This is a genomic window from Klebsiella sp. BIGb0132 (assembly GCF_024810075.1).
GTDB lineage: Bacteria > Pseudomonadota > Gammaproteobacteria > Enterobacterales > Enterobacteriaceae > Klebsiella > Klebsiella terrigena.
Genome location: NZ_JANUDW010000011.1, coordinates 1 through 57,671, shown reverse-complemented (window position 1 = coordinate 57,671; position 57,671 = coordinate 1). Strand labels below are relative to the sequence as shown.

Here is a 57,671-nt window from a genome sequence, read left to right as displayed (position 1 = left end):
GGAACCGGCACCACACAATCGGCGCGCGTGACGTAACCCCGCGCCACCGCCTCAAGGCAGCGCGACTGCAGCGCAAAGCCGAGATCCATCGATTCGATTGAGTTGCCGAGCGGGCGCGGGCCGGCCAGGTTCAGCATATGCCCGTCGGTGAGAATGCGGATCCGCCGACCGTTCGCCAGGGTATAGCAGGTTATTCCCTCGGCGAAACGCACGATATCGCGAATGTCGCCGTGGGCGGCAATATCCGCCACGTCAATTTCGGTCGGGAAATGGCCGGCGTTGGCGAGGGTCACGTTATCTTTTAACAGCGCCAGATCTTCAGAGCCAAGAACGCGCCCGCCGCCGGTTACGGTGATAATGACGTCGGCGCTGCGGATCGCCGTCTCCCGGTCCGGGGTATCAAAACCGTCCAGATGCGCGCGCAGGCGCTTGAGCGGTTCGTTATCCACCACGCTGACTTTGGCGTTCGCATTGCGGAAGTTATACGCCACCCCCATGCCGCAGGCGCCGTAGCCGAAAACGGTCGCCCGCTGGCCGTTGGTTATCCGGTTCGTCACCCGCATGTATGACTCCAGCACGCTCTGGCCGACCGCGTGCTCGTTTTCGGCAAACTGTTTAATCGGGCTGTCGTTGATAACGAGGATCGGGCGGTTCAGCTCGGCTCGCCTCAGCGCCAGGCGCATCCGCCCGGAGGTGGTTTCCTCGGTGCCGCCCAGCAGGGAATCATAGGGTTGCTCAAGGAACAGCTCGAACAGATCTCCGCCGTTATCCAGCAGCATATCCGGCTTCGCCGCCAGCACCTGCTGCAGGAATTGACGATGACGCCCGGGATCCTGGGTGGCTTCACCGATCACCCGAATCCCCTTCTCACTCAGCCACGCCAGCGTGTCCGGCTGGGTTGAGTTGAGGTTGCCGGTGGCGACGATATCGGCCCCGCCGTCGCGCAGCGTCATTAACAGCGCCACGGTTTTAGGCTCGAGGTGAATAGCGGTCCCAATGGTCAGCCCGGCAAATGGCCGGGTTTCGCGGAACTCACCGGCAATCTCCCGCAGTAAACGACAGTTCTCTTGTACCCACTCAATACGACCAGGCATAGCGTTTTGCTCCTGAAGTTAATCTCGAACGTTGTCACACCGATCGGCGTCTGCTGGCGCCGGCGATCGACATCATACGTATGACTTCATAGTCAATGAGTGACGGCGATCCCATATTAAGTAATACGTATGACCTGGAGGAGGATTCCCCGGGGGGCGGTTTACAGCCCGTCCTTGTCTAACCCGGCAACGACAGGCATCATAGGCGGCGTAAAAAAGGAGACGACATGGCTGACAGTGGAAAAACGCGTCCGGATCCCCGGTCCGGCGAACGAGAAGGCGCGGTGACCAGTACGATGGTGGCGCGGGCCGCTAACGTCTCCCAGTCCACCGTGTCGCTGGTGCTCTCGGGAAAATCCGCCGGCCGCGTCTCCGCCGCCACCCGGACCCTGGTCGAAGAGACCGCGCGGCAGCTGGGCTATCGGCCCAACGTTTCCGCCCAGACGCTGCGCACGGGGATCGTCAAAACCCTCGCCTTCGCGGTTCCCGACCTGCAGCAGCCCTTTTTTGGTCAGGTGCTCTATGCCGCAGAGCTTTTCGCCTGTCGCCACGGCTACAATATTATCCTGATCGACACCCTCGCCGACGCGGACTGGGCCGGGCGCCTGTTGCAGATGTTCAACAGCCACACCATCGCCGGCTGTATCGTCTACGCCAGCGACAAAGAGACCGAGCGGCGCCTGGCGCCGATGCAGAATAACGTTGTCTATATTGAAGCCGATGACGAGGCGCTAAGCGGTATCGATCTTAATACCGTTGGGGTGATGAAGGCCGTGGCCGAACACCTGGCCGCCCTCGGGCACCAGCGTATCGGCTACCTTGCCGCCCGCTACCCGCGAGCGCTGTTCCAGCGTCGCTTTGACAGCTTTGTCCAGCAGCTGGCGCTTGTCGGCATCGCCTTTGCGCCGCAGCGTCGCCAGTTTTCCAGATTCGGCGTTGAGGAGGCCACGGCCTGCGCCCTGCAGCTGCTGGAGAATGATGTTACCGCCGTGGTCTGCGATGACGATCTGCTCGCCGGGGCGCTGTACCGCGCGGCCCGAAAAATGGGCAAATCGATCCCCGGCGATCTCTCCGTTATCGGCTTTAACGATGTGGAGATTGCCCGCCTGCTAAGCCCGGAACTCACCACCATCGCCATTCCCGCAGAAGAGATTGGTCAGCGCTCGGTTGAGCTGCTGCTCGCCCAGCTCGGCCCGTCGCACGTCCGGGCGAAGCCGGCGATCCTCGATCTGCACCTGCGGCTTCGCGGCTCAACCGGGCCGGCGGCGAAGTAGCGCCCTGCCGGAATAGCGACTAAAAATCACCGCTATTCGCATCGCCGGCTGCCGCCGGTTGTGCGGCATCGTTGCGCGCATCCCGACGATAGTGGCCGGGAGCCACGGCCATCACCCGCTTAAAGGCGCTGCTGAACGCGCTTTCGGAAGCGTACCCGACCCTTGCGGCCACCTCGGCGATCGCCGCCCCCGCCAGCAGCTCGCGCCGCGCCAGGTACATGCGCCACTGGGTTAAATAGGCCAGCGGCGGGATCCCCATTCTTTCGCGAAACCGCACCGCCAGCGAGGTTCTCGACATCCCGGCGCTTTTGGCCAGCGTTTGCAGGGTCCAGCCGCGGGCGGGTTCGCCGTGAATGCAGCTGAGCACCATGGAGAGCCGCGGATCGGCAAAGCCCTGCAGCCACCCCTTATCGTCAGCCACCGTGGCGCCGATGCTCGCTTTCGCCGGCCTGACCGTGGATGGTAAAACGATCCCTCCTTTCACCCTTCACGCCTCCTGAGGAGCGGCGATCCTGGTGCGGCACGCGCGGCTCCTCGCCGCGCGGACGGAGAGGCTAATCCAGGTCACGGTGGCATTGATGGATAATGTCGGTCAGCGCGCTTTTGACCTGCGGGTCTCTTTTATCGTAGAAGAAATTGACCAGCGTCTGTTTGCCCGATTTTCCCATGTCGATATTCGCCACCGCATCGTGGTCTCGCAGAAGGTTGTATCTTTTATCACCGTTGGGCAGCGGATCGTCCTGCTCAAGATAAAACTGATGGCGGAGTGACTGATACTGCAGACATCCCTGGGTGCGGTCTACGCTGGCGGAGAAATATTCCTCTTTCAGTTCGGTATTTTTGACCTTATCGATAAAGCCTGAACATCCTGACAGCATGGCCATAACGGCGGCCAGATAAATGATTTTAAACATCAGCTTTCTCTGCGGGTTAAAAAGGGGAAGGCGACGCTATTGTCCGCGACTCCCCCTCAACCAGCCATCAACAATAACCGCTAAGGCTCTGTGGAGAAAAACGGGTTACGCGCCGCCGCGCAGCATGGTGCAGAAGGCGCAGTGGCAGCCGGGAACCGGCGTCGCACTGCAGGTGCCTAAGGTGGAAGTCTGGAAGCCGGCGTCGTTGTGGCTATAAAAATTGCTGACGATGTTATCTTCCGATTTTCTCAGCTCGGCGGCGCTCACCTCCGCAGAAGCCACGCTTTTAGCCTGGAAGGCCCAGGCCGTCGGGGAACTCACGGCAACGGTTAAAAGTACTATGCGATAAATTTTCATCTTAGAAACGCGTCCCGGCCCAGTTATTGATGAGAAAACCCTACCACAGCGCCCGTTCGGCGCCAGCGCTATCTTGCACAATAAATACATTGTTACAATATAACATCCACCTTTACGCTGGTCGCAGGCTATCCAGGACCGGGCGCTTTGTTTATATTGCGGATGTTATCATATAACACCATCGGTTCTTCGTCTCAGCGGTGACTTCAGCAGATCGTTTGCCCGGGTTGCGTCGGGCAGGGACGGATCAACTGGAGAGTCTATGGCGCAGCCCCCTCTACCCGAGAGTAGCCCTCGGGCCGCTTCGCGAAGCCGGCGTTTGCTCATCGCGCAGGCCATTCTGTACGCCCTTCTCGCCATCGCTGGCGCGATTTATCTGTTCCTGGCGCTGTTTTCCGTCACCGGGTTCTGGCTTCCCGTCACGCGCCTGATGCTCGCCGCGGTGCTGGTCGCGCTGGCGTTTGTCGAAAACGCGCTGCGCTGCGAAGGCGGCGGGAGGCAGGCCCCACCGTCCGCCGGGAGCCCGGAGGAGGAGCCGACGCTTCTGCGCCGGCTGCTGCCGGAAAACGCGCAGGCCTGGCTTCGCCATTTTCATCAGCATCTGGCCACCACCCTGATCGCCGCTGCGCTCGCCAGCGCCTTTGCCATCGCCAATATCGCGGACGCCCGGCCCGTTGAGCTGGCCGACGCCCCGCGGCCGATCGCCGTCGGCTTCTTTATTCTGCTCTGCTTTACGCTGCTGCTGCTCGAACGCATGCTCAGCTTCCGCCCCCTTCGCGGCTGGCCTCATCGGCAGCAGCACGTGGGGCTTGCCCGCCTGATGCTCAGCCTCTTTCTGCTGCTCACCCTCTCCCTGCTGGCGGCGATGGCGTTCCCCGCCCCCGCCCCCGCGCTGTGGGGCATTAAGCTGGCGAGCCTGACGATCCTGCTGGTGGCGCTGGAGTATGCGCTGCGCGCCCTGGCCGCGCTGGCCTCTCCCCCTGCGCCGGACTCCGCTCCCCGCTTTCTGACCCGCAGCCTGCTGGCCGCACAGTATCAGTGGCCGCCGCGGCCGCTGCTGCACGCTCTGGACTCATTTCAGCAGCGCTTTGGCGTCGATCTGCGTCAGATCCACGCCTTTCGTCTGATGGGTCGCCGGCTTGTACCGGTGACCCTGGGCATCGCGGCGCTGGGCTGGCTGTTCAGCGGGCTAACGGAGGTGGGGCTACATCAGCGCGGGATATACGAGCGTTTTGGCCGGCCGATCGCCGTACTGGCACCCGGCCTGCACGCCGGACTGCCGTGGCCTTTTGGCCGGGTGGTCGCCGTTGAGAACGGCGCGGTGCATGAACTCCAGCTCAGCGATATCACCGAGGCAGCGCAGCCGGATCGCCAGCCCGATGACGCCGCAGAAGGCCCGGCTCCGCAGAGCAGTTGGCGGCTGTGGGATAGCAGCCACGCCACGGACCAGTCCCAGGTCATCGCCAGCGCCGCCATGGACCAGCAGAACTTCCAGATCGTGAATATGGATATCCGCGTGATCTGGCGCATTGGCCTTAGCGATCGCGATGCGCTCAACAGCCAGTACCAGACCGAAGACCTGGCGGGGATGATTCGCAGCCTCGCCCGACAGATTCTGGTGACCCAGTTTGCCAGCAAGCAGCTCGATGGACTGCTTGACGAGCAGCGGGCGACGCTGGCCAGCGAGCTCAGCCGGCAAATCCAGCAGCGTCTTACCGCCCTGCATACCGGCGTGGAGCTGCTGTTCACCCGCATTGAGGCCATCCATCCTCCCGCCGGGGCGGCCAACGCCTACCACGGAGTGCAGGCCGCGCAGATCGCGGCAAACGCGCTAATTGCCCGCGAACAGGGCTATGCGGAGAAGGTCAGCCGCGAGGCGCAGCGTAATGCCCTGAGCGGCCTGAATAACGCCGAGGCCTCCGCCGCCGAAAACCTGTCGCAGGCCCGGGCCGCCGCGGTGACCTTCACCGCGGAACGGCAGGCGTGGCAGCAGGCCGGCGAGGCGTTTATTACCGAGAGACGCTATCACATACTGAGCCAGGCGCTGGCCCATACCCCGCTGCTGATCCTTGATAGCCATCTCCAGGGAAGCAGCGAGCCGGTGCTCGATCTCCGTCAGTATCCCGCTTTATCCGACAGTACCGCCCCACAGAAGGCCAGCACACCATGAAGATCCGCGCGATAGCCGCCACCCACGTCCCCCCAAACGCCGTTAAGCGGCAGATCGCTCCACCCGCCCCGCAGCACCGCAGGCGCGGTATTCGCCTCGCCGTGGCGGCATTTTTGGTCACACTGGCGGTACTAACCGCCTGCCTGCTGGAGGTCCACGCCGGAAGCGCCACCGTGGTGACCCGCTTTGGCGATCCGGTACGCGTCCTGCTCGCGCCCGGTCTGGCGTGGCGGCTGCCGGCGCCTTTTGAAACGCCGCTCGACGTCGATCTGCGCATTCGCTCCACCTCCAGCGGCCTGCAGGACGTGGGCACCCGCGACGGCCTGCGGGTGCTGGTGCAGGCCTGGGTTATCTGGAAGGTCAAACCCGATAACGATAACGTGCTGCGCTTTATCCGCGCCGTGCAGAACCAGCCGGATGAGGCCGCCCGCCAAATCCGCACCTTTGTCGGCTCCGCGCTGGAGACCACCGCCAGCAGCTACGCGCTGTCGGACATCGTTAACGTCGATGCTAAAAAGGTCAAAATAGCCCAGCTGGAGAGCCAGCTGCAGTCGCAGCTGCAGGCCCAGCTGCTGAAAAGCTACGGCATTGAGCTGATCCAGACCGGGATCGAGCGTCTGACCCTGCCGGCCGTCACGCTGAACGCCACGGTGGACCGCATGCGCGCCGAGCGCGAAACCATCGCCACCGAACGCACCGCCGAAGGCAAACGTCAGGCGGCGGAAATCCACTCCCGGGCGGATCGCGATGCGCGCATTCTGCAGGCCGACGCCGCGGTGAAAGCGGCGGCCATCAGCGCCGACGCCCAGCGCGACGCGGCCAGCATCTACGGCAAGGCGCGGGCCAGCGACCCGCAGCTGTACGACCTGCTGCGTTCGCTGGATACGCTGAGCACGATTGTTAACGCCAGCACCCGCCTGGTGCTGCGCACCGACGCGGAACCGTTCCGCACCCTGGTGCAGGGCCCCACGCCGTTGACCGGGACGCCGCAGCCATGACCTCAGCATCGCCGGGCTCAACGCCCTGGGGACAGTCGTACCGCATCGCCTTCTTTACGCTGTACGGCGCGGCGATCCTTGCCGCCGGCGCGTGGCTGTTCTCCTGTATCCATCCGGTGGCCCCCGACAGCCGGGCGGTGGTCTTTCAGTTTGGCAGGCCGATCCGCGTGGCGAACGCGGGGCTGCTGTTTGCCTGGCCGCATCCCGTCAACAGCATTGAGCTGGTGCCGGCCGCCGAACGCATTCTCGAACGAGACGTGGCGGTGCTGCGCCGCGACCAGCAGTTGGAGCAGATCAACAACTGGGAGCGCGACGGCGATGCCGGCGCCGGTGCAGGCTATCTGTTAACCGGCGACGAAGGCGTGGTGCAGCTGGACGTCCGCGTATTTTGGCGGGTCAGCGACCCTGTCCGCTTCGCGCTCCAACGGGCGCATATCGCGCCGCTGATCGATCGCCTGACCGAACGCGCCGCCGCGGTCGTCTGCATGGAGCGCGGCCTGGACGCGATTCTGGTTGCCAGACCGGAGAGCCAGCAGAACGACCGTCACTCGGCGGAGGAGCGCATCCGTCTGCGCAGCGACTTCAGGCATAACATGGCGCAAAGCCTGGCGCAGATGGCCGCCGGCGGCAACGATCCGGGCATCGTCATTGAGCGCGTCGATATCGTTTCATCCCTGCCGGCTAACGCGGTGGCGGCCTTCAACGCCGTGCTGACCGCCAGCCAGCAGGCCGATAAAGAGATAGCCAGCGCGCGAACCGCAGCCACGCTGCTGAGCCAGCAGGCGCAGCAGCAGGCGGATCGCACCATCCAGCAGGCAGAAGCCGGCCGCCAGGAGACCCTGGCGAAGGCCAGCGTTGATACCCGAACCATCCTGCAGCTGGCGCAAACCCGGCGCGACGGCAGCGATGGCGGACTGCTGCTGCGCCTGTGGCGCGATGCGGTCAGCCGCATTCTGTCGCAGGCCGGACAGGTTATTACCGTCGCCCCCGGAGACGACAGCCGCCTGATCCTCCAGGGCCTTCCCCCCCAGCCGGCCACCCCGCCGGCCAGCGAGAAATCACCATGAGCCAGTCGTGCAGCCACGGACATATTCACTTCAGCAATCATCTCCAGACCCCGGCGGAGCAGCGGCGGATGGCGCGTCGGCTGACGCTGGCGATGATAACCATCGGGCTGCTGTTGCTCAGCCTGCTCTGGCGCGCCGTGGCGCCGGATCAGCCGGCGATCGGCGATATTCTGGCCGGCGTTGCCTGGCTGCTGGTTGCCGTGCCGGTATTTCGCGCCGGCTGGCACAGCCTGCTGCATCCGGATCTCCACGGGGTGACCGACCTGCTGATCGTGCTGGCGATGCTGGGGGCGTGGGCGCTGGGCGATCTGATGACCGCCGCGCTGCTGCCGGTGATCATGATTTTCGGCCATATTCTGGAAGAGCGCAGCGTCATGGGAACCCGCCAGGCCATCGCCGGGCTGAGCAAGCTGGCGCACAGCCGGGCGCGACGCCTGCGCCAGGACGGATCGCTGGAAAATATCGGCAGCCAGCAGCTGCGCCCCGGCGACGTGGTTGAGGTTCGCCCTGGCGATCAAATTCCCGCCGATGGGCAGATCCTCTCCGGTAATGCCAGCCTCGACGTGGCGTCCATTACCGGTGAATCGGTCCCGGCGGAGGTCGGCCCCGGAATGTCGGTCTTCGGCGGAACGCTGAATCTCAACGGCCTGCTGCGCGTCGAGATTACCCATACGGGCGAGCACTCTACCCTCGGGAAAGTGCTGGCGCTGATGCAGGACGCCGAGCAGGCAAAACCGCCCATCACCCGAATGCTGGAACGCTACGCCGGACACTATCTGATCCTCGTGCTGCTGATCGCCGCGACGACCTGGTTTTTGACCTACGACAGCCAGGCGATGCTGGCGGTGCTGGTCGCGGCCTGCCCCTGCGCCCTGGTGCTCTCCGCCCCGGCCACCTCGATGGCGGGGATCGCGGTGGCTGCCCGGCACGGCATCCTGATCCGCAACGCGGCCTTTCTTGAGGAGCTGGCGGACGTTGATGCGGTCATTATTGATAAAACCGGCACCCTGACCCAGGGGCGGCTGCGGCTGGTTGACGTTATCCCGACAACCGCGCGTCCGCGCGAATCTCTGCTGCGGCTGGCCTCGGCGCTGGGCGCGGCGAGTAATCATCCGGTGAGCCGGGCGATGGTTGGCGCCCTTCCTGCAGATGATGAAGAGATGACGCTGCGCGACGTGGAGGAGATTCAGGGGCTGGGCGTCGTCGCCACCACCGCTGCCGGCCGGGCTTTGCTGGGGCGAAAAGAGCTCTTTGACCGCTATCGGATCGCGGTCGCCCCGCTCCCCGACCACGACGGCCCGACGGTCGGTCTCGCGGAAGGCGGCGTTTTTCTCGGCTGGCTGCTGCTCGACGATACCATCCGCCCCGAGGCGCCGGAGGCCATCGGAATGCTGCAAAACCTCGGCATCGGCCGCTTCCTGCTGCTGACCGGCGATCGCCTGGCCGTCGCGCAGCGCGTGGCGCAGCGGACCGGCATCGACGAGCTGGCGGCCGAAGTGCTGCCGGCCGAAAAGCTGCAGCAGGTGCAGCGGGCCGTCAGTGAAGGATGGCGCCCGATGGTGGTTGGCGACGGGATCAACGATGCGCTGGCGCTCAAGGCCGGTGCCGTCGGTATTGCGATGGGCAGCAACGGCGCCGATATCGCGCTGGCCTCCGCCGACGTGGTGCTGACCGGCGGCGACTTACGCCGTCTGCCGCTGGCGGTAAGGCTCAGCCGCCGGTGCCGCGCCACCCTGCGGGTCAACGTCTTTATCGGCCTTGGCTGGACGATTTTAATCGTAATTGCCGCGGCGATGGGGCTGCTCGGCGCGGCGGGCGCCCTGGTGGCGGCGATACTGCACAACCTCAGCACTCTGCTGGTGCTGCTGAATACCGGAAGGCTGCTGCAGTTCGACGACCGGCGCGGGAAGGATAAGCGCGCGGGTCGCGAACCGCGAGGGTAAAAACAGTCACCCCGCCGTCCGGACCGTTTGAGACCGGACGCGGGCAGGCGGGAAATCCCGCACGAAGGGCAATTTCCCTCGTGAATCGACAGCGCTGCAAACGACAAAAAGCCTGCTTAGTTTCCTAAGCAGGCTTCTTAAATTTGGCTCCTCTGACTGGACTCGAACCAGTGACATACGGATTAACAGTCCGCCGTTCTACCGACTGAACTACAGAGGAATCGTGTGAACGGGGCGAATATTAACGGCGACGCCCGGCCTTGTCAAAGGCTGTTTCGCACATTTCAAACCGTTTGCCGATTTATTCTCCACTTTGGGCGAAATTTGTCGTTTCGCCCAGAAAATGGTTAAGTTTCGCGCACCTGGCTTTTGCTTCGCGGATATTTCCACAGCCAGCGCCCGCTGACCATCCGGCAGTAGAACAGCGCGCCGCGTACCGCCCAGTCAAGCACCATCCCCAGCCAGACGCCAATCACGCCCATACCGAGTACGATGCCCAGCGTATAGCCCGCCACGACGCGGCAGCCCCACATCCCCAGCATCGACACCCACATGGTGTAGCGTACGTCGCGAGCGCCTTTAAACGCGCACGGCAGGGTCCAGGACATCGCCCAAATCGGCATAAAGAAGGCGTTCAGCCACAGCAGCTCTTTAACCACCACTTTGACGTCCTCTTCGCTGGTATAGAACGAGGCGATCAGGTTAGCAAACGGCGCGGTTCCCCACGCAATGACCGTCAGGATGATGGTCGATAGCCAGAAGACGTGCCACGCCTGGCGCTCCGCCTGCCCAATCTGGCCTTTTCCCAGTCGGGTGCCGGTAATGATGGTCGACGCGGAGCCCAGCGCGTTTCCCGGCAGGTTAATCAGCGCGGCGAAGGAGAAAGCGATAAAGTTGCCGGCAATGACGTTGGTGCCCATGCCGGCGACGAACATCTGCGTCAACAGCTTGCCGCCGTTGAACAGCACCGATTCGATACTCGCCGGGATGCCAATGCCCATCACTTCCCAGATAATGGCAAAGTTAAGCGGTTTGAAATAGCTCTTCAGCGAGATGCGCAGCGCCGGGTTAAAGCCGACGGCTAGTACCCACACGATCGCCACTGCTCCGATGTAACGCGCGATGGTCAGCCCCAAACCTGCGCCGACAAAGCCGAGTCCTGGCCACGAAAAAATGCCGTAAATCAGGATGCTGCTGATAATAATGTTGATGATGTTCATTCCGCCGTTAATCAATAGCGGAATTTTGGTATTGCCTGCCCCGCGCAGCGCGCCGCTGCCGATCAGCGCAATCGCCGCCGCCGGGTAGCTCAGCACCGTCAGCTCCAGATAGATTAAGGCCATATCCTTAACCTGGGGCGAGGCGTCGCCGGCGACAATATTAATAATCTCTTTGCCAAAGGCGTGTATCACCACCGCCAGCAGAATGGAGAACAGCGTCATAATTGCCAGCGACTGCCGCGCCGCCGCGCGCGCGCGTCGCGGATCGCGCTTGCCGAGGCTAAAGGCAACCACCACCGTCGTACCGAGATCGATGGCGGCAAAAAACGACATGATCACCATATTAAAGCTGTCGGCCAGGCCCACCCCGGCCATCGCCTCTTTACCCAACCAGCTCACCAGGAACGTACTGACTACGCCCATCAGCAAAACGCAGCTATTTTCCAGCAAGATGGGGACCGCCAGCGGGCTGATTTCACGCCAGTAAAGTACGCGATAACTCTTACGTTTTTTGAACCAGGTTGTTCGTTCTACGACCCTGCGTGCTGCGGATGTGACGTTCAAGGGAGACCTTAGTGAGAAAAGTTGAAACTACATTTCAAATGATGATAGAGAAATGCTAATCCTGCAAAGCATTTTTCCTTCTAAATTGTCGGTAATTACAACAAATTGTTGATAGAAGCGGCGGTTGGTCGACAGGGGCAGAATAGATGTTTGACAAAAATTTTTTCGCCGCTAAGATACGACCCCACACGATTCCTCTGTAGTTCAGTCGGTAGAACGGCGGACTGTTAATCCGTATGTCACTGGTTCGAGTCCAGTCAGAGGAGCCATATTAAAGAAGCCCGCTTAAGGAAACTTAAGCGGGCTTCTTGCTTTTGTCGAGTTCGCCGAGCGGGTAAGAATGGTACGTTCGCCGAACGCCGCGCCCTCTCCCACCAGCGTCTCGTCAATGCGCCCCTGCCAACCTGTGTTTGTGATTGTTGCGCTTCACCGTCGGTTAGGTTTTTTGTGGTTCATGAAGCCTTCAGGAAATACCTCAGCATCATGCTCACCTAAGCAAAAAATAAGAGGCTTATCAGACACAACCTAGCCCCCTGCAGCTATATTTGCTGTAAATAAATGCATGTCTTTAAAAACAGTATTGACACTACTTTCAAAATGGGTAAATTAGGAATCAACAGCGGTGAAGTGGTAGTTCGCTGTTATAAGTTGAAAGTGTTAGTAAGGTAACAAAAGTAATTTGCGATAAAGGCCACGTATTTTGTTGTATGGGATTACGGATGCTAAGAAGCGTTTTTTTACATCGGTAATGTTTTAAGGCCACGTAGTTAAGGTAGTTAATCGCAAATCTGGGGAAGTAGCGCGACGATGTAAGGCTATGTTTTTAAAGTTATTGCTTGCGATTGAGTTGGGTACGTTAGTTAAGTTAAGAGATCGCAATGGAAGTCAAGCCACGCATCAAAGAGTATATGTCGCGAGGGGATGTACTTGTTTAAAGTGCCATTTTTGAAGGTAATGAAAATGGTGGGGTAAAGTAACGAGAAAATAGAGGGAGGTTTAGTTAGTACCAGCACCCAATATTATCTGTGATAAACGTGTACATTTAAAGCAGTATCATAAGTAGTACCCATATTAAGTCCATGAATGTTAAATCTTAAATCAGTAGTTCCTTAAAAGCCCTGGCTGCAACGGTCAGGGCTTTTTTGTATCTGCTTTTTGTATCTGCTTTTTGTATCTACTCCGTTGATCTCCTCACCCAATCGACTCCTGAGTGACGACCTCGTTCCCCACTCCCTAAGATGATTCAGCCCTGTACGGGCACGAGCGGAACTGATTCCAGCCCGTCACAACGCCTGTCCTTAAGCTCCTCCTCATTGCTGGCAGTCGCACGCGCCGGCGTATTATGCTAAACCATGTCGCTGACGATGTAGTCTGCTGGCTGTCGTTGCCACTCATGCACTAAACGGAGGTTATCATGATTTTTTTAGGCTACGTCACTTCGCGGACATACCTGCGCTGGCCGGATCCTCCGCGCTGGTTAGTCAATTTTAGCTTTTATGAGCATCATCAATCCGCGCCTATTGCGGCTGAGCCCGGCACCATAATTCAGGCGGTACAGAACCTGGACATGACGGCGGACCCGATTATTAACGCGCTGCTAAAACTGCGTAAATTACCCGGCAGATGCTATCAGCGTTTTACGCAGCATCGCTCCCCCCACACCGTTGACGTCAATGATTTTGGCTTTGCCACATTCACCCCGCTGCATCAAACCAGCCGGGAGCTGGTTCTCGGACTTACCGGCCAGTTCTGGCGGCCCACGATGGCGGTTCATCGCCTCGCCGACGCCGAAGCGTTCGCCCGCTTTAACGAGGCTGATGCCGCGAAGCTTATTCTGTGTTTTCGGGTCGTCACGGTCGACGGCGAGCACCGGCTGGTCACCGAGACCTTCGTGCACTGCCCTACCCCACGGGTAAAACGGCGCTTCGCCTGCTACTGGGGAATTATCCGCCCGGCCAGCGGCTGGATCCGTCGGCGAACCCTGCTTGCGGTGCAGCGTCAGCTGGCGCTGGAAAACAGCGAGGGCTAGAGGCGGAATGAGGGAAAGGCAGATGCCGGCGGATGTCTGCTTTAGCCTGAGGCACGCTCACCCTGTCGCAATAAGCTAAGCGGAGAAGAAGGACTCCCCTTCCCCACCGGACGCGGGCCGCGAGTTAACATAGCTACACCGCCACAACGCGATAGTTAGCGATTTTTAATTCCGCTATCTGCTGCATATCGATATGGGACAGGGTGAAATCAAGGATCGCAAAGTTCTCGGCTATTCTGACAGGATTGGATGACATGGTGTTTGACTGGATGCCCGACTGTAAAATCCAGCGCAGAATAATTTGTGCCGGCGTCCTGGCATAGGCGTCCGCCAGCCGCTGAATAAGCGGATAGTTAAGCGCTTCCCCCCGGGCTATCGAACAGTACGAGGACAGCGGGATCGCTGTCTCTGCCGCGGCCTGCAGCAGGCTGCCCTGGTCGAGCAGCGGATGGAACTCTACCTGGTTGACGACCAGCGGGGTGGCGATCTCGTCCCGGGCAGCAGCCATCTGCTCAGCGGAGAAATTACTCAGGCCAATATATTTCGTCAGCCCCTGCCGCTGCGCCTGCTCCAGCAAACGCAGCGTGGCGCCGAAGTTCTGCCTGGGCGGACTATGCAGCAACAGCACATCCACCTGTTCAACGTTAAGCGCTGCCAGGCTTTGCGCAACCGAAGCCATAAACAGCGCCTGGCGATAGTTCGCCGGCAGGACCTTTGTCGTAATGCAAAGCTCATCGCGCGCAACGGAAGACCGGCTTAATACCTGCCCGATCTCCTTTTCATTTTCATACATCTGCGCGGTATCGATCGCCCGATAGCCAATGCTCAGCGCATGCCCTAAGGCGGCGGTTAACCGCTCTCCGCGCAGCTTATAGGTGCCAAAACCGCGGATAAATTCAGGCCGATAGAGAATATTCATATCTTTTTCCTCAGGGGACGGTTTTAGCGGCGAAGCGGCTGATTCGCCGCCTGCTGCCAGAGCGAGGCGATATTAAACGCCGTCGACTCCAGCAGGGTGGCGGCTTCTCGTAGGGCGCGCTCGTAAGAAATAATGCCGGGGACCAGCGAAAACGCTGAAATGAGACCGAGTTCATACAGTGCTTCATATCCGCTGCCGAGCGAACCGGCCAGCGCGATGCTCGGGCAACCGTGGGCATGAGCGCGGCTGATGACGCCGGCAGGCCCCTTACCGCCACCGGTCTGTGCATCAAGCCGCCCCTCGCCGGTAATGACCAAATCGGCATCGCGCACCTGCGCATCGAAATGCAGCGTGTTGAGCACAATATCGATCCCGCTGGCCATCTCTGCGTTCAGAACGCCCTGCAGCGTGGCGCCGATCCCACCGGCAGCACCACCGCCCTTGAGGCTGGCGATATCGTCTCCGAAGCTGGTTTTGAGGATCGTGGCAATCCGCGCCAGGTTACTTTCAATCCTCACCGCCGTTTGCGCGGTTACCCCTTTTTGCGGACCGAAGACCGCGGTCGCGCCCCGCTCGCCGAGCAGCGTATTGTTGACGTCGCAGGCCAACAGCAGCTCCACCCGGGCTAATCGCGGATCCAGGCCGCTGAGATCGATGTCAGCCAGCTCATCAAGCCCTCCGGCGCCCCAGGGTACGTCCTCCCCCGCGGCGGTGGTACAGCGGCAGCCCAATGCCTGCAGCATCCCAATCCCTCCTTCATTGGTAGCGCTGCCTCCGAGGCCGATGATTATTTTATCGACGTCGCGATCCAGTGCCGCTTTAATCAGCTCCCCAACCCCGTAGCTGGTGGCGAACAGCGGATCCCGGTCCTCCGGAGCAACCCACTGCAGGCCGCAGGCGGCAGCAACCTCAATGACCGCCGTTTTCCCTTCGCCAAGCAGGCCGAAAAAGCCGTTCACCGGCGTCCCCATCGGCCCGGTTACCGCGACCGAAATCCGCTGGCCTGAGGTCGCGTTTATCAGCGCATCAACCGTGCCCTCACCGCCGTCAGCTATCGGCAGCTTTACGCACTCCGCGTCAGGCAGGGCTCGACGCAGCCCCCGCTCGATGGCATCAGCAACGGCGCTGGCGGAAAGGCTCTCTTTAAAGGAGTCCGGGGCAATAATTATTTTCATCACGATTTACCTGCTATCAATCAGAAACGGGAGACCAGCATTCCGCCGTCGGCGCTAATCACCTGGCCGGTTAAATAGGGCATCCCGCCGCTGGCCAGAGTGGTGACTATCGTGCCTATCTGAGCCGGGGTGCCCAGCTCCGGCAGCAGGGTTAAGCCTTCATCGACGCGCTGCTGATAGATTGCCAGCGAAGGCTGCGTCATTTCGGTAGCAATCAGCCCCGGCTGAATATCAAACACCTGCACCCCCGCCCTGGCGAGGCGCGAGGCGAATAGTTTTGCCACCATCGCCGCCCCGGCCTTTGACACACAGTACTCCCCCCGGTTGATGGAGGCCGCAGAGGCGTTCGAGGAAGAGACGACGATAAGGCTGTAGTGCAGTTCGGGAGAGCAGGTACCGGCAAGCAGGCGCCGGGCAAAAGCCTGGCAGAGAAAGAACGTGGCGCGGGCGTTAACGGCCTGGCAGCGATCGTAGCTTTCCGGCGTCACGTCGAGGAGATCGCCGCGGCTGGTCACCGATACGCCGGCGTTGTTGACAAAGGTCGTCAGCGGACCCAGCTCATGCTCCGCCCGCGCCAGCATCCTGTCGTGCAGGCTGATATCCGCCACGTCGCCGGGCACGGCAACGGCGTTGACGCCCCAGCCCTTTAGCCGTGCTACCGATGCCTGCAGCGCCGCAGAATCCTGATAATCGTTCAGCGCAATATCAAAGCCCACCTGCGCCAGCTTTGCGGCAATCTCAAAACCGATGCCGCGCGCTCCGCCGGTGATAAACGCTACCTGTCGTGTTGTAACGGTCATGTCTTGTCCCATTGTGGAGTGAGAATACGCCGAAATCATAGCGATCACCTTCACCACTTGTAAATAAATAGTTACTTACAATGTGCAAATATGAGATCTGCACAATCCACGCGTGGCGGGTGGAGATTGCCCGCAAAATCTTTGTGACTGATATCGCAAACGCAAGCAAAACAGCCTGGGAGGGTAAAACTGATAAAAAATAATATAAATCATATTGATAAGAGCCAATCGCCGCTAAAACAGCCGCGGAGAAACATTTACGCATTCGTAACGGGAACATTTAAAAATAATAAGAAAAAACAGGATAGTAGGCGTTTTTTATCCGGATAAAAATGTCACCTAAACCAATCGCAAAGCGCTTCATTGCCAATTACTTTCTCGGGTGATATATCATCAAATTGTAAGTAATTAGTTATTTACATGTAACGTATTTTTCATCGGGTTAACGCCTTCATGTAAACCGAAAAGACAGGAAATATCGCTATGTCATTTATTAAAAAATTCGTTGAACAAAGCGTGATTAGCCGACGTGAATTCCTGCTGAAAAGTGCCCTCGGAATCGGCAGCATGGCAGCGCTTCCGCTTATCAGCCCGCTCTCAAAAGCCATGGCGGCTGAAGGCGGAAACCTCACGCTGGCCTGGGGCTATCGCGATCCTGACAACTCCTACTGGAACGCGATTGCCGCCGGCGGGAAGTCTTATGCGCAAACGCAAAACGCGACGATGGTAAGCCTGATTAACGGTGGCAATAACGAGAAGGTGCTTTCGGATATCAAAGCCCTGCTTTCCAAAACCGAAGGGAAGCTGGCGATCGGCTGCGATCCTAACGATGCCCCTAACGCGCGGGCCGTCGTGACCGCCTGCCAGCAGCGCGGCGCGTTTATTACCACCATCTGGAACAAAACCGACGATCTGCATCCCTGGGATTTTGGTGACAACTACGTGGCCCACATCAGCTGGTCGGATTTCGAACCGGCGCAGCAGTGCGCGCAGCTGCTGTTTGACGCAATGGGGAAAAAAGGCGGGATCGTCGGGCTGGGTGGGATCGCCTCCAACGTCCCGGCGATTGAGCGTAAAGCGGGGCTGATGCACAAGCTGCAGGAGAACCCGGATATCAAGCTGCTGGACTGGCAGGATGCGGACTGGAGCACCTCGAAAGCCAACGACATGATGTCGACGATGCTCACCCGCTTCGGGGATGATATCAAAGGTATCTTCTCCTCCAACGACAGCATGACCCTCGGCATTATTGAGGCTCTGCGTGCCGAAGGGCTGGCGGGACAGATCCCGATTGTCTCCTACGACGGCACCCCGGACGCCGTCAAGCTGTGCATCAGCGGTGAAATCCTCTGCACCGTAAGCACCGACCCGTACTGGGCAGGAGGCATTGCGCTTTCACTGGCTCACCATGCGGCTATCGGCAGCTTCAAACCCTCCGCTGAGCCGCATGAGCATCGCGAATTTTACGGTCCGACGATCATGATAACCAAAGACGATGCGCAGAAATGGTATCAGGACAATATCGTCAATACGCCGGTGAACGACTGGAATAATTTCTGGCAGGCGTCGAAGGGGCCTATTCAATATCGCAAATTGTAGTTCCCCCACTCTTCTGCAGATATTTATTGTCGATGAAGACGTTATAAATTCAATGAGTGAAGGTCGATCATGTCATCACATTCAGGCTACAAAGATTTTTTGCGCAAATGGGCGCCGCTGATGGTGCTGCTGCTGCTTTGCACCATCATCAGCGTTGTCTACCCGGGTTTTTTATCCGTGCGTAACTTCTCACGTTTACTGACCGCCAGCGCCGCACCGTTAATGATTGCCATTGGCGTGACGTTTATCATTATTATGGGTTCGATCGACCTGTCAATTGAAGGCATTATGGCTTTCTGCGGCTCCATGCTGGCAATCATCATGGTGAAGCTGGGCGGTTTTAACGAACTCGGTTATTTGGCGATCCCCGCCGCGATCCTTATTTCAGCAGCCTGCGGGCTGGTCAACGGCCTTATTCACGTAAAGCTTAAAATCCCCTCATTCCTGGTTAGCCTGGGTATCGGTTTTAGCTTAATTGGCGTCACGATGGTGACGACCGGCGGCGAACGTATTCCCCTCCCCGACCCGGTATTCAGATTACTGCTGACCGAGCGTATTTTTGATTTCCCGCTAATGGTCTATCTCGCCGGGGCGGCCCTGCTGTTTGCCTGGTTTATTCAGCGCTATACCGCGCTGGGGCGTAATTTTTATGCCATCGGAGGCGGCGAGCACCTGGCCTACGCGTCTGGCCTGTCGGTAAAACGTATTCGCGTGCTTGGCTTTGCGCTGGCCGGCGCGTTTTACGGCCTGGGTGCCGTCTTTGCCGTCGCCCGCCTGGGCTCGGTCGCCAGCAACCTTGGCGATGGATATACCTTTATCGCCATCACCTCCGTCGTCGTCGGTGGCACCTCCTTAATGGGCGGCAACGGCGGCGTGTGGCAAAGCCTGGTTGGGGTACTGATTATCAACGTCATTAACAACGGCATGGTGCTGGTCGGCTTCCCGACCTATATCCAGCAAGGCGTTCTCGGCGCTCTGGTTATCATCTCGGTGGCATTAGTCACTAATCGTAAACGTCTGCAAATAGTGAAGTGACGATTATGCTTGAATTCAAAAATGTGGGTAAATCGTTCCCGGGTGTACTGGCCTTGCAGAATATCAATCTGCAAATTAATCCCGGTGAAATTGTCGGATTGGTCGGTGAAAATGGCGCCGGCAAATCGACGCTGATGAAGATAATTTACGGCGCCTATCAGCATGATAAAGGCGAATTGCTGATCAACGGTCAGCCGGTGGTCTTTCGCACCCCGCGCGATGCCATGATGCAGGGGATCGGGATGGTCTTTCAGGAGCAGTCGCTTATCTCCAATCTGAGCGTAATGGAGAATATTTTTCTCGGTTTTGAACAGCCGTTTAAAAAGCTGGGTGTGATTAACTGGAAAAAGATGGCGACAGCGGCCAGAAAGCAGCTGGCGAAAGTCAAACTGGATATCGATCCCCAGACAATGACTTCCGAGCTGTCCTTTACCCAACGTCAGCTGGTAGAGCTGGCGAAGGTCCTGACCCTTGAGGAGAGAAGCAGCGGCCATTTAATTATCCTCCTCGACGAACCGACTTCGGTCCTGCCGGCCCAGGAAATAGAACTGCTGTTTGAGCTGGTCAGAGAGCTCAAAAGCCGGGCCTCCTTTATTTTCGTTTCGCATCGCCTTGATGAAGTGATGGCGCTGTCCGATCGCATCTACGTCATGAAGGATGGGCAGGTCATGGATATGCTCACCCGCGACCGGTTCGATGTGGTGAATATTCAGCGCCAGATGGTCGGTCGCGATATCGACGAACGCTATTATCGCGAACATCGTAAGCACCGAATTAACAAAGAGACGACCTTAGTCGAGTTAAAGAATATTTCGCTGCCGGGCCATTATAAAGACGTCTCGCTGTCGCTACACGCCGGCGAAGTGCTGGCGCTGGTTGGAACCGATGGCGCCGGTACCGAGGAGATCATCCGCTCTATCTTCGGATTGATGCAGCCGGAACGGGGAGAGGTGATCCTTAACGGCAGACCGGTACGCAAATTTAGCCCCACCCACAGCATCGCTGAGGGGGTGGGATATATCCCTCGTGAGCGCAAAATCGAGGGCATCGTCGAAGGCATGTCGGTGGTGGAAAATATTACTCTCGCCAATCTGCAGGACTATTCCCGCGGCGGGCTGCTGCAGGTCCATCACGAGCGCAGGCTGGCAAATCAGTGGGTTAAAAAACTATCGATTAAAACCGCCAGTATTGATACCCAGTGCAGCAAGCTTTCCGGCGGCAATCAGCAAAAGGTGGTGCTGTCGAAATGGCGGACCGCTGAGGCGAAAATCATCCTGCTTGACCACCCTACCCGCGGCCTCGATATCGGTGCCAAAGAGGACGTCTATGACTTAGTACGCGACTTCACCGATGAGCAGTGCGGCGTGATTCTGATAGCCGACTCTCTGGAGGAGGCTATTGGCCTCTCCCACACCATCGCTATTTTTAAGGACGGCCGACTGATGCATCAGTTTACCGGCTGCGAAGAGAAGCGCCCGGAGCAATATGAATTATTGCAGCATTTCGTCTAGGTTATTAAGGCCCATTTCCATGAAAATAATCCGTTCTGATTCATTAGCAGTGCCGACCAACAATAATATCGCTAGCCCGACGCGGCCGCCGCTGACCGGGCGTGAAAAAATCACCCGTTATTTACCGATACTGACCCTGGCAGTATTAGTGGCCCTCGTCAGCCTCTATAACCCGGATTTTCTTAAGCCCGACAATATATTCCAGCTGCTGCAGGATGCATCTACGCTGTTTATTATGGCGATTGGCATGACCTTTGTGATTTATATCGGCGGGATAGATTTATCCGCCCAGTCGATTGCCAGCATGTCAACGGTCGTGCTGGTCATTCTGCTATCGCAAATTGGCGTGCTGGCTATTCCGCTTACGCTGGCTATCGGCGCGCTGTTCGGCGCCGTATCCGGCTGGGTGCACACGCGTTTTAAAATATCGTCCTTCATTACCACCCTCGCCGTCGGAGGAATTGCCTACGCTACTGGACAGGTGATTTCCGGACAGCGCGCGTTTTATATTCCAGGGGATATTCGCAGCCAGACGGTGGGCTGGATGACCACCACCGTCTTTACGCTGCCGACGGAGATCGTTATCGCCGCCGTACTGCTGCTGCTGGCGCTGCTGATGGAGAGACGTACCGCGCTGGGACGCCATATGAAGGCGCTTGGCGCCGGGGAATCCGCCGCGCTCGCCAGCGGCGTGAAGGTGGTCAAGGTGAAGATCCTCACCTTTGCCATCGCCGGCGCGTTCGCCGCCGCCGCCGGAGTGCTGCTGGCGACCCGTCTTTCCGGCGCATCGCCGACGATGGCCGATCAGTTCCTGCTCCCGGCGATTGTCGCGGTGCTGCTCGGCGGTACGCCGCTGACCGGCGGCGTGGGCGGCGTACTGAGCACGCTTATCGGCACCCTCATCGTCGCCGTCATTCGCACCAGCATGACCTACCTTAACGTTGAAGCGCAGGCCCAGCAGATCTTCTTCGGGGCGCTGATGATCGCGGCCATTGCGATGACCATCGATCGTTCCAAAATTTCTACCGTTAAATAACCGGAGCCGGCCATGATCCCCAAATTAATGAAAGCGGCAGTGCTTACCGCCGCCAAAAATTTCGAAATTCGCCAGGTTCCTGTCCCCGAATACGGCGATGACGAGGTCCTCATTCGCGTCAGCCAGTGCTCGATCTGCGGCACGGATATCCATATCTATAACGGCCACTATGCCCAGGATAAGCTGCCGTTAATTCCCGGCCACGAATTTAGCGGGGAAATTGCTGCCGTTGGCCGTCGCGTTGCGACCCTGGTGCCGGGCCAGCGGGTGGTTGCCGATATCAATATCAGCTGCGGCCACTGCTATTATTGCCGTCGCAACGAGTTGCTAAACTGCCCGGAGATCCGCCAGCTCGGCATCCACACCCACGGCGCTTTTGCACAGTACGTGGCCGTGCCGGCCCGCCTGGTGATTCCCGTCGGCGACGAGATTACGGATAGCGTTGCCTGTTTGACCGAGCCGTTCTCCTGCGTGGTGCGCGCCGGTAAAAAAATCGGCCTCAGCGTGGCAGAGTCGGTAGTGGTCATCGGCGCAGGCCCGGTGGGCAATATGCATATTCAGATGGCGCGCCTGCTGGGAGCCGCGCCGATTATTGCCGTCGAGCTGAATCCGCAGCGCGCCGAGCTCGCCGGGCAGTGCGGTGCAGACTGCGTCATCACCGACCCGGAACGCGCGCTGGAGCAAATAAAGCAGCTCACCCAGGGCCGCGGTGCCGATGTGGTCATAGAAAGCGTCGGCCATCCCGAACTCTACAAACAGGCGCTGACGTTTATGCGCCCCGGCGGACGGCTGCTGGCCTTTGGCTTAACCGACGGTGAAACCGACATCGCCATCAGGCCGCTGGAGATTATTTTAAAAGAGCAAAGGATTCAGGGCAGCGTAGCCGGGATGGGGGAAGATATGCACCAGGCGCTGCATCTGCTGCAGCATCAACGCTTTATTACCGCTCCCTTTTGCCAGTCCGTCCACCCGCTGGAGGATATTCAGCAGGTTTTCACCTCCCTGCTCGCGCAGCCGCACTATTTGAAAATCCAGCTGCGCATAGCGCAGGAGTGAAGCTTTAGCGACGCGAATAAGCCAGACAGGATCAAAAAAGGTGCTCAACAAGAGCACCTTTTTTATGCCGTTTCTTTATTCAGGGCTGACGATCTGCCGGCGTGGGCGCGCCCTCATCCAGCAGCCCCTGCTGCTGCAGCGTGCGCCAGAAATCATCCGGGATCGGCGCGGCAATCCACTCCAGACAGTTTTCCAGCTGCGCCACCGTACGAGTGCCGGGAATAATAGTGGGCACCGCCGGATGGGCCAGCACAAACTGAAGCGCGGCCGCCGGCAGACTGACCTGGTAATCGCGGCAGACATTTTCAATTTTTCTCACCTTTGCCAGAATCGCCTGGCTCGCCGGACCGTAGTTGTACTTCGCGTTCTCAACCGCCCCGGTCGCCAGAATCCCGCTGTTGAATCCTCCGCCGATCACCACCGCCGCGTTGCGCTCCTCGCACAGCGGCAGAAACGCTTTTAACGCTTCCTGCTCCAGCAGCGTATAGCGCCCGGCCAGCAGGAAACAGTCGAAGTCGGCCTCCTGCAGCGCCGCATGGCAAACCTCCCACTCGTTGACGCCCATGCCGACGGCTTTAATCACCCCTTCATCCCGAAGCTGCGCCAACGCACGCCACGCGCCGTCCATCGCCTGACGAAAATAGTGAGGCTGTTTATCGCCGTGGGTATAAACATCACAGTCGTGAATGAAGGCAATATCGATATGCTCCAGCCCCATGCGCTGCAGGCTGTCTTCAATCGAACGCATAGTAGCAGAGTAGGAATAATCAAAAACCGCCTCAAACGGCAGCGGATTGACCCATGCCCCGGAATCAAATTCACCGCGTTTTTTCGGCTTCAGCAGACGGCCGACTTTGCTGGAGAGCACGTATTCATCGCGCGGATACCAGCGCAGACCGTGGCCAATCCTCGCTTCGCTCAGGCCATGTCCGTACAGCGGTGCCGTATCAAAATAGCGCAGACCGCTGTCCCACGCCTGATGGATCATCTTTTCTGACTCTTGCTCGCCGATCGGACGAAAGATGTTGCCAATCGGTGCCGCGCCGTAGCCCATTGCCGTGACCTGAATATCTGTACGACCAAATGCATTCTTCTGTGATGGAACCATGCCAGCCCTCCTGCGGATTGATGATTTAATTAACTAACAAGATAGTTATATCAGAGCAAGTATTGCGAAAATGTTACCTGGATAACAAAGCACCATCAATGACGTTGATCCTTCCTTTTTTTTCTGCAATTGTAACTAACTAGTTAGTTTATTTTAGATCGAAACAACGAGGGTAACGAGAATGCACGGCAAACTAAAAAGCGTCGATGACGCAGTGGCTTTGATTAAAGACAACTCCACCGTTGCCTTCACCGGCTCCGGCGGCGGGCTGCTGGAGTCGGACTACATCATGGCGGCCATCGCGACGCGCTATCGCGAGACCGGGCATCCGCGGAATCTGACCCTGATCCATGCCTTAGGTATCGGCGACGGCAAAGGATCCGGTCTCGGACGGCTGGCCATTCCGGGCCTCATCAAGCGGATCATCGGCGGGCACTGGTCGTGGTCATCCGAGCTGCAAAAAATGGCCCGTAATAATGAGATTGAAGCCTACTGCTTACCCACAGGTATCATCATGACGCTGTATCGCGAAAGCGGCGCCGGGCGCCCGGGGGTCATTTCCAGCGTCGGGCTGGGGACCTTTGTTGACCCGCTGATTAACGGTGGAAAATGCAACGACATCACCTGCGAAAATATCGTTTCGCGCATTGAGCTCGACGGCAAAACCTGGCTGCACTACAAGCCTTTTAAAGTGGATGTCGCGGTGATTCACGGTTCACAGGCGGATGCGGTGGCGAATATTTCCACCAGCGAAGAGCCGGCGGATCTGGATACCTATGCCGTCGCGTTAGCCGCGCATAACAACGGCGGGATGGTCATCGCCCAGGTGAAATCCACCACGCCTGCGCACTTTGTCCCGGCCCGAAAAGTGACCGTTCCCGGCGTAATGATCGACCATATCGTCGAGTGTCCGGCGCAGCGACAGAGCTATCTTGCCGAATACGATCCGGCCATCTCCGGTCAGGTCGCCCCGCCGGCTGAGCACCCGCTCGACGCGCCGGCTGAGGGTATTCGCCGCCTGATTTCGGGGCTGGCGGTACGGGAGCTGAAGCCAAATATGCGGGTCAATTACGGGTTCGGCATCCCCGGCGGGATCTCGGCCATGGCGGAAAAATCGCTGGTAGATTCCTGTTGGCAGATGGTGGAACAGGGTATTCACAACGGCCAGCTTCTCGACGGCGCGCTGTTCGGCGCGGCGAAGTATCCGCAGGCCATTGTCAGCTCGCTCGATCAGTTCGATCTGTTTTGCGGCGGCGGGCTGGATATCACCTTCCTCGGCATGGGAGAAATGGACGCGGAAGGCAACGTTAATGTTTCGCAGCTTGGCGACACGATCGTCGGGCCGGGCGGCTTCATTGATATTACCTGCGGCGCCAAAAAGGTGGTTTTCTGCGGCACCTTCGAAGCGAAAGGGTTACAGGTTTGCCAGCAGGGGGAGCAGTTACAGATTGAATCCCACGGGCAAATTCCTAAGCTGGTGCAAAAGGTGCGTCATATCACATTCAGCGGACCGGAAGCCATAAAGCGCGGGCAGGAGGTGCTGTACGTCACGGAGCGCGCGATTTTCAAGCTAACGGAAGACGGCGTGGAGCTGGTCGCGGTGGTGAGCGGGGTTGATCTCGAACAGGATATTCTGCAGCGCATGCAGTTCTGTCCGAAAGTCGATCGCCCCGCTATTGTTTCTCTTTGAATCGTGGGGTAATGCGGGTATCAGGGCTGTAATATCCGCATTATTGTTTCGACGTTGAAATCAAGGCGCTGCTGAAGGGAATCAGCATCCATGAAATTACGATCGAACAAAATGGCGCCAGTATATTTATTATTAAAGTAATAGTAGTTTACCGCCGCAATGGTAATCACCAGCTGCTCAGGATCGACACCCGCTCTGAACACGCCCTGCTCCACCCCGCGCTGAAGAATGTTCTCCATCAGGGCGACCATCGATTTTTGCGCTGACTTGATTGCCACTGATTTTTTCAGGTGCACGGCACGATGCAGGTTTTCGCTGTTGACCAGGGTCAGGAATTCCGGATTTTTCAGGTAGTAGTTCCAGGTAAAGCGCACCAGCGCTTCAACCGCCTCTTGCGGCTCCAGCTTTTCAAGATTTAATTTTTTTTCCGCCGCACGAATATCGAGATAGGAGTCTTCAACGACTTTCTGAAAAAGCTGCTCCTTGCTACCGAAATAGTGATAAATCATGCGTTTATTTGACTTTGCTTTTTCAGCGACAACGTCAATGCGCGCCCCGCCGAGCCCCTTTTGCGCAAACTCTCGTTTCGCGGCTTTCAGGATCCGATTTTGTGTCGCAATTGGGTCACGGACCTGCACTGTTTTTTCAGAAGCTGATTTAGTCATTACATCGTTTTGGTTGCGGATCTGGCTGATGATTAATCCTTACTCATTGGAGGAAATCAAGAAAAATTTTTGGCTGTTCTTCTTTCTGCTAGCCGCTTAACAATTTCATTACAAGGGCTGGCGTTTCCTTATCCAATCGAAAAACAGCGTGCTAACATATGTAACCATATAGTTATATATATAATATATAAGTCTTTTAAAACATCAAGTTAAATGCAAACAAACCCAACACATCCCGTCAGCACTCGTCACGTTGAAGGCAGGATGACAACGATCACACACCGGCTCTTACCGATCGGTAAGACATGCTATGAACGATGGGAAGAGAATTATGAGTAATACATTTCGCCCCGTAGACGTTAACCACGCTTTGCTGCCTGAAAAAGCGCGCGAGTTTCAGATGTTCATCAACGGCAAATGGACCGCGGGCCACGGCAGCGAAAACTTTGTGCGTAAAAGCCCGGCCCACGATATTGTCGTCAGCAGCTATCCTGCCGGCACCGCTGAAGACGTTGATGACGCGGTCAAGGCGGCCAGGGAAGCCTTTGACTCCGGGAAGTGGTCGCGGATTAGCGGTGCCGCGCGGGCGGCGGTACTGCTGAAAACCGCGCAGCTGATCCGCGAGAAGCTGGACGAGCTGGCGCTGTTGGAAACGCTTGAAACCGGCAAACCGATCGCCCAGTCCCGGGGGGAAATCCAGGGGGCGGCGGATATCTGGGAATATGCGGCAGGCCTGGCGCGCAGCGTCAAGGGTGACAGCTTTAATAACCTCGGCGACAGCATGCTGGGCCTGGTGACCCGCGAGCCTATTGGCGTCGTCGGCGTCATCACCCCGTGGAACTTCCCCTTCTTTATTGGCGCAGAACGCTACCCCTATATTCTGGCGGCGGGCTGTACGCTGGTAGCCAAGGCCGCGGAGATCACCTCCGGCACGACCCTGCTGCTGGCCGGCATCCTTCAAGAAGCGGGCCTGCCCGACGGCGTGTTTAACGTCGTCACCGGCAGCGGCTCGGTAGTCGGTCAGCATATTACCGAACATGCCGACGTTGATATGGTTTCCTTCACCGGCTCAACCGCCGTCGGCCAGATGGCGCTGCACGCTTCGGCAAAAAACATTAAGCGTCTTGGGCTGGAGCTGGGCGGCAAGAACCCGCAGGTGGTGTTTGCCGATGCCGATCTCGACGCCGCGCTGGACGGTACGCTGTTTGGTTTCCTGTTCAATACCGGGCAGTGCTGCGTCAGCGGCAGCCGCCTGCTGGTTGAGCGTTCAATCCATAAGGATTTCTGTCAGAAGCTGGTTGAGCGCGCGCGAAAGGTACGCAGTGGCGATCCGCTGGATGAAAGCACCCAGATTGGCGCGATTATCACCGAGAAGCATTTCCAGACCGTGCTCGGCTATATTGAACAGGGCAAAAATGAGGGCGCAACGCTGCTCACCGGCGGCGGCGCGGTTAACGCCGACCGCGGGCTGTTTATCGAACCCACTATTTTCGATGATGTGACGCCGGAGATGGCGATTTTCCGCGAAGAGATCTTCGGCCCGGTACTCTGCGTCACCCCGTTCGACAGTTATGAAGAAGCAATCAGAATTGCCAATGATACCTGCTACGGACTGGCTGCCAGCATCTGGACCTCAAACCTGGATCATGCGGTACAGGGATTCCGCGATCTTAAAGCGGGCAGGCTGTGGGTGAACACCACTATCGCCGGCGGTCCTGAACTGCCTTCAGGCGGATTTAAACAATCCGGCATCGGACGCGAAAGCGGCAGCTATGGACTGGATGAATATACCGAAATTAAATCCGTGCATATTCAGTTGGGCAAGCGCGCCAAATGGCTCGCTGAATGATTTTTGGTAGAGGATCGGACATGTACGACTACATTATTATTGGCGGCGGTTCGGCGGGTAGCGTCCTTGCCTCGCGCCTAAGTGAAAATAGCCACTGTAAAGTGCTGCTGGTTGAGGCGGGTCCAAAGGACAGTAACCCCTACATCCATTTACCGGTCGGTTTTAGCAAACTCACCTCCGGGCCGCTTACCTGGGGCTATAAAACGGTGCCCCAGCCCCAGCTGGGCAATCGCGAACTGCTGTTTGCCCAGGGGCGGGTATTGGGCGGCGGTAGCTCTATCAACGCCGAGGTGTTCACCCGCGGCACCCCGGCGGACTACGACCGCTGGGCGGCAGATGAGGGCTGCGACGGCTGGTCTTTTGCCGATATCCAGCGCTATTTTATTAAATCCGAGGATAACGATACCTTTTCAAACGAATGGCACGGCGTCGGCGGTCCGCTCGGCGTCTCCAGCCCGGTCGGCGCGAACCTGATGAGTAAAACCTTCAGCAAAGCCTGCCAGCAGGCGGGGTTGCCCTACAATCCTGATTTCAACGGCGCTACCCAGGCCGGCTGCGGTCTCTATCAGACCACCACCCGCCATGCCCGCCGCTGCTCCACGGCGGTGGGATATCTGAAGGACGCGAGCCGGCGCAGTAATCTCACCATTAAAACCGGCTGCCATATTTCCCGGCTGATTATCGATAACCAGCGCGCCGTCGGCGTGGAGATTTACCAGGATGGCAAGCAGCAGCGGCTGCATGCCAGCTGTGAAGTTATCGTCAGCGCCGGGGCGATCGGCTCCCCTAAACTGCTGCAGCTTTCAGGGATTGGCGCGGCGGATGAGCTCGCTAAAAAAGGGATTACGGTCGCGGCCGATCTTCCGGGCGTAGGTGAGAATCTGCAGGACCACGTGGGCATCGATCTGATCTTTGAGCTCGGTAACGCCCTGAGCTATGACAAGTACAAAAAGACGCACTGGATGATGTGGGCCGGGCTGGAGTATCTGCTGTTCCGTAAAGGGCCGGTCTGTTCGAATATCGTCGAAGGCGGCGCCTTCTGGTACGCCGATAAGCAGTCGGTGAACCCGGATACCCAAATTCACTTCCTGGCCGGAGCCGGCGTGGAAGCCGGTATCGAACCGGTGCCTTCCGGATCCGGCGTGACGATTAACAGCTATTTCCTGCGTCCGCGCAGCCGCGGCCGGGTCGCTTTGCGCACGGCTAACGCCAGCGACGCCCCGCTCATCGACCCGAACTATCTCAGCGATCCTTACGACATGAAAATGACCATTGAAGGCTGCAAGCTGATGCGCGATATCATGCAGCAAAGCGCCTTCTCGCCGTATATCCGCCGCGAGCATATGCCGGGACACGAAGCGCAAAGTGATAAAGATCTGCAAGACTACATTCGCCGCTTTGCGCGCACCTGCTATCACCCGGTTGGCACCTGCAAAATGGGCGTCGATGCGCTGTCGGTCGTCGATACCCAGCTGCGCGTTCGCGGCATTGAGGGGCTACGCGTGGTGGACTCGTCGGTGATGCCAAGCCTGGTCAGCTCCAACACCAACGCCCCTACCATCATGATTGCCGAGAAAGCCAGCGATCTGATTATCGCGTCACACTGATCGCAAATTGCCGCCCATGCTCGCACCATGGGCAAAAATCGGTTGAATAAATAACTAAATAGTTATTTACTTAAAACGAGAGAAACATAAAACATTCCGAGAGGTAACGATGAAAGTTCTCATCCCCATAAAGCGCGTTGTCGACCATAACGTTAAAATCCGCGTCAAAAGCGACGGTAGCCAGGTTGATCTCACCAACGCCAAAATGGCGCTCAACCCGTTCTGTGAAATTGCGGTTGAAGAAGCTATTCGCCTGAAGGAGCTCGGTATCGCCAGCGAGATTGTGGTGGTGACCATCGGTGATGACGCGGCCCAGGAACAGCTGCGCAGCGCGCTGGCAATGGGAGCCGATCGCGGGCTGCTCATCACCACCGCCCAGCCCCTCGAGCCGCTCAATCTGGCAAAAGTGCTGGCGAAAGTCGTCGCCCAGGAACAGCCGTCGCTGATCCTGATGGGGAAACAATCCATCGATGGCGACAACAACCAGACCGGGCAGATGCTCGCAGCCCTGTGCGGTTACCCGCAGGGAACATTTGCCGCTGAGCTACGCGTTGAAAATGGTCAGGCCATCGTCACCCGTGAAATTGACGGCGGCCTGCAGATTGTTTCGCTGACCCTGCCGGCCATTATCACCACCGACCTGCGCCTTAACCAGCCGCGCTACACCTCCCTGCCCAACATGATGAAGGCCAAGAAGAAGCCGCTCAGCATCCTCCCTGTAGAGGAGTTTGGCCTTGAATTACGCCCGCATACGGCGCTGCTACGGGTCGAAGCCCCGCCGACGCGCGAGGCCGGCGTGCGTGTCGACAGCGTCGATGAACTGCTGAACAAGCTTAAAAACGAAGCGAAGGTGATCTGATATGGCGACTTTACTCCTTGTTGAACATGATAATAACCAGCTCAACGCGGTGACCTATAACGCGGTGAGCGCTGCCCGCGAGCTGGGCGGCGAGATTACGCTGCTGGTGGCGGGCAAAAATTGCCGTACGGTCGCGGAGCAGGCGGCACGCATCGCGGGCGTAACGAAGGTACTGCTCGCCGACGATAGCGTTTTTCAAAACCAGCTGGCCGAAAACGTCGCCGCGCTGATCTTCTCCCTGCGCGAGGGCTACAGCCATATCCTTGCCGCCGCCACGTCAAACGGCAAAAACATCCTGCCGCGCGTGGCGGCCCTCGCCGACGTCGCACAAATCTCCGACGTAACTGCGGTGGTCAGCGCCAGCGTGTTCAGGCGCCCCATCTATGCGGGTAGCGCCATCGCCACCGTCGAGAGTCTCGACCCGCTGGTGGTACTGACCCTGCGCGTCTCCAGCTTCCCGGCGGCGCAAAAAAGCGAATCCTCCGCACCGATTGAGCACATCAGCCGCGTCGATAATCCGCCGCTTTCCCGCTTCATTCACGAAGAGCTGGTGCCGTCGGACCGTCCTCAGCTTTCTACCGCCCGCGTGGTGGTCTCCGGCGGCCGTGCGCTGGGCAGCCGCGAAAACTTTGCGCTTATCGCACAGCTTGCCGACAAGCTGCACGGCGCCGTGGGCGCATCGCGCGCGGCGGTGGATGCGGGTATGGTCGCCAACGATCTGCAGGTCGGGCAGACCGGAAAAATCGTCGCGCCGGAGCTCTATATTGCGGTGGGGATTTCCGGCGCGATTCAGCACCTGGCGGGGATGAGTAATGCCAGGGTCATCGTGGCCATCAACAGCGATGAAGAGGCGCCTATTTTCAAAATCGCCGACTACAGCCTGGTGGGCGATCTGTTCGAAATTGTGCCGCAGCTGGTGGCGAAACTCTGATCCGCAAAAGGCAGGCAACGAAAGGTGGAGGTAATGGTGGAACGTGAAACGATGGAATTTGACGTCCTCATCGTCGGTGGCGGCCCAGCCGGGCTGTCGGCAGCCTGCCGGCTGATGCAGATGGCGCAGCAGGATCAGCGCCCGCTGAGCGTTTGCGTCATTGAAAAAGGCGCCGAGATTGGGGCGCATATTCTTTCCGGCGCGCTTTTCGAACCCCGGGCGCTCAATGAGCTTTTTCCCGACTGGCAGTCGCTCGGCGCGCCGCTCGCGACGCCGGTAACGCAAGATGAGCTGTTGCTGCTGCGCGATGGCGAAAAAGCGTGGAAGATCCCGGCGGCCTTGATCCCTGCCCCGATGCATAACACCGGTAATTACGTCATTAGCCTGGGGGATTTTTGCCGCTGGCTGGCCCGCCAGGCGGAGTCACTGGGGGTGGATATTTTCCCCGGTTTTGCCGCCGCCAGCATCCTGTACGACGATGCGGGTGCCGTCGCCGGTATCACCACCGGCGATATGGGCGTTAATGCTGCAGGACAAGAGAAGCCAGGCTTTACGCCGGGCATGAACCTGCTGGCGAAATATACCCTTTTTGCCGAAGGCTGCCGCGGCCACCTCGGCAAACAGCTAATCACCCGTTATCAGCTGGATGCCGGCCGCGATGCGCAGCACTACGCGTTGGGGATAAAAGAGCTGTGGGATATCGCTCCGCAAAAAAGCCGTCCCGGAAAGGTGGTACACGCCTCCGGCTGGCCGCTGAGCGACGGCGCGACGGGAGGGAGTTTTCTCTACCATACGGGGAATAATCAGGCTGTCGTTGGGTTGATTGTCGATCTTAACTACCGCAACCCCTGGCTAAGCCCGTTCGATGAGTTTCAGCGCATGAAGCATCATCCGGCCTTTAGCGAAACCCTCAGCGGCGGGAAGCGCCTCTCCTACGGTGCGCGCGCTATCACCAAAGGGGGCATCAATGCGCTGCCAAAAATGCACTTTCCCGGCGGGCTGCTGATTGGTTGCGATGCGGGAACGCTCAACTTCGCCAAGATTAAGGGCAGCCACACGGCAATGAAAAGCGGCATGCTGGCCGCCGAAACGGTCTATCAGGCGCTGGTACAAACCCCCGATGAAAAACGGAACCTCGATGATTTTGCCCGGGCGTTCAGCGAGTCATGGCTGGGGGAAGAGCTGCGCCAGTCGCGTAACTTTGGTCCGCTGCTGCATCGTTTTGGCACGGTGGCAGGCGGCGCATTCAACTATATCGATCAGAACTGGTTTAAGGGCAGGCTGCCGTTTACGCTGCACGACCGCAGGGCAGATCATCTCCAGCTGGATACGGCCGAACTCAGCGCGCCCATCAGCTACCCGAAGCCGGATAACCAGCTGAGCTTTGATAAACCCTCTTCCGTATACCTGGCGAATACGTCCCACGATGAAGATCAGCCCTGTCATCTGCGGCTAAAAGACGCCGAACTTTCGCTGCGGGAAACGCTGCCTCGTTTTGCTGAGCCAGCGCAGCGTTATTGCCCGGCGGGGGTGTATGAAATTATCGCCCCGGAAGGCAAGCCCAGATTACAGATTAACGCGCAGAACTGCGTGCACTGTAAAACCTGCGATATTAAAGATCCGCTGCAGAATATCGTCTGGACGGTCCCCGAAGGAGGCAGCGGCCCCAACTACCCGAATATGTGATCTTACCCGTTCCCGCCCCGGCAGCGCCGGGGTTTTCTTTGCCTCGGCTCAGTCGCCCCATGCCGTTCACCCGCAGCGGGCGTGAGAAAACCGGCATCATCGTGAACGGACCATTCCAGCGCAATATTTCACCACACGCTTTCACAGCGCGAGCGAAGAAAGTTCGCGTTTGCCCAAGCCACCATTACAAACCATAAAAAAGGCCGATCGCCTGAGGCGACCAGCCTTATCCCGATTGCGATATCAGGCAACGGGCGCTATGCCAGCAAATTACGCCCGATAATCATGCGCTGGATCTGGTTAGTTCCTTCATAGATTTGAGTTATCTTGGCATCGCGGTACAAACGCTCCACTTCCACGCCACGAATATAGCCCCCGCCGCCAAAAATCTGCACCGCGTTACCGCTGTGCTGCACCGCCGCGTCGCCCGCAAAGCACTTCGCCATTGAACAAGCAATCGAGGTGTCCGCAGCGTCGGTATCAATTTTATACGCCGCGCTGTGCACCAGCAGACGAGCGGCTTCGGTATCTTTGGCAATATCTGCCAGCATAAACTGCACCCCCTGGAAATCAGCAATCGGCTTGCCAAACTGTTCGCGCTGCTTCGCATACTCAATCGCCGCCTCAAGACCGGCGCGCGCAATGCCTACCGCCAGCGCGCCAATCCCCACCCGACCTTTATTCAGCACGCTCATCATAATATGGAAGCCGCGGTTTTCCGGCCCCAGCAGCGCGTCCGCCGGCAGCCTGACCTGGCTGAAGTGCAGTTCGCCGACCTGCGACGAGCGCTGGCCCATCTTATGCTCTTTAGCGCCGCGCGTGACGCCGTCGCGGGAGCAATCGACGATGAATATGCTCATCCCGCGGTGACCGGCTTCTTTATCGGTGCGCGCCAGAACGAAGGCCACATCGGCGACCGGCGCATTATGGATCCACAGCTTGCTGCCGTTCAGCACCCAGCCCTCTTCGCTGCGCGTGGCGGTGGTTTTTATTCCCGAAACGTCAGAGCCGGCGCCGGCCTCAGTGATGCAATAGGCCCCTTTCAGCGAGGCGTTCAGCAGCCCTGGCAGCCATTGGGCACGCTGAGGATCGTTACCGTATTTGGACAACAGCGTACCCAGCAGCTCCACCAGGCCGCACTGATCGGCAATCGAAGCGTAGCCGCGCGACAGCTCCTCCATCACCACGGCGTAGGCAACGGCATCCAGCCCAACGCCGCCATACTCTTCCGGAACGGTGATACCAAACAAGCCCAGCTCACCCATCTGTTGATAGATCTCGGCGGCAAAGCGCTCCTCTCTGTCCAGCTCTTCTGCCTGAGGCCGAATCACTTCGTCGGCAAACTTACGCGTCATTTCGCGGATCTGTTGATGGGTTTCAGTCAAATACATGGTCATTCTCCTGCCGGCTATTATTCATGCCGCCTGTTTTTCGCGACATCCGAACGCATTAATTAAATAACCAGATAGTTACTACATTGGATAAATACTGTTGTCAATACGGTTAAATAATTGTTGTTAACTCAGCGACAGATATTGCAGAGAAAGGCCATTACCCGGCCACAGGAGGCCGGTCAGGTTATCACTTTCGCCGGGAATGCCTTGACTTTTACCTGAGCAAAAAGTACACCTTACAAGTAACCAATTGGATACTTAAAGAAGAGATAAACATGCTGAAAATCGACCTGCCCACACCGCAAGGCACCCTCGCTGATTACCGCCTTGTGACGACGGACGAACGAGCCGGTACCATCGTCCCCGCGTTTAATCGGATTGCCTATGCCGCAGCCCATGTGGTTATCGATCCCCGGCATCAAGGCGCGGACTGGCTGAACAATCCGCGTATTGACTGGGACTCGACGCTGGCCTACCGCCACCATCTGTGGCGACTGGGATTTAAAGTTGCCGAGGCGATGGACACCGCCCAGCGCGGCATGGGGGTAAGCTGGAATATCGCGCAAGAGCTGATTGTGCGCTCTCTGAAGGAGGCGAAGACCATACCGGGAGCCGATCTTGCCGCCGGAGTCGGCACCGATCAGCTGGAGGCGGCTGCCACGACCACCCTGGCGCAGGTCATCGCCGCCTATGAAGAGCAGATGGAGCTGGTCGAGAAGCATGACGGTAAAATTATCCTGATGGCCAGCCGCGCCCTGGCCGCGGTGGCAAAATCACCGCGGGACTACCTTGCCGTCTATAACCGCCTGCTTGAACAGAGCAAAGGCAAAATTATTCTTCACTGGCTGGGCGAGATGTTTGACCCTGCGCTGGGCGGATACTGGGGATCGGCAGATTTCAACGCCGCCGCTGATACCGTGCTTGAGGTAATCGGTAACAACGTTGATAAAGTGGAGGGCATTAAGATCTCACTCCTGAGTAAGGAAAAAGAGGTCGCCTTCCGCAAGCGCCTGCCGCCCCAGGTTAAAATGTATACCGGGGATGATTTCAACTATCCCGAGCTGATTGAGGGGGAAGATGGCTATTATTCACATGCGCTGTTGGGCATTTTTGATGCCATCGCTCCGGTTGCCGCCGCCGCGCTTAACCAACTGGCGCTGGGCAATAGCCACGAATACTACCGCCTGATGAATCCTACCGTTGCCCTGTCGCGGGAAATCTTCAAGGCACCGACGCAATATTACAAAGCAGGCATTGTGTTCCTTGCCTGGCTTAACGGCCATCAGAACCACTTCGCGATGGCCGGTGGAATGCAGTCAGCGCGGGAGATCGGCCATTATGCTGAAATTTTCCGCCTCGCCGACCGGGCCGGCCTGCTGCAAAATCCGCCGCTGGCCACCCGGCGAATGCAGAATCTGCTCACGGTTTACGGCCTCTGAGCACAGAGGCGACGACCCAGAGCCGACGGCTCTGGGTAAATCACGCCTCTAGCCAAATTCGCGGTGGCGTTGTTTACACATCGCCAGCACCTCATCCGGCTCCCGCTGCCACCAGTTATTCTGCGAAAAGATCTCCACTTCGTGAAAACCCGTATAGCCTAACGCCTCCAGCGCCTGACGACGGCTGCGGATATCAATCACCCCGTCCCCCATCATCCCCCGGTCCAGCAGCATATCCGCAGTCGGTACCAGCCAGTCGCAAATATGAAAAGCCAGCAGCCGGCCCGCGCCCGCGCGCTCAATCTGCTGCTGAAACTGCGGATCCCACCAGGTGTGATATAAATCGACGGCGATACCCAGCCCCTCATCACCTAACTGGTCGCACAGATCGTTTGCCTGCGCGAGGGTGTTTACACAGGCGCGCTCGGCGGCATACATCGGATGCAGGGGTTCAATTGCCAGCGGCATGCCGAGCGGGCGCGCGTATTCCAGCAGTTCGCTTAAGCCATCACGCACCTGCTGCCTGGCGGCGGACAAATCCTTCGACCCCGCGGGCAGCCCCCCAACCACCAGCACCAGGCACGGAGCGCCGAGCTCCAGCGCTTCGTCCACTGCCCGTCGGTTGTCCAGCGCCTTGTCGCGGCGCTCCTGCGCAGTGCTGCCGGGAAACATCCCCCCGCGGCAATAGCCGCTTAGCGCCAGCTCGTTATGGCGGATAAGCCGCGCTGTCTCTTTTAGCCCCAGCGCCTGGACCTGGTCGCGCCATGGCGCGATGCCGCGGATCTCATGCCGGGCGCAGCCTTCGATGATCTGATTAAGCTGCCATTTCTGCCGTACCGTGGCGGTATTAAGGGACAGTTTACGGCTGTCGGGTTGATTCATCTCGGCGACCTCGTTGTTTGCTTTGTCTGAAAAACGTAAAACCCACCTAAATTGAGCATCAATTTTCTCAACAAAGGATTATAGAAATGAACGTGTTGGGTAAATACGATCGCCATCACATAACCAACTAGTTAGTTATAAAATCAAGGCAGGAAGACAAAGAAAGGGAGCCTGGTGGGCGAGAGAACCCTCTGGAGATGATGACCCAAGGTGGAATACTGTCCGGGGAGAAAAGGCAGACGCCGGGGAGGTCTGCCTGATTTATCGGGGCCGAGGCTACCAGCCGCAGACGTTGGTCTCTTCGTCCGATTCATAGCCGCGGACGATATTAACCAGATCCTTCACCGCATCGGCGGCAATGAGCGGATCCTGTAATTCGACGAGGGTCGCAAATTCTTTATCTACCGATATGCCGTTATTATTATTGGTCACCGACAGAATAAAGCCTTTGCCCTGTTCATTATCCACCGACAGTGAACCAATAAGTTCTGCTACCGCCTGCACCGCAATATCGGGAACATAAAGCGCCATCGGTTTCAGATAGACTTTTGCTTGTTTTTCATCATTGTTGCCGTTAACAACCGCTAATGAATAGCCTTTATTTTCACTGTTCATAAGTTCAGCTTTATCCCTCTATCAGAATTTTAGGATCGACATAGAAATCCACGTTAAAAACGGTATCTTCCGTCAACGCTTCAATACGGTGCCATTTTTCCGCCGGAAAGACGCCGAACTGGCCGGCCTCTATCGTCATCGTTTCGACAGGCTCAGGGGCGGTTTCATCCGTATAACCATAATAGCGTATAGCACCCTGCATGACCGCCAGACGAGGGTAGACGCCCTGCCGCGTGCCGGCATCAAGATGTCGCTGCCAGATTGACGCCGGTGCCGTTTCTTTGGTCCATAGCGGGGTTGTGCGGGTATGCACGTAGTGGGTAGGAATAACGATACGCTGCATGATTCGGCCTCTCTTTCCGCACCATTAAGCACGGTCGGGAACGGGGAAATATATTGCATATGATATACCCCTTTTAATCACTGAGGGTATTATTTTTTAAGAAATTTCACTCTACCCCTATTTATACCCAACAAGGATTATCTTTATTAAATATAAGGTAAGACAGATCGGTATTAGCCGATCCGCAGTAAAAAATTAACCCTGAGCTATTTATTACTGGCGCTATTCAGCGGCCCCGGCTTGCCAATCAGGTAGCCCTGCACCAGGTCGCAGCCTAATTGCTGAAGAGATTTTAACTGCTCATCCGTTTCGACGCCTTCCGCTACGATCCGCATATGCAAGCTTTTACCCATGCTGATAATCAGCCGGACAATATCGAGGTCATCTTTCTGCGCGGGAATATTAATCACAAATGAGCGATCGATTTTAATCTTATCAAACGGGAAATAGCTGAGTCGTGATAATGAGGAATATCCGGTACCGAAATCATCAATAGAAATCTGGATCCCCAGCTCGCGCAGCTGGCTGAGGATTTCTAAAGAGCGCGTGTTTTCATTAAACACATCTGATTCCGTAATTTCCAGGTCAAGGCGGTGCGGATCCAGCCCCGTGTGCTTCAGCACCGAGATAACGGTATCGGTCAACGAGCTGTTGATCAGCTGAACGGGCGATACGTTGACCGACACTTTGAGCGGCGATGACCAGCTCGCCGCTTCCTCACAGGCAGTTTTGAGCACCCACTCCCCGAGCGGGTTAATCATGCCAATCTTTTCGGCGACGGGAATAAATATTGTCGGCGGCACCATACCGCGCACCGGATGGAACCAGCGCACCAGCGCCTCATAGCCATAAATCTCGCCGCTCATCGTATCGGCAATCGGCTGGTAGTAAACGCGGAATTCCCCGTTATCGAGCGCCTGCAGCAGGTCGTCCTCAAAGGATTTATTCTCCTGCAGGCGCTGGAGCATCCCCGGGCGGAAGATCTGGACGGTGCCCGAACCCTCTTTTTTCGCCTCATAAAGCGCAAGATCGGCGCATTTATATAAATAATCGGTACGGGTTTCCCGGTCAGAGATAACAATCCCGATGCAGGCATCAATATTGATCAGCGAATCATAAACCTGATACGGCTGGCTAATCTTTTCGCGGATCACCGTCGCCCGCGCCAGAGCCTGCTCTTCGCTTAAATCACAGGAGACCAGCGCAAACTCATCTCCCCCGAGCCGGTACAGGGTTTCGGAGGTTCTGCGGAAAAAGGAGAGCCGGCTGGCAAGATCCTGCAGCAGCTTATCCCCGGAATCGTGGCCCAGCGTATCGTTAACGTCCTTAAAATTGTCCAGATCGAACAGCATCACCACCGCCGAGCCGTTATAGGGCCGAACCTGATTGACGATCTCCTGCAGCTTTTGCCAGAAGGAGAGGCGGTTCGGCATCCCGGTCAAGGAGTCATGATACGCGTCGTATTGCAAACGCCGGTTTTGCACCTGGAGCTTCTCTTTTGACGCCTGCAGATCGTTCGCCAGCAGCTTCATGCGGACGTGCGCGCGGCGCAGGTTGTTATTTTGCCGCAGCATTAATAGCCCTAAAGAAATACACATGGTGATCAGCAGAATGGAAATGATCGAATAGATAAAATAGAGGTTCTGTATTTTATCGTGGGTCAGGTTAACAATATTAATATCCTGCGCCAACGACATTGACGCCAGTCCGGTCATCGGGCCATCGAGCGCGCCCATGCGCTGCAAAATCGGCTTTACCTGCTGCGGGGTGATGGTATCCAGCTGCTTATCAAGCTGATACAGAATCGCGATCAGGCTCTCAATCGTCGCCCGGCGCCCCGCATCCTTACGAATAAACTCGCTCGGCTCCCCCTGCTCTAGCGGTTTGATCTGACCCATCATGATCTCCAGACGCAGCCGGACATCATCCCGATCGACCCCTTCAACGCCCAGGGCATAGGAGCCCAGATGCGCTTCCAGCCGCATATACTCAGAGACTATCTGCGCGATTGACCACGAATCGGTGTAGCGGGTCAACTTTTGCAGCTCGCTCTGTCGCTCATGCACCAGATAGGTAATGTATCCGGTGATAACGAAAAGCGACAAAATAATGGCAGTGAGTATTCGATTCAAGATCAAACCCTTAGAGCCTATCCCATTAGGCTGTTTTATTTATCAGTTTGCTCCTGGGCCGAGCCCTAAACCCCGGCGTACGCCTTGATTCCTGAGCCCTGCCGGTGTCCAAACCCTATGCAACAATTACGCCTGGCGGGACAGGCTATTACTCGATAATAATTTTCGCAACCTGCCACGCCGAGCGGGAATAATAGATTTGATTTTGTAAATCAGGACTGCTGTCGTAAGGATAAACAATAAACAGCGGGCCCTTATCGCGAACGCGCATATATTCACCGTTCATTTTTAAAGCCAAAATAACGGGGAATTTATGGAAATCATCAATCGGCACGACCGTCGTATAGTCATTGAGGGCGATAACCCGCGCCGACTTACCCTTTGCCGCGACTAAGTCCATGAGCTTACTAAGGGAAACGCCGTCGAAACGGATTTTTCCGGAGAACCACGGGGTGGTGGTTTCGACGGTCTGCATGCCCAGCTTCTCTAATGCCGCGCGATCAAACACCGCGGTATCGCCTTCATTTGTATTTCCAATAAGGCCGGAAATGGTTAAAACGGGCTTGCCCTCAGGCGCGGGCAGTTTTTCTGCAAATGCATTTGGTAAAACTATGAAACAAAATAAAACTGCGAAAAATAAACGCATTTAACTCACCATTTCCAGGATTGGAGATTTGTTAATTGTAAACCATTTACAGCAATTCTTAAAAGATGTCATCGGAAGGTTGTGAGCTGTTCAATTAAAAAAGAATCCATAATTTCAGAACCTTCCGATCGCCCGCTGATGACAGGCCGTAGAATGCACATTTTTTGCCGTTAAGGCATGACGACGGGTAAAAATCTTTTCTCTCGCCCGGCGGCGCGGTAGTCTCTTTGATGACGCCGTTAAGAGTGCGTCTCATTCCAATAACGATAACGTAGCAGCAGCACAGATTGACAGGACAGGTATGGACTCAACGCTTACATCCCCCCGCCCCGCCGGGGAAGCCCGCTCACTTCATCGCGCGCGAAGAGCAGCGTGGGGCAGCTTCGCCGGCGCCGTGGTCGACTGGTACGACTTTTTGCTTTACGGCATCACCGCCGCCCTGGTGTTTAACAAGGAGTTTTTCCCGCAGATAGGCCCGGCCATGGGCACGCTGGCGGCCTTTGCCACTTTTGGCGTCGGTTTTCTATTCCGCCCGCTGGGCGGCATTATCTTCGGCCATTTTGGCGACCGCCTCGGGCGTAAGCGGATGCTGATGATGACCGTCTGGATGATGGGGATCGCCACCGCCTGCATTGGCCTGCTGCCCTCGTTCAATCAAATCGGCTGGTGGGCGCCGGTGCTGCTGGTGCTTCTGCGCGCGATCCAGGGCTTTGCCGTGGGCGGCGAATGGGGCGGCGCGGCGCTGCTCGCCGTCGAGAGCGCGCCGAAGAATAGAAAAGCCTTCTACAGCAGCGGGGTTCAGATTGGCTATGGCGTCGGCCTGCTGCTGGCAACCGGCCTGGTGTCGCTCATCAGCGCCAATACCAGCGACGAACAGTTTTTGAGCTGGGGCTGGCGTCTCCCCTTCCTCTTCAGCGTGGTGCTGGTGCTGGCGGCGCTGTGGATCCGCAACGGCATGAGCGAATCGGCTGAGTTTGAGCATCAGCAGCAGCAGAAAAAGATGCCCACCGCGGCGAAAAAGCGCCTGCCGGTCGTCGAAGCGTTATTCCGCCATCCCGGCGCCTTTTTGCTGATCATCGCGCTACGCCTGTGCGAACTGCTGACGATGTATATCGTTACCGCCTTCGCCCTCAACTACTCCACGCAAAACCTCGGCCTGCCGCGGGAGCTGTTCCTCAACATAGGCCTGCTTGTCGGCGGGATCAGCTGCCTGACCATTCCGTGCTTCGCCTGGCTGGCGGATCGCTTTGGCCGTCGGCGCATCTATATTACCGGCGCGCTGATCGGCACCCTGAGCGGCTTCCCGTTCTTTATGGCCCTCGAAAGCCAGTCCTATTTTTGGATCCTGTTCTTCGCGCTGATGCTGGCCAATATCGCCCATGATATGGTGGTTTGCGTGCAGCAGCCGATGTTCACCGAAATGTTCGGCGCCAGCTACCGCTACAGCGGCGCCGGGGTGGGTTACCAGGTCGCCAGCGTCGTTGGAGGCGGCTTTACCCCCTTCATCGCCGCCGCGCTGGTCACCTTCTCCGGTGGATCCTGGCACAGCGTCGCCATCTATCTGACCGCCGGCTGCCTGCTCTCGGCCATCACCGCCATGCTGATGAAAAAGCCTCAGCACGCCTGACGGCGCCAGGGACGGCGGAAGAGCGTCGTCCCTAAGGAGACCCCATGAACCAGCACAACAGAGCGGCCTGCTGGCCGCAGCGCTTCATTCATCAACAGCTGCCGCTGCAGTACCACGCTGACCCGACGCTTGCCGAGCTGCCGCTGTTCGAGCGAGCCCGCGGCGGCGAAGCGCTGGCCCAGCTGTGGCAGGCCCCGCAGGGATTCGTGGTTCCCGGCAGCTACCGAAAATTTAGCCAGCTCTCCGCCGTTAGCGAACGTTTTGCCGCGCGCGGCTGGCCGGTGTGGCTGCGCCGCTCCGGCGGCGGCCTCGTGCCGCAGGGGCCGGGGATTGTCAATCTCAGCCTTGCCTGGCCGGTCTATCAGCCGCTGGGCGAGGCCGCTGAACCTATCTATCTGATGCTCTGCGGTCTGCTGCAGCGCGCGCTGGCGACCTTTGGCGTCGATGCCCACTTCCAGGCGGTAAGCGGCTCGTTTTGCGACGGACGCTATAACCTCGCCTGCGGTCAGGGGGATCAGGCGCGTAAAATTGCCGGAACCGCGCAGTACTGGCGGCCGATGGCGGAGGGCCGAGGTCATGTGGTGCTCGCGCATGCGGTGATCCTGATCGATGCCGATCCGATCGCCGCGCATCGGGCGGCCAATGATTTTGAGTCACAGCTGGGCAGCGGTCGGATTTACCACGCGGATAAAACCATCACCCTCGCCCAGCATCTGGCCGGTGAAAAAGATCTGCTTTCCCGCTTCCGCCAGGCGCTGGCGACCGAGCTGCAAAATCTTAGCTGAAGGTACTTTTCAGATAGCGGCTGAAAGTCTCTACCGCCCGCGATACGCGCGGCGCGTAGGGGCGGATGACGTACAGACTCCCGGCAAACACGTCCACCGGCCGCCAGCCGGGCAGCAGCGCCTGCACCTCTGCGCGCGCTATCGCCTCCCGGGCGCTAAAATCAGGCAATAGCGCAATCCCAAGTCCCGACAGCACCGCATCGCGAAGCGATTCGCTGTTATTCGTGGCGAAGGGGCCGCGCACCGGCACGCTCAGGCGCTCGGCACGATCGTCGTCAGATTCAAACGTCCACTGCGGGCTTTGCGAACCGCGCGGGTAGGTCAGACACTGGTGATGGCGTAGCGCATCAGGGGATTCCGGGGCGCCAAAGCGGCGGACATACGCCGGGGAGGCAACAATCAGCGTGCTGGTTTGGCACAGCGTCCACGCGACGTGGGTATCCGGCAACGCCTCGCGTCGGCAGTGACGGATCGCGAGGTCAAACCCCTCGCTGGCAAGGGATACCAGCCGGTCGGTGACCTCCAGCTGCAGCTCAAGCTGCGGATGCTGATGCAGAAACGGCGTCATCGCCGGGACCAGCTGCTGACGCGAAAAGGCAACCGGGGCCGTCACCCGCAGCGTACCGCGCAGCGGCCCCTCTTCATCACGGGTGCCGTTAAAGATATCGCGCAGCTGGCCGAAGGGGGCGTTCAGCTCAGCCACCAGCCTGAGCCCATCTTCGCTGAGCGTCACGCTGCGGGTGGTGCGGTGGACCAGCGTCTTGCCGGTTACCCGCTCCAGCTCGCTGATTTTCTGGCTGACTGCCGATTTACTGACCGCCAGCTTTTCCGCCGCGCGGGTGTAGCTCTTCTGTTCTTCCAGCACCGTGAGCCAGTACAAATGGGTCCAGAAAACGTCGGGGCGCGGATCGCTCATTTCGATTGTTCACCTGTAAAAACAATGAATTCAAATATAGCGGTTTTTGCCCGTCGTCACATTGGATAGCATCGGTTTTGTCCACTCATCGTACATAAGACAATAAGGATGACCTGCTATGCCGCTCCTAACATTTGACGTGATCGAAGGTCGCAGTGAAGATGAAATAAAAACGCTGCTCGACGCCGCCCACCGCGCCGTACTGCATGCCTTCAAGGTACCGGAACGCGATCGCTACCAGATTGTTCATGAAAACAAGCCTCACCATATGGTGATTGAGGATACCGGTTTAGGCCTGACGCGAAGCCACCGGCTGGTGGTAGTGAGGGTGTTCACCAGCCCACGCAGCGAAGAACAAAAACAGCTGTTCTACGCGACGCTGCTCGCCGAGCTGCAGGAACACTGCGGGCTGAGCCCCGATGATTTAATGGTTTCGGTGATAAGCAACCAAAAAGGCGACTGGAGTTTTGGCCGCGGCGTGGCGCAGTATCTGACCGGCGAGCTTTAACCGCTCACCGCCGGCCCTCGCCGACGGCGGCGCTACGCCCTCGGCGCAGCGGCCATGCGCCTGCGCGCCTTTTGTTCAATATTTTCCAGCAGCTCCTGGACGTCATCTTCATCAATATCGAGGAACTGGCCATCGAGCAGCGCGGCGTGAATGTCCTCGCGGGTCACCGAAAGCCCCAGCGGAACGACTTTGCTTTTCACCTCTTCCGCCGCCAGCGGGTGCGGATAGCGGCGCCCAACGAGGTTATTAAATACGATCGCCAGCAGGGCCAGCATGGCGGAGTTCAGCAGTACCGGCGTCAGCACGAAGTGATAGCCTTCGCTGTGTACGCCGGCGCCGCCGAGGATGGCCGTCAGGGCCACGGCGCCGCCCGGCGGATGCAGGCAGCGCAGGAAATACATGCCCGCAATCGCCAGCCCAGCCGCCAGCCCGCAGGCCAGCGCAAGGTTGGGCACCAGCACGCCCACGGTTACGCCAATCAGCGCCGACAGCACGTTACCGCCGACAATCGACCACGGCTGCGCCAGCGGACTGCTGGGCACGCCAAACAGCAGCACCGCTGAAGCGCCCATAGGGGCGATAAACCACAGGTTGACTTCACCCAGCAGCCAGTGGCTGAACATACTGGTGACCGCCAGCCCCGTCCCTGCGCCGAGGGAGCCGAGGAGAATATGCTTTCTGGCAACCGGCAGCGCGTGCGGCTTCAGGCGACCGATAAAAATGCGGATCCGCGAAAACATCGCGGAAGGTAAAACGCTTAACATTTCACTGCTCACTCACGTCATATAAATTACTTATATTTTATTTTCTTTTTTTAACCATATTTTAACAACCACGCATTTAGCATGCCTATTCCCCCCTCGCCCTGTCCGGCGGCCAGCCATTGACCCCGGCTATGTGATTTCAGCCTACTGCGCTAGAATCATCCCCGTTCGGAATTTCTCCCACTCTACGGATTGAAGGCATAATACGTTGAATAATAATATTAATTTAGAGAAAGAAGTGGCATGGGCCAGCCAGAACATGCCGCGCACCCTGCGCCAGGTAGCCGCGCTTCCCGACCTGAGCCAGGTACGACTGGCCTGCTGTATGCATCTGGATATGAAAATGATCCCGCTGGTGCAGGGTATCCTGGAAAAGGGCGCGCAGGTCTTTTTAACAACCTGCAACCCAACCACCGTACAGGACGACGTCGTTAGCTGGCTGGTGGCGCGCGGCGCAGAAGCCAGCGCCTGGCGCGATATGAGCGATGCCGACTGGCAGCAGTCGTGGGAAAAGGCGATCGCCTGGGGGCCGACGCATCTGTGTGAAATGGGGGCCGATATCACCACCCTGCTCCACCAGCGCGGCGAATTTGGCAATATCGTGGCCGGGTTGGAAGCGACCGGTTCAGGCGTCAGCCGGCTGGGCGATATTCGCCCGGGCTATCCGATTTTTAACTGGGACGATCTGCCGGTTAAAGAGGGGCTGCATAACCGCCACATGGTCGGCCTGACCGCATGGCACACCTTCTTCCAGACCACCCATCTCACGCTGCATGAGAAAAAAGTGCTGGTGATCGGCTATGGCCTGGTGGGCCAGGGCGTTGCCGCCGCCGCGAAGGCCTTCGGGGGCCAGGTGATGGTCGCCGAAATCGACCCCGCCCGTCGCCTGCAGGCGGCTTACGACGGCTGGCATGTCGTCGACCTGCAGGACGCCATGGCTTCAGCTGACGTCGTCGCAACGGCAACCGGCGCTAAAAAAGTGGTTAACAGCAGCGCGCTGGATAAAGCGAAAGACGGCGTATTTATCCTTAACGTTGGCCACGTCGCGGAAGAGATTGACTGCGGCTACCTGCGCCAGTTCAGCCATGAAGAGGTGATGCCGTATATCAACGCCTATCAAATGGGCGCTAAAACCCTTTACCTGATGGCCAACGGTTCGATGCTCAACCTGACCGCCGGTTTTGGCGATAGCCTGAACGCCTTTGACGTGACCCTGGCGGTGATGACCAGCGGTATCAACCATATCGTGACCGACGGTATGAAGGCCGAGGCCGAGGTCTATCTGCTGCCGCAGAGCGTGTGGCAAAAAGCGCTGTAAGCGGAATAGCAGCAGGGCGCCTGACGGCGCCCTGCTTTGCGGTTTAGCGACTCTCCGGCAGGACGATATTGCTCTCCGCCAGGGTCCCCATCTCGTTAAACACCGTACAGGCTGCCTCCACCAGGTGCATCGCCAGCGCCGCGCCGCTCCCCTCGCCCAGACGCATCCCCATATCCAGATACGGCTCAAGCTGCAGATGCTCAAGCGCAATGCGCGCCCCCTTTTCCGCCGACAGATGCGAGGGGATCAGATAGGGATGAACGGCTGGCGCAATGCGGCAGGCCGCCAGCGCTGATGCGTAGGAGAGGAATCCGTCCAGCACCACCGGCAACCCGCAGGAGGCGGCCCCCAGCATCACGCCGGTCATGCCAACCAGATCGAAACCTCCAACCTTTGCCAGCACCTCGAGGCCATCCTCCGCCCGCGGCTGATTGACAGCAATGGCCCGACGCACCACCTCCGCCTTATGCGCCAGCTGCGACACAGGCAGGTTGGCCCCAATGCCGACCGTATCCTGCGCATCGCGCCCGGTCAGCACGCTCAGCACCGCCGCCGCCGGCGTGGTGTTCGCCATTCCCAGCTCGCCGACGCCGAACAGCGTCACGCCCTGAGCCGCCAGCTCGCGGGTATAGTCGATGCTCGCCAGCAGCAGCGCCGTCGCCTGCTCGCGGCTCATTGCCGCCGTTTGCGCAATATTGCCGCTGCCTCGCGCGACTTTCAGGTCGACAAGACCGGGGATCGGATCCGCGTCGATCCCAACGTCAACCACCCGAACTTTTGCCCCCGCCTGCGCCGCAAGGACGCAAACGCCGGTGTTTTGCCGGGTCATGTTTCTCGCCTGAATCGCGGTAATTGCCTGGGGCGAGATAGCCACGCCCTCGTGCCAGACGCCGTGATCGGCGCACATCACCACGATGGTTTTTTCTGCCAGCCGCAGCTGGCCTTTCAGCCCCGACATGCCGGCAAGCTGTACCGCCAGCGCCTCCAGGCGGCCGAGGCTGCCGGGTGGTTTTAATAAACCATCAAGATGCTGCTGCGCCTGGGCCATCGCCGCCCGATCCGGCTGCGGAATGTCGGCAATGAGGGCCGAAAGTGTGTCCATGATGTTCCTCGTAGCGCTTAAAGGGTGCGGACCGTTGCGCCCGTATTCTCTGCGTTCGGGCCAGCAGTCTGCGTTATACGGCGGTTAGCCATACACAAGAAAGGAGTCGTTCAGAGGGAGTGCCTGGGATAACTCCCGGCGACGAGAACCGCCGCCGGGCTGGGTCGAGGAGATTACTCTTCGACCTTCGCTTCGCCGATAACTTTCAGCTTTTTGGAAATGTCGCGGCGCTCTTTAGAGAGTTCAGCATTTTTGATGATGTAATCATCAACGCGATCTTCGTAATCGCTCTTCATGCTGGCAATGATGCCCTGGATAGCTTCAACGCTCATGCCCGGTTTGATGTAGTCGCTGAGGTTGTCCAGCAGCAGTACGCGCTTCTGGTTATCGCGGATCTTTTTCTCAACGTCCTGAATTTCACGCTGCAGCTTATTCTTACGACGATACAGACGAACAAACTCCAGTACGTCCTGGAAAGAAGGCTTAGTTGTTTCCATTTTTATACCCCTAATATTTGAGATTCGGATTCGCTAAAGCGACTGCAATATAGGGCTAACATAACTGTTAGCAGCCGCTGATGACAATGTTTTTTCCTTTAGGGTTATCATACCCCTAAATGCTGCTGAATCGAAGCAACCTGTGGGTCGATGTCGCGTATCTGGTTTTTATTTACGCAACGCCCGACAGATCAAATTCGACAGCAGCTCAAGCTGGCGCGCCATCTCTATGGTTAGCCAGACGTAGCCGTGTATCGGCGTTTCCGAGAGATTTTCGCCCGGGTGCTCTTTGATAAGCTGGCGCAGTTCGGCAACGATCTCATTGAGCTTTTCAGCGTTAGCGCGGATCGGCTGCGGGTTACCTTCATAGAGGGCGTGGGCGATGGTCAGCAGCGTTTGCTGGGTCATTTGCTGAGTTTCGCGCAGCGTACGGGAGTTTAGCATCACAAAGTGCCCCGGCCGCGACACCCAGTAAGCGTTAACCTGCAGCTCAAGCATACAGACCAGGTTACGGCTGACGGTTTGAATCGCCTCGAAAATGGCCTTCTGGATATGGGTCTCTTTGCTCGCCGGCGTAATCAGTCCGCGCATTTTTACCACGTCGTTGAGGACTTTTTGCAGGTGTTTTTCCAACCGCGGGCGCTCGACCAGGTTTGGTGAGATCCCGGCCTGATACAGGCGATTAAGGGCAGTGACGTAATTTGCCATCTGGATACGCCAGTGCAGAAAAGCCCGCTGCGGCCAGATGCCGGTAAACAGCATCGCCAGCAGGGAGCCGAAGATAACGTCGCCGCTTCGCCACAGCGCGGTGTTCATATCCCCCGGCGGCGCCCCTACCACCACCGCCAGCGTGATGCCGATCAGCAGCGCCTGATAGGGCTTTTTCCCTAAGGCCAGCCAGCCGCAGAGGAACATCGCCGCCGCGCACCACAGCACCATCACGGGCAGGGAGATAAGCTCCAGCTTAAGCGCCACCAGCCCGAGCGCAGAGCCAAGGATGGTGCCGCCGATACGCTGAAACGCGCGCGGCACCACGTTGCCCCAGAACGATATCGGCCCCATCACCACCACCAGCGTAATCAGCGGCCAGGTGCCTTCCGGTACGTTCAGCAGCCGTACCAGTAAAAAGGTGAGAACAAAAGCCAGCGCGATGCGAATGCCATGCACGATTCGGTAATGTCGATACAGGCGAATTTCGAAAGGCTTAAGTGATTTATCAGCGCGCACGACCCTCTCCGCTAAGAAGAAAAGGCCGATTGTAACTGCTTTTTCACCGCAAGCATCACGCTAATGTAAGAAACCTTGTTTATTCCGTGGATAAGCGCCTACCCGCCGATACGCTCAACGGGCACGTACATTTCGATATCCCAGTGGCCGTCGCGATTGCCGTCGTTAAGATAGAGCTCAAAGCAGGGTTTTGCCGCCAATTGGTACTCTTCGCTTTGCAGCAGGTTCTCAAAGAACTGCAGCCAGGGCGTGGAGAAATCATGATTCAGCACCCGCGCGCGGGCAATAGCATACTCGCCGCCGGCGATCCCGGTCAGAATCACCCCTTCGCTATTGGCAGGAATGACGAAGTCGTCGTCCACCGTCACCACGGTGTCGCAGCGCAGCTTCTCTGCCGGAACCTGATCCGGGTTATCGTAATAGACGGCGATCCACTCCCGGGCCGGGATCTGGCGGCTGTTGACCCATACCGCCAGCTGCTCAAAACCCTGCTTAACGGTCTGTTCCCAGGGCCCCACCATATGAAAACCGGCGATTTTACGCACGCCGACGGACTTAACGCTGTAGTTCATATTGCCTCCGCGATTGATAGAAAACACTGTATAAATATACATGCAATGTAGCAGGCAGCTAAAAAACAGTATGTGCGCGGATTCACAGAGTCGCCATTGGCCGGCGTTGAAAAAAATGATTCAGGAAGCGGGTACGCAGAACGGATAATTGACTCAAGGGGCTGGGCCGTCCGGCGCTGCCGGGCTGGCCTCTGCGCTAGCGCCGGCGTGGATGCCTACCGCCGGCGGGTGCGGCATGACCGGTTTCTTTGCCCGTTTATCCAGCATGCCCGGTGCCCGCCAGCAAACGACGACGTCGGGCAGAACCCAGGCCCCCTGTCGCGGATGCGGCCGATCGTCTACCAGGCTCTCCCCGACGTCATACCGGAAGCGTGGCGGCGAAAATCGCCGCCGGCGGTTACAGGCTAAAAGGGAGCTCAATCGCCATACTGGCGCCCAGATCGTCGCTGTCGCTGTGGTTAGCGTCGGTATACCACACGGAGGTGCTGAGACGCACGGTGGGCATCACGTCGCCGCTCCAGCCTAACTGCACGCCTTTTAGGGTATCGGCGTGCGGGAAGGCTTTATTAATCCGCTGATTTTTCGGGTTCACCTCGGCGTAGATCAGCCGTGCGCTCCAGCGCTGATCCTCCTCCGTCACCAGTTCGACCTTGCCGGCATACAGGCGCCCGTCGCCGCCCATCGCATCGCCTAGCGGGTAGCCCTGCTGGTAGTAGCCATCTTTGTAGATAAAGTGGTTATAGATGTAGTTGGTGCGCCCCATATTCGAGCGGGTATCGTGCGCCTCCAGATACCAGTTAATCGCGCTGCTGTTCCACTGGTGATGCCCTTCGACGCCGCCGAGGTAAAGGTGGGCGGACGGCAGGTACCCGGCCTCATCCTCGCCGATCATCTGCCCGTAGACGCTTACCGGCCAGCCGGTGGTCGGCGCCAGCTTGAGTTTAAAATCAAATCCCGCCAGCTGATTGCCCGGGTCGTCTGCCGAATCACCGGTGTTATCTCGCCCGGTAAGCCCCTCCCAGAAGCTGCCAAAGGAGGACGGGCGACCCTCGCCGCCCCACTGCATAATGCGCGAGGCGCCCAGCTCCAGCGAGGTAAAGGGCGAGATCGTCAGGCGGCCGCCAAAAACCCTGGTATGCGGTACCGCTGCGTACTGGCTCATCTGGCTGGCGGAAAGCTGGTACTGCCAGGGGCCTATCCAGCTTAGCCATGCGCTCTGCGGAGCCCGCTGCTCGGCGCGCTGCAGCAAAAAGCCGGTCATCGGCCGCGCGGCGTCGGAACGAATCAGGCTCCCTTCATAGCCGGGGCCCCACCACTGCGGAATTTGCCCAAACGCCAGCCACTGGTTCCACAGCTTCACCGCCCCGTAGGCGCCGTTGGCGTTGACGTTGGAGCTATTGCCGATGCGCTTGTCTCCTTCAACGTTGCCCTGCAGGTGCAGGTCCCACCATTCGCCGCTGTTATTGAGTGCGACGGAGAGCGAGTGGTCGGCAGGCCGGGACTCGGCGAAGCCCTGCGGCGTTCCCGGCCTGTCGGTTGAGCTATAGCCGGTGACGCGCAGGTCGGCTTTTAGCGCCCTCAGGCGCTGGTTCACCCGGCTCAGCACCCCCCTCTCTGCGGGCGTTGTCGGATGCGCGTTGGCCAGCGCGCGGCCGATCTCCTCTTCGCTCAGGGGCCAGGTCGATAAACTCAACGACAGGGTTCCGCGATCGGATAACCAGGCTAAATCATTGCGGACGTCGTTATCGGCCAGAACCAGACCAGAGGCAAAGCCTGCGGGACTCAAAACGGCCGCAAGCCCCAGAGAAAGCGCGCTGCGTGCGAAAAATTTCATCTTCCCAGCTCCATTTCAGGCGCACGGGCGCCGGAGAATTTCCTTAAAGGGTGAGCAGGTAAGGTAATTGACTGAAACTAAACGAATCGCCAACCAGCGCCACAACGGCGTGGGGCGAGAAAGGATGCCGCTCCGCAGGAGAGCGGCGCCGGGAGCTACAGCTTGTGATGCAGATAATCGCTCATTCGTGAGAATACGCCGCCCTTGCCAACGCTTTCCAGCGTCACCAGCGGCCAGTGGGCCACGACCTTGTCGCCGTCGTAGAGCGATATTTCGCCGACCCGCTGATTGGCGGCGATCGGCGCTTCCAGCTCTTTCTGGTCCAGCACATATTTGGCCTTGATCCGCGAAACCTCCGACTTCGGCAGCGCTAACCAGAAGTCCTGATCGGTGCCGAGCTGGATCTGCTCCTTATCGCCATACCAGATGTGCTCGCTGCCCACTTTTTTGCCTTTTTGCAGGACCTGGACGGTGTCGAAGTTTTGCTGGCCCCAGTGCAGCAGTTTGGCCGCCTGCTGCTCGCGCCCTTTCGGACTCTCGGCCCCCATCACCACCGCAATCAGGCGGCGCTGGCCGTCGACGGCAGAAGCAATAAGGTTAAAACCGGCGCCAGAGGTATGGCCGGTTTTCAGGCCATCGACGTTCATGGTTTTATCCCACAGCAGGCCGTTGCGGTTCTGCTGGGTGATCCCGTTCCACGTCAGGCTTTTCTGACTGTACATGCGGTACACGTCAGGCTCGCCGTGAATAATCGCCCGCGACAGGACCGCCAGATCGTAGGCCGAGCTATGCTGCCCCGACGCGTCCAGCCCGTGTACGGTTTCAAAATGGGTATCCTGCAGGTGCAGCTTTTGCACGTATTCGTTCATCAGGGCGACGAACTGCGGCTGGCCGCCGGCAACGTAGTCGGCCAGCGCCACGCAGGCGTCGTTCCCGGAGTCAACGATAAGCCCGCGGCTTAAATCGCGGACGCTGAGCCGATCGCCGGGCTTGAGGAACATCAGCGATGAACCATCGAATACCGGGTTGCCCTTCGCCCAGGCATCTTTGCCGACGGTGACCATATCGTCAAAGGTGATGCGGTGGCTGTCGATGGCGCGGTCAACGACGTAGCCGGTCATAAGTTTCGTCAGGCTGGCGGGGTTGCGCTGCTGATGTTCGTTACCGGCGGTCAGGATCTGACCGGTGGTGTAGTCCATCAGCACCCAGGAGCCTGCCTGGATGGAAGGCGGCGTCACGGTGACGGGAAAATCATTAGCGGCAAAGGCGCAGGAAACGCTCGAAGCGAGCAAAGTTACGGCAATAAAAAAACGGCCTTTCAACGGCATATCCTCAAGATTTATAGATTCGCCGTCCTTTTTACGGAAGTTCTCCTTTCATATCATGGTTTAATTGCAAGAAAATATGACACGATAAACGCCCTGCGCGGCCGACGCCCTTCTGATGCCCGGGCAAATCGTTTACCATAGCGCGTCATACTTCAGCAGCATGTGCCTTGGCTTTATGACACGGCTCATCCCTGAGCATCGCCCTTACGGGCCGCTGCGACACGGCGTGCAGATCCGTTGCGGACAGATTTGTCATTTACCGCGAACGATTTAGAGTACGGACGCCAACCACCACGGAAAATAGACAGACTATGCAAGATAGCGCCAATCAGCCCGGATTTTTATTCCACGACTACGAAACCTTTGGCACCCGTCCGTCCCTTGACCGGCCGGCGCAGTTTGCCGCTATCCGCACCGACGCGGATCTTAACGTCATCGGCGAGCCCGAGGTGTTCTACTGCAAGCCGGCTGACGACTATCTGCCGCAGCCGCAGGCGGTGATGATTACCGGCATCACGCCGCAGGAAGCGATCGCCAAAGGCGACAACGAAGCCGCCTTTGCCCGCCGCATTCACGACCTGTTCACGGTGCCAAAGACCTGCATTGTGGGTTACAACAACGTGCGTTTCGATGACGAAGTCAGCCGCAATATTTTCTATCGCAACTTCTACGATCCCTATGCCTGGAGCTGGCAGCACGATAACTCGCGCTGGGACCTGCTGGACGTGATGCGCGCCTGCTACGCGCTGCGCCCGGAAGGCATCAACTGGCCGGAAAACGACGACGGCCTGCCCAGCTTCCGCCTTGAGCATCTGACCGTGGCCAACGGCATCGAGCACAGTAACGCCCACGATGCGATGGCCGACGTATATGCCACTATCGCCATGGCCAGGCTGGTTAAAACCCAGCAGCCTCGCCTGTTCGACTACCTTTATACCTTCCGCAACAAGCGCAAGCTGGCGACGCTGATTGACGTGCCGCAGATGACGCCGCTGGTCCACGTCTCCGGGATGTTCGGCGCCGCGCGGGGCAACACCAGCTGGGTGGCTCCGCTGGCGTGGCATCCGGATAATCGCAATGCGGTGATTATGGTTGACCTTGCCGGCGATATGTCGCCGCTGCTGGAGCTGGACGCCGACGCGCTGCGCGAGCGGCTGTATACCGCCAAAGCCGACCTCGGCGACCTGCCGGCGGTGCCGATCAAGCTGGTCCACCTCAATAAATGCCCGGTGCTGGCCAAGGCCAATACGCTGCGCCCGGAAGATGCGGAGCGTCTGGGCATCGACCGCCAGCGCTGCCTCGATAATCTGCAGCTGCTGCGCGGCCAGCCGCAGGTACGGGAAAAAGTGGTGGCCATTTTCGCCGAAGCGGAGCCGTTTGTGCCTTCCGATAACGTCGATACCCAGCTCTACAACGGCTTCTTCAGCGATGCCGACCGCGCGGCGATGAAGATTGTGCTGGAGACCGATCCGCGCAACCTGCCGGCGCTGGACATTACCTTCGCGGATCAGCGCATCGAGCGCCTGCTGTTTAACTATCGCGCGCGAAACTTCCCGGGCAGCCTTGATGAAGCCGAGCAGCAGCGCTGGTTAGAGCATCGTCGGGAGGTGTTTACGCCGGAGTTTTTGCAGGCTTATGCCGAAGAGCTGCAGATGTTGCAGCAGCAGTATGCTGACAATAACGAGAAGCTGATGCTGGTGAAAGCGCTGTGGCAGTACGCGCAGGATATTGTTTAGAATAAATAAATTCCCGGACTGCGCGACGCAGGCCGGGAACGGTTATTTACCCTTTCGCGCGGCTGGCGATAATCGCCTCCGCCACGTTACGCGGGGCCTCCGCGTAATGATGGAACTCCATGCTGTAGGTCGCCCGCCCCTGGGACATCGAGCGTAGCGTCGTGGAATAGCCGAACATCTCGGCCAGCGGCACGTCGGCGCGGATAATCTGGCTGCCGAAGCGCTCTTCCATCCCCTGCACCATGCCGCGGCGGGAGGAGAGATCGCCCATAATGTTGCCGGCATACTCTTCCGGGGTTTCCACCTCCACATGCATCACCGGTTCGAGGATCGCCGGATCGGCCCTGCGCGCCCCCTCCTTGAAGCCGAAAATGGCCGCCATGCGGAAGGCCATTTCCGAGGAGTCGACGTCGTGGTACGAACCAAAAGTCAGGGTCGCTTTGACGTCCACCACCGGATAGCCTGCCAGCACGCCGGTGCCCATCGCTTCGCGCAGGCCTTTTTCCACCGAAGGAATGTACTCGCGCGGCACCACCCCGCCTTTGGTGGCATCTTCAAAGACGAAGCCGCTGCCGGGCTCCAGCGGTTCGAGCGTCAGCACCACGTGGCCGTACTGCCCCTTGCCGCCGGACTGGCGGACGAATTTACCTTCCACCTCTTTCACCGTTTTGCGGATCGTCTCGCGGTAGGTTACCTGCGGGCGGCCGATGTTCGCCTCAACGCCAAATTCACGCCGCATCCGGTCAACGATAATTTCCAGATGCAGCTCGCCCATCCCGGAAATAATCGTCTGCCCGGACTCCTCGTCGGTGTGCAGGCGGAACGACGGATCCTCCGCTGCCAGGCGCTGCAGCGCGATGCCCATTTTCTCCTGATCCGCTTTAGTTTTCGGCTCGATAGCCAGCGAAATCACCGGCTCCGGAAACTCCATCCGCTCGAGGGTGACGATCGCATTCGGATCGCACAGCGTGTCGCCGGTGGTGACGTCTTTCAGGCCAACACAGGCGGCGATATCGCCGGCGTGCAGCTCGTCCACCTCGTGGCGATCGTTAGCGTGCATCAGCACGATGCGGCCGATACGCTCTTTTTTACCTTTAACCGGGTTATAGACCGCATCCCCTTTCTTCAGGGTGCCGGAATAGACGCGGATAAAGGTCAGCTGGCCCACGTAGGGGTCGGTCATCAGCTTGAACGCCAGCGCCGAGAGCGGTTCATCGTCGGCAGGATGACGCTCCGCCGGCCGGCCTTGCTCATCAACGCCCTGAATCGCCGGGATATCCAGCGGGGACGGCATCAGTTCGATGACCGCATCGAGCATCCGCTGCACGCCTTTGTTCTTAAAGGCGCTGCCGCACAGCACCGGCTGGATCTCTCCGGCAACGGTGCGCTTACGCAGCCCGGCGACGATCTCAGCCTCGCTCAGATCGCCGGTTTCGAGATATTTGTCCATCAGCTCATCGCTGGCTTCCGCCGCCGCTGAGACCATTTTTTCCCGCCACTGGCGGGCGGTTGCCAGCAGCGCATCCGGCACCGGCGCATAGCTAAAGGTCATCCCCTGGGTCGCATCGTCCCACAAGATGGCGCGCATTTTGATGAGGTCCACGACCCCGACGAAATGCTCCTCGGCGCCGACGGGAATCACCACCGGCACCGGGTTGGCCTTCAGGCGGTCGATCATCATCTGCACCACGCGGAAGAAGTCGGCGCCGGGGCGGTCCATTTTATTGACGAAGGCCAGCCGCGGGACGTGATACTTATTCGCCTGCCGCCAGACGGTTTCCGACTGCGGCTGCACGCCGCCGACGGAGTCGTAGACCATCACCGCGCCGTCGAGTACCCGCATGGAGCGCTCGACTTCAATGGTAAAATCGACGTGCCCTGGGGTGTCGATGATATTAATCCGGTGCGGCTCAAAGCTGCGGTCCATGCCGGGCCAGAAGCAGCTTACCGCGGCGGAGGTAATGGTTATCCCGCGCTCTTGCTCCTGCGCCATCCAGTCGGTTGTTGCCGCGCCATCGTGTACTTCACCCAGCTTATGGCTCATTCCGGTATAGAACAGAATGCGCTCAGTGGTGGTGGTTTTACCGGCATCGATATGCGCGGAGATACCGATGTTGCGATAACGTTCGAGGGGGATGGGTCGGGGCATGATGTGTCCTTAGTCATTTTGACTGTCAGCAAGCGGCGAAACGGCCGCGGTTCGTTCAACGGCATCCATCATAGTACAACTGTACGAGTATATTCGAACTATTTTTGCTATCGTTACTATCGGTGAAGCTGCGGCACCGCGCGTGGCTTTAGCGATTGAGTTTGGGTATATTACCGGCCAGCCGCCGATACGGGCTGCTGTTCCGCGGAACAGAGCAACCGCCGACACAGGAATATTATGATCGCCAATCACCCCGAACGTGAACAAATCCGCCTTGAAAATGTTCTTTTTGCCCTTGGCAATCCGATGCGGCTGGAGATTATTCGCATCCTCGCCGACGGCAGCGAACAGAGCTGCAACGCCCTGCGCCATGAAGACGTTGCCAAGTCCACCATGACCCACCACTGGCGCGTGCTGCGCGATAGCGGCGTGATATGGCAGCGCCCGCAGGGACGGGAGAATATGATTTCGCTACGCAGGGAGGATCTGGAGGCGCGTTTTCCCGGACTGCTGGATACGCTACTCAGAGTGATGCGCCAGGAAGCGCAGAAGTGACGTGACTAGTCCTGGAATAGGTTGACACTTTTTCAGCCCTGTAACGCCCGATGAACTTCATCGGGCGTTTTGTATTGTAGCGACAGATGGGGCCGCTGTGTGTTGTAAATTCCTACTGACTCCCTGACCATCCTTCTTGCCTGCTC

At 58.3% G+C, this 57,671-nt stretch carries 51 protein-coding genes and 2 tRNA genes (1 of these 53 running past the window's edge); 25 read left to right on the top strand and 28 right to left on the bottom strand.

Annotation, left to right across the window (positions count from 1 at the left end):
* Positions 1-1,094: the 5' portion of an adenosylhomocysteinase gene (locus M2416_RS22980; protein ID WP_259227018.1), read on the bottom strand. Its footprint begins 64 nt before the window's first position; the window shows 1,094 of its 1,158 coding nt (coding positions 1-1,094); the start codon lies at positions 1,092-1,094; its stop codon lies off the left edge, out of view.
* Positions 1,095-1,321: 227 nt separating this feature from the next.
* Between M2416_RS22980 and M2416_RS22975 the strand changes: the two genes are divergently transcribed.
* Positions 1,322-2,368 carry a LacI family DNA-binding transcriptional regulator gene (locus M2416_RS22975; RefSeq protein ID WP_076945602.1) on the top strand — a complete coding sequence of 349 codons (1,047 nt, stop codon included), beginning with the start codon at positions 1,322-1,324 and terminating at the stop codon, positions 2,366-2,368.
* A 19-nt stretch (positions 2,369-2,387) separates the two neighbouring features.
* On the opposite strand, the gene M2416_RS22970 is transcribed toward M2416_RS22975, so the two are convergent.
* The 3 genes from M2416_RS22970 to M2416_RS22960 all read right to left on the bottom strand — a co-directional run bounded on the left by M2416_RS22970 (position 2,388) and on the right by M2416_RS22960 (position 3,639).
* Positions 2,388-2,852: a helix-turn-helix transcriptional regulator gene (locus M2416_RS22970; RefSeq protein ID WP_259227015.1), complete on the bottom strand. Its 465-nt coding sequence runs from the start codon at positions 2,850-2,852 to the stop codon at positions 2,388-2,390.
* 70 nt (positions 2,853-2,922) lie between these two features.
* Entirely contained in the window at positions 2,923-3,282 is a 360-nt protein-coding gene (locus M2416_RS22965; RefSeq protein WP_076945612.1) for a hypothetical protein, read from the bottom strand.
* 105 nt (positions 3,283-3,387) lie between these two features.
* Complete coding sequence (locus M2416_RS22960; protein ID WP_259227013.1) at positions 3,388-3,639, bottom strand: hypothetical protein; 252 nt, start codon at positions 3,637-3,639, stop codon at positions 3,388-3,390.
* Between the two features lie 262 nt (positions 3,640-3,901).
* On the opposite strand from M2416_RS22960, the gene hflK reads away from it, so the two are divergent.
* The 4 genes from hflK to M2416_RS22940 are packed head-to-tail and all read left to right on the top strand — an operon-like array spanning position 3,902 to position 9,817.
* Positions 3,902-5,809: a protease modulator HflK gene (hflK, locus tag M2416_RS22955; protein WP_259227011.1), complete on the top strand. Its 1,908-nt coding sequence runs from the start codon at positions 3,902-3,904 to the stop codon at positions 5,807-5,809.
* The gene (locus M2416_RS22950) at positions 5,806-6,807 is read left to right on the top strand and encodes an SPFH domain-containing protein (protein ID WP_259227009.1); all 1,002 of its coding nucleotides are present in this window, start codon (positions 5,806-5,808) and stop codon (positions 6,805-6,807) included. Before hflK ends, M2416_RS22950 begins: the two co-directional genes overlap by 4 nt.
* Positions 6,804-7,874, top strand: coding sequence for an SPFH domain-containing protein (locus M2416_RS22945; protein WP_076945616.1), 1,071 nt, complete (start codon positions 6,804-6,806; stop codon positions 7,872-7,874). The genes M2416_RS22950 and M2416_RS22945 overlap by 4 nt, the downstream gene beginning before the upstream one ends.
* Complete coding sequence (locus tag M2416_RS22940) at positions 7,871-9,817, top strand: heavy metal translocating P-type ATPase (RefSeq protein ID WP_259227006.1); 1,947 nt, start codon at positions 7,871-7,873, stop codon at positions 9,815-9,817. Before M2416_RS22945 ends, M2416_RS22940 begins: the two co-directional genes overlap by 4 nt.
* 144 nt (positions 9,818-9,961) lie before the next feature.
* Here the strand turns inward: M2416_RS22940 and M2416_RS22935 are convergent.
* The 3 genes from M2416_RS22935 to M2416_RS27010 form a co-directional block, all read right to left on the bottom strand.
* Positions 9,962-10,037 (bottom strand) — tRNA-Asn (locus M2416_RS22935).
* A gap of 127 nt (positions 10,038-10,164) precedes the next feature.
* A complete protein-coding gene (locus tag M2416_RS22930; RefSeq protein ID WP_076945618.1) occupies positions 10,165-11,601 on the bottom strand; it encodes an EmmdR/YeeO family multidrug/toxin efflux MATE transporter in 1,437 nt (478 codons plus the stop codon).
* Positions 11,602-11,696: 95 nt separating this feature from the next.
* Positions 11,697-11,789, bottom strand: a complete 93-nt coding sequence (locus tag M2416_RS27010; protein WP_367575711.1) for a DUF5951 family protein — start codon at positions 11,787-11,789, stop codon at positions 11,697-11,699.
* 5 nt (positions 11,790-11,794) lie between these two features.
* Between M2416_RS27010 and M2416_RS22925 the strand changes: the two genes are divergently transcribed.
* Positions 11,795-11,870: transfer RNA gene (locus M2416_RS22925), tRNA-Asn, on the top strand.
* Between the two features lie 1,145 nt (positions 11,871-13,015).
* Positions 13,016-13,630 carry a hypothetical protein gene (locus M2416_RS22920; RefSeq protein ID WP_259227003.1) on the top strand — a complete coding sequence of 205 codons (615 nt, stop codon included), beginning with the start codon at positions 13,016-13,018 and terminating at the stop codon, positions 13,628-13,630.
* A gap of 133 nt (positions 13,631-13,763) precedes the next feature.
* Here M2416_RS22920 and M2416_RS22915 read toward each other — a convergent pair whose 3' ends face one another.
* From M2416_RS22915 to M2416_RS22905, 3 genes are read right to left on the bottom strand one after another with little or no spacing between them, the layout of a single operon-like run.
* Complete coding sequence (locus tag M2416_RS22915) at positions 13,764-14,549, bottom strand: aldo/keto reductase (RefSeq protein WP_076945620.1); 786 nt, start codon at positions 14,547-14,549, stop codon at positions 13,764-13,766.
* Positions 14,550-14,572: 23 nt separating this feature from the next.
* Positions 14,573-15,724 (bottom strand): glycerate kinase, encoded by a 1,152-nt coding sequence (locus M2416_RS22910; protein ID WP_076945621.1) that lies wholly within the window; start codon positions 15,722-15,724, stop codon positions 14,573-14,575.
* 20 nt (positions 15,725-15,744) lie between these two features.
* Positions 15,745-16,524 (bottom strand): 3-ketoacyl-ACP reductase, encoded by a 780-nt coding sequence (locus tag M2416_RS22905; protein WP_076945622.1) that lies wholly within the window; start codon positions 16,522-16,524, stop codon positions 15,745-15,747.
* A gap of 483 nt (positions 16,525-17,007) precedes the next feature.
* Between M2416_RS22905 and M2416_RS22900 the strand changes: the two genes are divergently transcribed.
* The 5 genes from M2416_RS22900 (at position 17,008) to M2416_RS22880 (ending at position 22,761) form a co-directional block, all read left to right on the top strand.
* Complete coding sequence (locus tag M2416_RS22900; RefSeq protein ID WP_259227000.1) at positions 17,008-18,123, top strand: sugar ABC transporter substrate-binding protein; 1,116 nt, start codon at positions 17,008-17,010, stop codon at positions 18,121-18,123.
* Between the two features lie 69 nt (positions 18,124-18,192).
* Positions 18,193-19,158 carry an ABC transporter permease gene (locus tag M2416_RS22895; RefSeq protein ID WP_076945624.1) on the top strand — a complete coding sequence of 322 codons (966 nt, stop codon included), beginning with the start codon at positions 18,193-18,195 and terminating at the stop codon, positions 19,156-19,158.
* Between the two features lie 5 nt (positions 19,159-19,163).
* Entirely contained in the window at positions 19,164-20,669 is a 1,506-nt protein-coding gene (locus M2416_RS22890; RefSeq protein ID WP_259226999.1) for a sugar ABC transporter ATP-binding protein, read from the top strand.
* Between the two features lie 19 nt (positions 20,670-20,688).
* The gene (locus tag M2416_RS22885; protein ID WP_076945625.1) at positions 20,689-21,705 is read left to right on the top strand and encodes an ABC transporter permease; all 1,017 of its coding nucleotides are present in this window, start codon (positions 20,689-20,691) and stop codon (positions 21,703-21,705) included.
* A gap of 12 nt (positions 21,706-21,717) precedes the next feature.
* Positions 21,718-22,761: a zinc-dependent alcohol dehydrogenase gene (locus M2416_RS22880; RefSeq protein WP_076945626.1), complete on the top strand. Its 1,044-nt coding sequence runs from the start codon at positions 21,718-21,720 to the stop codon at positions 22,759-22,761.
* A 79-nt stretch (positions 22,762-22,840) separates the two neighbouring features.
* Here the strand turns inward: M2416_RS22880 and M2416_RS22875 are convergent, their stop codons facing one another.
* Positions 22,841-23,869 carry an aldo/keto reductase gene (locus tag M2416_RS22875; RefSeq protein ID WP_259226995.1) on the bottom strand — a complete coding sequence of 343 codons (1,029 nt, stop codon included), beginning with the start codon at positions 23,867-23,869 and terminating at the stop codon, positions 22,841-22,843.
* Positions 23,870-24,050: 181 nt separating this feature from the next.
* Between M2416_RS22875 and M2416_RS22870 the strand changes: the two genes are divergently transcribed.
* Positions 24,051-25,559: an acyl CoA:acetate/3-ketoacid CoA transferase gene (locus M2416_RS22870; RefSeq protein ID WP_259226993.1), complete on the top strand. Its 1,509-nt coding sequence runs from the start codon at positions 24,051-24,053 to the stop codon at positions 25,557-25,559.
* 20 nt (positions 25,560-25,579) lie between these two features.
* On the opposite strand, the gene M2416_RS22865 is transcribed toward M2416_RS22870, so the two are convergent.
* Positions 25,580-26,224, bottom strand: a complete 645-nt coding sequence (locus tag M2416_RS22865) for a TetR/AcrR family transcriptional regulator (protein ID WP_076945629.1) — start codon at positions 26,222-26,224, stop codon at positions 25,580-25,582.
* Between the two features lie 331 nt (positions 26,225-26,555).
* On the opposite strand from M2416_RS22865, the gene M2416_RS22860 reads away from it, so the two are divergent.
* From M2416_RS22860 to M2416_RS22840, 5 genes are all read left to right on the top strand, one after another.
* Entirely contained in the window at positions 26,556-28,073 is a 1,518-nt protein-coding gene (locus M2416_RS22860) for an aldehyde dehydrogenase family protein (protein WP_259226991.1), read from the top strand.
* A 20-nt stretch (positions 28,074-28,093) separates the two neighbouring features.
* Positions 28,094-29,680 carry a GMC family oxidoreductase gene (locus M2416_RS22855; RefSeq protein WP_259226989.1) on the top strand — a complete coding sequence of 529 codons (1,587 nt, stop codon included), beginning with the start codon at positions 28,094-28,096 and terminating at the stop codon, positions 29,678-29,680.
* 109 nt (positions 29,681-29,789) lie between these two features.
* Positions 29,790-30,539, top strand: a complete 750-nt coding sequence (locus tag M2416_RS22850; protein ID WP_076945632.1) for an electron transfer flavoprotein subunit beta/FixA family protein — start codon at positions 29,790-29,792, stop codon at positions 30,537-30,539.
* A 1-nt stretch (position 30,540) separates the two neighbouring features.
* Entirely contained in the window at positions 30,541-31,470 is a 930-nt protein-coding gene (locus M2416_RS22845; RefSeq protein WP_076945633.1) for an electron transfer flavoprotein subunit alpha/FixB family protein, read from the top strand.
* 33 nt (positions 31,471-31,503) lie between these two features.
* Complete coding sequence (locus tag M2416_RS22840) at positions 31,504-33,156, top strand: electron transfer flavoprotein-ubiquinone oxidoreductase (RefSeq protein ID WP_259226988.1); 1,653 nt, start codon at positions 31,504-31,506, stop codon at positions 33,154-33,156.
* 257 nt (positions 33,157-33,413) lie between these two features.
* Here the strand turns inward: M2416_RS22840 and M2416_RS22835 are convergent, their stop codons facing one another.
* Positions 33,414-34,547, bottom strand: a complete 1,134-nt coding sequence (locus tag M2416_RS22835) for an acyl-CoA dehydrogenase family protein (RefSeq protein ID WP_259226986.1) — start codon at positions 34,545-34,547, stop codon at positions 33,414-33,416.
* A 278-nt stretch (positions 34,548-34,825) separates the two neighbouring features.
* On the opposite strand from M2416_RS22835, the gene M2416_RS22830 reads away from it, so the two are divergent.
* The gene (locus tag M2416_RS22830; protein ID WP_076945636.1) at positions 34,826-35,989 is read left to right on the top strand and encodes a dihydrodipicolinate synthase family protein; all 1,164 of its coding nucleotides are present in this window, start codon (positions 34,826-34,828) and stop codon (positions 35,987-35,989) included.
* 48 nt (positions 35,990-36,037) lie between these two features.
* Here the strand turns inward: M2416_RS22830 and M2416_RS22825 are convergent, their stop codons facing one another.
* The 5 genes from M2416_RS22825 to M2416_RS22805 form a co-directional block, all read right to left on the bottom strand.
* Positions 36,038-36,871: a sugar phosphate isomerase/epimerase family protein gene (locus tag M2416_RS22825; RefSeq protein ID WP_259226981.1), complete on the bottom strand. Its 834-nt coding sequence runs from the start codon at positions 36,869-36,871 to the stop codon at positions 36,038-36,040.
* 276 nt (positions 36,872-37,147) lie between these two features.
* Positions 37,148-37,486, bottom strand: a complete 339-nt coding sequence (locus M2416_RS22820; RefSeq protein ID WP_076945638.1) for a DUF1869 domain-containing protein — start codon at positions 37,484-37,486, stop codon at positions 37,148-37,150.
* 10 nt (positions 37,487-37,496) lie between these two features.
* A complete protein-coding gene (locus tag M2416_RS22815) occupies positions 37,497-37,829 on the bottom strand; it encodes a TehB family protein (RefSeq protein WP_041146340.1) in 333 nt (110 codons plus the stop codon).
* 206 nt (positions 37,830-38,035) lie between these two features.
* Positions 38,036-39,961 (bottom strand): putative bifunctional diguanylate cyclase/phosphodiesterase, encoded by a 1,926-nt coding sequence (locus M2416_RS22810; RefSeq protein ID WP_076945639.1) that lies wholly within the window; start codon positions 39,959-39,961, stop codon positions 38,036-38,038.
* Positions 39,962-40,109: 148 nt separating this feature from the next.
* The gene (locus tag M2416_RS22805) at positions 40,110-40,607 is read right to left on the bottom strand and encodes a putative pterin-binding protein (RefSeq protein ID WP_259226977.1); all 498 of its coding nucleotides are present in this window, start codon (positions 40,605-40,607) and stop codon (positions 40,110-40,112) included.
* Positions 40,608-40,908: 301 nt separating this feature from the next.
* On the opposite strand from M2416_RS22805, the gene shiA reads away from it, so the two are divergent.
* Both shiA and M2416_RS22795 read left to right on the top strand, forming a co-directional pair.
* A complete protein-coding gene (shiA, locus tag M2416_RS22800) occupies positions 40,909-42,234 on the top strand; it encodes a shikimate transporter (protein WP_076945641.1) in 1,326 nt (441 codons plus the stop codon).
* 44 nt (positions 42,235-42,278) lie between these two features.
* A complete protein-coding gene (locus tag M2416_RS22795; RefSeq protein ID WP_259226973.1) occupies positions 42,279-43,019 on the top strand; it encodes a lipoyl protein ligase domain-containing protein in 741 nt (246 codons plus the stop codon).
* On the opposite strand, the gene M2416_RS22790 is transcribed toward M2416_RS22795, so the two are convergent.
* On the bottom strand, positions 43,012-43,935 hold the full coding sequence (locus M2416_RS22790; protein WP_259226972.1) for a LysR family transcriptional regulator: 924 nt from the start codon (positions 43,933-43,935) through the stop codon (positions 43,012-43,014). The genes M2416_RS22795 and M2416_RS22790 overlap by 8 nt on opposite strands.
* Before the next feature lie 118 nt (positions 43,936-44,053).
* Between M2416_RS22790 and M2416_RS22785 the strand changes: the two genes are divergently transcribed.
* Positions 44,054-44,443: a tautomerase family protein gene (locus M2416_RS22785; protein WP_041146346.1), complete on the top strand. Its 390-nt coding sequence runs from the start codon at positions 44,054-44,056 to the stop codon at positions 44,441-44,443.
* Positions 44,444-44,475: 32 nt separating this feature from the next.
* On the opposite strand, the gene M2416_RS22780 is transcribed toward M2416_RS22785, so the two are convergent.
* Positions 44,476-45,207 carry an HPP family protein gene (locus M2416_RS22780; protein WP_076945644.1) on the bottom strand — a complete coding sequence of 244 codons (732 nt, stop codon included), beginning with the start codon at positions 45,205-45,207 and terminating at the stop codon, positions 44,476-44,478.
* Between the two features lie 208 nt (positions 45,208-45,415).
* On the opposite strand from M2416_RS22780, the gene M2416_RS22775 reads away from it, so the two are divergent.
* Positions 45,416-46,525, top strand: coding sequence for an adenosylhomocysteinase (locus M2416_RS22775; protein ID WP_259226969.1), 1,110 nt, complete (start codon positions 45,416-45,418; stop codon positions 46,523-46,525).
* A 43-nt stretch (positions 46,526-46,568) separates the two neighbouring features.
* Here M2416_RS22775 and cobT read toward each other — a convergent pair whose 3' ends face one another.
* The 6 genes from cobT to dacD all read right to left on the bottom strand — a co-directional run bounded on the left by cobT (position 46,569) and on the right by dacD (position 53,079).
* Complete coding sequence (cobT, locus tag M2416_RS22770) at positions 46,569-47,627, bottom strand: nicotinate-nucleotide--dimethylbenzimidazole phosphoribosyltransferase (protein ID WP_259226967.1); 1,059 nt, start codon at positions 47,625-47,627, stop codon at positions 46,569-46,571.
* A gap of 173 nt (positions 47,628-47,800) precedes the next feature.
* The gene (locus M2416_RS22765; RefSeq protein WP_041146350.1) at positions 47,801-48,124 is read right to left on the bottom strand and encodes a DUF496 family protein; all 324 of its coding nucleotides are present in this window, start codon (positions 48,122-48,124) and stop codon (positions 47,801-47,803) included.
* 168 nt (positions 48,125-48,292) lie between these two features.
* On the bottom strand, positions 48,293-49,351 hold the full coding sequence (locus tag M2416_RS22760) for an FUSC family protein (RefSeq protein WP_041146351.1): 1,059 nt from the start codon (positions 49,349-49,351) through the stop codon (positions 48,293-48,295).
* 98 nt (positions 49,352-49,449) lie between these two features.
* Positions 49,450-49,923 carry a DNA gyrase inhibitor SbmC gene (gene sbmC, locus M2416_RS22755; RefSeq protein ID WP_259226964.1) on the bottom strand — a complete coding sequence of 158 codons (474 nt, stop codon included), beginning with the start codon at positions 49,921-49,923 and terminating at the stop codon, positions 49,450-49,452.
* A 397-nt stretch (positions 49,924-50,320) separates the two neighbouring features.
* On the bottom strand, positions 50,321-51,757 hold the full coding sequence (locus M2416_RS22750; protein ID WP_259226963.1) for a capsule assembly Wzi family protein: 1,437 nt from the start codon (positions 51,755-51,757) through the stop codon (positions 50,321-50,323).
* A 155-nt stretch (positions 51,758-51,912) separates the two neighbouring features.
* Positions 51,913-53,079 (bottom strand): serine-type D-Ala-D-Ala carboxypeptidase DacD, encoded by a 1,167-nt coding sequence (gene dacD, locus M2416_RS22745; RefSeq protein WP_259226961.1) that lies wholly within the window; start codon positions 53,077-53,079, stop codon positions 51,913-51,915.
* A gap of 317 nt (positions 53,080-53,396) precedes the next feature.
* On the opposite strand from dacD, the gene sbcB reads away from it, so the two are divergent.
* Entirely contained in the window at positions 53,397-54,821 is a 1,425-nt protein-coding gene (gene sbcB / locus M2416_RS22740; protein ID WP_259226960.1) for an exodeoxyribonuclease I, read from the top strand.
* Between the two features lie 46 nt (positions 54,822-54,867).
* Here the strand turns inward: sbcB and fusA are convergent, their stop codons facing one another.
* The gene (gene fusA, locus M2416_RS22735) at positions 54,868-56,970 is read right to left on the bottom strand and encodes an elongation factor G (RefSeq protein ID WP_123709234.1); all 2,103 of its coding nucleotides are present in this window, start codon (positions 56,968-56,970) and stop codon (positions 54,868-54,870) included.
* A 237-nt stretch (positions 56,971-57,207) separates the two neighbouring features.
* Between fusA and M2416_RS22730 the strand changes: the two genes are divergently transcribed.
* Positions 57,208-57,525, top strand: a complete 318-nt coding sequence (locus tag M2416_RS22730) for an ArsR/SmtB family transcription factor (RefSeq protein ID WP_045859498.1) — start codon at positions 57,208-57,210, stop codon at positions 57,523-57,525.
* Positions 57,526-57,557: 32 nt separating this feature from the next.
* Here the strand turns inward: M2416_RS22730 and M2416_RS22725 are convergent.
* A partial coding sequence (locus M2416_RS22725) for an integrase core domain-containing protein (RefSeq protein WP_259227101.1) occupies positions 57,558-57,671 on the bottom strand: 114 nt, incomplete at its 5' end.

Bases quoted from the DNA above. Each gene is read 5' to 3' on its own strand.
- M2416_RS22975 (WP_076945602.1), top strand. From the start codon at position 1,322: ATGGCTGACAGTGGAAAAACGCGTCCGGATCCCCGGTCCGGCGAACGA.
- M2416_RS22965 (WP_076945612.1), bottom strand. From the start codon at position 3,282: ATGTTTAAAATCATTTATCTGGCCGCCGTTATGGCCATGCTGTCAGGA.
- M2416_RS22960 (WP_259227013.1), bottom strand. From the start codon at position 3,639: ATGAAAATTTATCGCATAGTACTTTTAACCGTTGCCGTGAGTTCCCCG.
- hflK (WP_259227011.1), top strand. From the start codon at position 3,902: ATGGCGCAGCCCCCTCTACCCGAGAGTAGCCCTCGGGCCGCTTCGCGA.
- M2416_RS22950 (WP_259227009.1), top strand. From the start codon at position 5,806: ATGAAGATCCGCGCGATAGCCGCCACCCACGTCCCCCCAAACGCCGTT.
- M2416_RS22945 (WP_076945616.1), top strand. From the start codon at position 6,804: ATGACCTCAGCATCGCCGGGCTCAACGCCCTGGGGACAGTCGTACCGC.
- M2416_RS22940 (WP_259227006.1), top strand. From the start codon at position 7,871: ATGAGCCAGTCGTGCAGCCACGGACATATTCACTTCAGCAATCATCTC.
- M2416_RS22920 (WP_259227003.1), top strand. From the start codon at position 13,016: ATGATTTTTTTAGGCTACGTCACTTCGCGGACATACCTGCGCTGGCCG.
- M2416_RS22915 (WP_076945620.1), bottom strand. From the start codon at position 14,549: ATGAATATTCTCTATCGGCCTGAATTTATCCGCGGTTTTGGCACCTAT.
- M2416_RS22910 (WP_076945621.1), bottom strand. From the start codon at position 15,724: ATGAAAATAATTATTGCCCCGGACTCCTTTAAAGAGAGCCTTTCCGCC.
- M2416_RS22905 (WP_076945622.1), bottom strand. From the start codon at position 16,524: ATGACCGTTACAACACGACAGGTAGCGTTTATCACCGGCGGAGCGCGC.
- M2416_RS22900 (WP_259227000.1), top strand. From the start codon at position 17,008: ATGTCATTTATTAAAAAATTCGTTGAACAAAGCGTGATTAGCCGACGT.
- M2416_RS22895 (WP_076945624.1), top strand. From the start codon at position 18,193: ATGTCATCACATTCAGGCTACAAAGATTTTTTGCGCAAATGGGCGCCG.
- M2416_RS22890 (WP_259226999.1), top strand. From the start codon at position 19,164: ATGCTTGAATTCAAAAATGTGGGTAAATCGTTCCCGGGTGTACTGGCC.
- M2416_RS22885 (WP_076945625.1), top strand. From the start codon at position 20,689: ATGAAAATAATCCGTTCTGATTCATTAGCAGTGCCGACCAACAATAAT.
- M2416_RS22880 (WP_076945626.1), top strand. From the start codon at position 21,718: ATGATCCCCAAATTAATGAAAGCGGCAGTGCTTACCGCCGCCAAAAAT.
- M2416_RS22875 (WP_259226995.1), bottom strand. From the start codon at position 23,869: ATGGTTCCATCACAGAAGAATGCATTTGGTCGTACAGATATTCAGGTC.
- M2416_RS22870 (WP_259226993.1), top strand. From the start codon at position 24,051: ATGCACGGCAAACTAAAAAGCGTCGATGACGCAGTGGCTTTGATTAAA.
- M2416_RS22865 (WP_076945629.1), bottom strand. From the start codon at position 26,224: ATGACTAAATCAGCTTCTGAAAAAACAGTGCAGGTCCGTGACCCAATT.
- M2416_RS22860 (WP_259226991.1), top strand. From the start codon at position 26,556: ATGAGTAATACATTTCGCCCCGTAGACGTTAACCACGCTTTGCTGCCT.
- M2416_RS22855 (WP_259226989.1), top strand. From the start codon at position 28,094: ATGTACGACTACATTATTATTGGCGGCGGTTCGGCGGGTAGCGTCCTT.
- M2416_RS22850 (WP_076945632.1), top strand. From the start codon at position 29,790: ATGAAAGTTCTCATCCCCATAAAGCGCGTTGTCGACCATAACGTTAAA.
- M2416_RS22845 (WP_076945633.1), top strand. From the start codon at position 30,541: ATGGCGACTTTACTCCTTGTTGAACATGATAATAACCAGCTCAACGCG.
- M2416_RS22840 (WP_259226988.1), top strand. From the start codon at position 31,504: ATGGTGGAACGTGAAACGATGGAATTTGACGTCCTCATCGTCGGTGGC.
- M2416_RS22835 (WP_259226986.1), bottom strand. From the start codon at position 34,547: ATGTATTTGACTGAAACCCATCAACAGATCCGCGAAATGACGCGTAAG.
- M2416_RS22830 (WP_076945636.1), top strand. From the start codon at position 34,826: ATGCTGAAAATCGACCTGCCCACACCGCAAGGCACCCTCGCTGATTAC.
- M2416_RS22825 (WP_259226981.1), bottom strand. From the start codon at position 36,871: ATGAATCAACCCGACAGCCGTAAACTGTCCCTTAATACCGCCACGGTA.
- M2416_RS22820 (WP_076945638.1), bottom strand. From the start codon at position 37,486: ATGAACAGTGAAAATAAAGGCTATTCATTAGCGGTTGTTAACGGCAAC.
- M2416_RS22815 (WP_041146340.1), bottom strand. From the start codon at position 37,829: ATGCAGCGTATCGTTATTCCTACCCACTACGTGCATACCCGCACAACC.
- M2416_RS22805 (WP_259226977.1), bottom strand. From the start codon at position 40,607: ATGCGTTTATTTTTCGCAGTTTTATTTTGTTTCATAGTTTTACCAAAT.
- shiA (WP_076945641.1), top strand. From the start codon at position 40,909: ATGGACTCAACGCTTACATCCCCCCGCCCCGCCGGGGAAGCCCGCTCA.
- M2416_RS22795 (WP_259226973.1), top strand. From the start codon at position 42,279: ATGAACCAGCACAACAGAGCGGCCTGCTGGCCGCAGCGCTTCATTCAT.
- M2416_RS22790 (WP_259226972.1), bottom strand. From the start codon at position 43,935: ATGAGCGATCCGCGCCCCGACGTTTTCTGGACCCATTTGTACTGGCTC.
- M2416_RS22785 (WP_041146346.1), top strand. From the start codon at position 44,054: ATGCCGCTCCTAACATTTGACGTGATCGAAGGTCGCAGTGAAGATGAA.
- M2416_RS22780 (WP_076945644.1), bottom strand. From the start codon at position 45,207: ATGTTAAGCGTTTTACCTTCCGCGATGTTTTCGCGGATCCGCATTTTT.
- cobT (WP_259226967.1), bottom strand. From the start codon at position 47,627: ATGGACACACTTTCGGCCCTCATTGCCGACATTCCGCAGCCGGATCGG.
- M2416_RS22765 (WP_041146350.1), bottom strand. From the start codon at position 48,124: ATGGAAACAACTAAGCCTTCTTTCCAGGACGTACTGGAGTTTGTTCGT.
- sbmC (WP_259226964.1), bottom strand. From the start codon at position 49,923: ATGAACTACAGCGTTAAGTCCGTCGGCGTGCGTAAAATCGCCGGTTTT.
- M2416_RS22750 (WP_259226963.1), bottom strand. From the start codon at position 51,757: ATGAAATTTTTCGCACGCAGCGCGCTTTCTCTGGGGCTTGCGGCCGTT.
- sbcB (WP_259226960.1), top strand. From the start codon at position 53,397: ATGCAAGATAGCGCCAATCAGCCCGGATTTTTATTCCACGACTACGAA.
- fusA (WP_123709234.1), bottom strand. From the start codon at position 56,970: ATGCCCCGACCCATCCCCCTCGAACGTTATCGCAACATCGGTATCTCC.
- M2416_RS22730 (WP_045859498.1), top strand. From the start codon at position 57,208: ATGATCGCCAATCACCCCGAACGTGAACAAATCCGCCTTGAAAATGTT.